The sequence below is a fragment of the Leuconostoc sp. C5 genome, assembly GCF_056530425.1.
Genome location: NZ_CP134351.1, coordinates 1536614 through 1594284 on the forward strand (window position 1 = coordinate 1536614; position 57671 = coordinate 1594284).

Here is a 57671-nt window from a genome sequence, read left to right on the forward strand (position 1 = left end):
CTGGTGTGCGCAAAAGTATGGCATCAACAATTATCGTATCAGCAATAGTCACTGTAATCGTTACCGTGGTGAGTTTTATCCTAATCTATCCACTACTTAAAATCATGCAAACCCCACCAGACATTTTGAATCAAGCATTCACATTTATTAGTATCATCTTAGGTGGTATTTTTGCTACGATGGGGTACAATGTCACCGCTAATGCCCTTCGTGCAGTGGGTGATTCTCGCTCACCATTAATTTATTTGGTTGTTGGTATGTTTGTTAACATTGGCCTCGAATTATGGTTGATTTTAGGCCTTGGTTTTGGTGTTGCTGGAGCAGCTATTGCAACTGTTATTGCACAATTAGTCTCTGCTATTCTAAGCTTTTGGCACATTTATAGATTTGTCCCCCAGCTTCGTGTTGATCGTGACGATTTAAAATGGGACGCAAAAGACATTCGCACTCATTTACACGCCGGCCTACCTATGGGCTTTCAAAGTTCAATTATAGCGATTGGTTCATTAGTTCTACAAGGTGCATTGAATACATTAGGAACAGACGCAGTTGCAGCAACCACGGCTGCGCAACGTATTGATCAAGTGGCTACACTACCTATGATGTCATTTGGTATAACAATGGCAACCTTCGCTGCGCAAAACTATGGTGCCAAACAATATCAACGCATTTTAATCGGGGTAAGACATGCGCTATTTATGAGCATGGGGTTTGGCCTGTTTATGGGTATTTTAGAAATTATGTTTGGTCATGTTGCTGTGTCTATGTTTGTCGGTGCTGATCAACATCGCGTATTATCATTAGCACAACAGTACTTCTGGGCTAACGGTGCCTTCTACTATATACTATCCGCTTTGTTTATCATACGATATGTTTTGCAAGGACTTAATGACTCTAGAACCCCTACCTTTGCTGGTATTGCTGAATTAGTTATGCGGACAGTAGCAGCAATTACTTTAGTTGGACCTTTCGGATTTTTCGGTGCCAGCTTGGCCAATATGTTAGCTTGGACAGGTTCTGTTCTGGTCATGATTCCAGCTTATCTCAAAACCGTTAAAATGCTAAAAGAACAGCATATTTCATTGAATTCCGAACATTTATAATGTTTCGTTCGTTTATCAAGCGCTTTCACTTGCTGTTTTTCCCTATTATTCGCGAAAAAATCTTTTATTTTCTCATTTTTAATTTAATTATTAGTAAATGACTGCTAAAATTAAATTGTACGTTATTCGTAACTAAATATTTGGGAGGCAATCATGTCTACGATTGCACATTATTTCAAACTTGACGAACTCAACACAAGTGTTCGGACCGAGTTTATTGCTGGTTTAACTACTTTTGCGTCGATGGCTTACATCTTATTTGTTAACCCTACTGTTTTGGGTGCAGCAGGTATGGACAAAGGCGCTGTTTTCACAGCGACAGCAATTGCTTCAGCTGTCGCAACTATCTTCATGGGTGTCGTTGCACTCTACCCTATTGCTATTGCCCCAGGGCTTGGTGTGAATGCTTTCTTCGCTTATTCTGTTGTTATTGGCATGGGCGTAAAATGGGAAACTGCTATGGCTGGTGTGTTTGTAGCCGCATTGATTTTCTTAGTTTTAACGTTTTTCAAAATTCGTGAGAAAATCATCAATATTATCCCACAAAATCTAAAACTCGCTATTGCTTCGGGAATCGGGCTATTCATTGCTTTTATCGGATTGCATGATGCGGGGCTGATTGTAGCTAACAAAGACACCATGGTATCTTTGGGACATCTGTCATCACCTACATCACTATTATCAATTTTTGGAATTATTGTTACTTTCATATTGATGAGTCGTAAAACACCGGCTGCCATATTCATTGGTATGATTTTAACATCACTTGCTGGTATTCTAACCGGTCTAATCAAATTACCATCTGCCATTATTTCACCTGCTCCCTCACTTGCACCTACATTTGGTGCTGGCGTTATGCATGTTGGTGATATTAATTCTCTGCAACTAGTCACAGTTGTTATTACCTTCTTGATTGTTACTTTTTTTGACACAGCTGGTACAATGATTGGCTTGGCCACACAAGCTGGCTTCATGAAAAACAATGAAATGCCACGTGCTGGCCGTGCCTTAATGGCTGATGCGGTTGGTATGACAGTAGGTGCCGTTATTGGTACTTCACCTACTTCTGCTTATGTTGAATCGTCATCTGGTATTGCAGTTGGTGGTCGCTCAGGATTAACTTCCGTGTTCACTGGAATATTTTTCTTGTTTGCTCTGCTCTTCTCACCACTTTTATCTGTTGTTACTTCACAGGTGACAGCACCAGCGTTAGTAGTAGTTGGCGTCTTAATGGCCAAAAACTTACGCTTAATTGATTGGGAAGATTTGGCTATCGCAGCACCAGCATTTTTGATTGTTATTGGTATGCCCCTAACCTATTCTATATCAGATGGTATCGCGCTTGGTTTCATCTTATATCCAATCACAATGATTGCAACTGGTCGTATTAAGAAAGTACATCCTCTGATGTATGTATTAGCGATTATGTTCATTGCATTCTTAATGATCATTGCGCATTAGAAACACAAAAAAAGACGTCGCTTAAATTGCGCGTCTTTTTTATTTTGTTAATTTAAAATTCTTGACGTAAATCACGAGCATTTGCAAGAGCAGTTTCAGTAATATTGTCACCAGATAACATCATAGCAATTGCGTGAACTCGACCATCTTCATCCAATGGTGCTACTTGAGTGAGTGTACGATCATTTTCAGTTAACTTTGAGATCAAATAATGATGAGTTGCGGCAGCTGCAACTTGTGGTAAATGCGTAATTGCTAAAACTTGTGAATCGGTTGAAATTGTGAGCATTTTTTTTGCTATTGCCTGAGCCACACGACCGGAAACACCTGTATCCGCTTCATCAAAAACAATTGAAATGATGTGCTGCTGCTTAGCAAATGTAGTTTTCAGTGCTAACATCAGGCGAGCAGCTTCTCCACCTGATGCGATCTTGACCAAGGGCGCCATTCCTTCTCCAACGTTAGTTTGGACATAAAATTCAACTTTATCAATTCCCGAGGAGATATAGCCTTCAACTGGATCAAAGTGTACAGCAAACTCGGCCCCATTCATTAATAAATCGTTCAATTGCTGATTAACGTTCTTTTCCAAATTTCGGGCTACTTTTTGTCGGGCCTCACGTAATTTAATCGCTTTTTTTCTTAATAACTGGCGCATGTCATTTTGTTTGACCTGTAGTCGTTCAACATCATATTCATCATCATCTATAAGCGAAAGCTCTTTTTCGATTTTGGCTTGAAAATCTAAAACATCTGCAACCGATGTACCATACTTGCGTTCTAATGAGTGAATTAGCTGAAGCCGGTCATCAATACGAATTAGTTCTGCCTCATCGTATGTTAATTCACTCAATTGTTCGTCAACATCACGGCCAACATCTTGGGCCGTGTAGTAAGCTTCGGAAATCGTTTTTGCTAGCTCAGCATATTGATCATCATATTCTGCAATATCTTGTAGTTGATGAACTGCTTCAGCGAGGGAGTCTATGGCTCCGCCTTGCTCGCCGCTTAGTGTTGTCTGCGTTAACTGAAGTCGATCAGCAATTTTTTTGAAATTACGTAACTTGTCACGTGCATCTAATAAATCATTTTCTTCATTTGGCTGTAAATTGGCTTCCTGCAGTTCTTCTTGTTGGAATTTTAAAAGATCTAAACGTTGTGTGATTTCTTGTTGTGACGTTTGAATATTTCTAATGCGAGTGGTGATAGAACGAAATTTTTGAAAAAGTTCTTGGTAATCATTTCGAAATTGCGTAATTTTTTCATCACCAAAAGCATCCAATAACGGTAAATGTTCCTCTGGATTCAGTAATTGCTGTGCATCATTTTGTCCTTGGATATCAACTAAGTAACGACCAATAGCCGCTAAAGTTTTCAAATTGACAAGAACACCATTGATTCGAATAATACTCCGCCCATTTTGGTTTAATTCACGATAAATAATAAGTTCATTATCATCGCCTGCTACACCACTTCGAGCAATTAGATCTCTTAGCTTTTGATTATCCGGAACACTGAAAACTGCCTGTAGAACAGCTTTTTTACTGCCATGACGAACCATTTCAGAGTTCGCACGACCACCAGTTAACATAAAAAGTGCATCAATAATAATTGATTTCCCAGCACCTGTTTCACCGGTTAAAACACTCATACCTTCTTCAAACTGAAGATCCACTTTTTCAATAATCGCAAAATTTTCTATAATTAGATTTTCTAACATAAGTAACTCCATCAACGTAGTACATGCTATACGTTGTTATTTTTCAAGTAACTTTTGAATAATGTTAATCACTTTTGCCGTAGGAATACCATCTTTTAATAATACGAGAACCGAACCATCATCGCTTATGGTCGCAAATATTTCCGGTAGCTGCACTTGCTCAATCAGGTTTGATACCAATTGACCATTTCCAGGTTGAACTTTGATCATAATCATTCCACGCTGCGCACGCAAACTCAAAAATGATTGCTGTAGCGCTCGACGTAATCGCTGTAAATATGGCCTGTCATCGGATTTTGGTAAATGATACAAAAAGCCATCGTGGGAATTTGGAACTTTAATTAATCCCAACTCATTAATATCACGCGATATTGTAGCTTGGGTAACCTTTTCGCCAATCTTTTCAAAATACGCAACAATATCTTCCTGACGACCCACTGGATGCTCTTTAATGAGCGACAACAAGGCTTTTTGGCGATCTTTTTTATTCATGATCATTCTCCTTATGATTGAGTTGCTCATAAGTGCGTTCAAGTAACCTGTCAATATTAATATGTTCGCTGATTTCGGCTTGATTTGATCGTTTCAGTACTGCTAAGAACTCAATATTACCTTGTCCCCCTTTAATTGGCGAGTAGGTTAAGTCCGTAATGCTAAAACCATCAGTAACCATCATTTGTGTTACTTTTTGTAAAACTTGTTTATGAACAGCTGTATCTTTGATAATACCGTTCTTACCAACATTTTCACGTCCAGCTTCAAACTGTGGTTTAATTAAGGCCACAACATTACCACTCATAGTAATAATGTTGGCTAGTGCTGGTAAAATAAGTCCCAAAGAAATAAATGAAACATCAATTGTAGCAAATTCTGGTTGTCCGTATTTAAAATCAGCTAATTTTGAATAGCGAAAGTTTGTATTTTCCATAACTTTCACACGATTATCGTTTCGTAACTTCCAAGCTAGTTGATTGGTACCCACATCTAGTGCATAAACAAGTTTGGCACCATTTTGAAGTGAAACATCAGTAAAACCGCCCGTGGAAGAACCAATGTCTAACACCGTTTTATTTTCAACGGTAATATCAAAATCATTCAATGCTTTTTCTAACTTCAATCCCCCACGGGAAACATATTTTAGCTGTTCACCTTTGAAATGTAGTTCCGTTGTCACGGGAATTTTTTCACCCGCTTTATCTAAACGTTCTTCGTTATTGCCAAGAATCTGACCAGCCATCACAGCACGTTTTGCTTGCTCACGTGACTGAAACAATCCTTGTTGGACCAGCAATACATCAACACGTTCTTTTTCAATGCTCATTTTTTATCTCCAATTAAACTAACAAAATCATCCAGCAAACGTCGATCAAATTGTTGATCTTGTTCAACAGTATTAGCTAATATTTCTTGTGTTGAGAAGAGGTATTGGTCAAGCACACTTTGTGCCTCTTTAACACCCACTATATGTGGCAATGAGTTCACATCTTCTAATTGATCTTGCTGATAATCATCTAAATCATCTTGAATTTGAAAGGCCAATCCGAATTTTTCACCAAAATCATACATTGCCTTCTTCGGATCAAAATGATTATCCTCAACATTGACATTTTGATGGGTCAATATTGCGCCCAACGTTGTTGTATATCTTATCAATGCTGCAGTCTTCATGCTATAAACATCATTTAACAACCAATTTGTACTAGCATTTTGTTCTTCAGTGTGATTATCCATATCATGGAGTTGCCCTAAAACCATTCCTGATCCACCTGCTTCGCGAACTAAGTTTTGAGTAATTAATAATAGCTCTTCAGTTGGAAGACAATCCTCAACACTGCATGAACTATTGGCAGTCGCTATGACTCCAAAGGCACCAGTTAATAACGCATCGCCGACTAAAATAGCATTGGCTTCACCATATAATGCATGAACGCTGGGTTTGCCACGTCGAAACATATCATTATCCATTGCCGGCAAATCATCATGAACAAGGGAATATGAATGAACCCATTCAATTGCCGTTGCTACTTTCAATATACTTGGTGTGATAGATTCTCCAAAACTTGTAACAACTGCTAACGTCAGCAATGGTCGGAGCCTTTTGCCACCATTCAAAACTGCATACTTCATCATAGCAACTAAATCAGCATCTGGGGAAGCCATTGATAAATCATTTTCCAATTGTTGATTAATTTTTGGAAGCCATTCTTTTTGGAAACTTTTTAAATCAATCATTAGTTAATTCCAAATCTGATAATTCATCGTCATTATCTATAACCTTTGCCAATGTATCTTCAGCATCCTTCAATGTCTTTTGTAAATCTTTGACCAAACCAACACCGGTTTGAAAATCAGCCAAAGCGGTTTCCAAGGGACGATCACCCTTTTCTAGCTGACTCACGATACTTTCTAATTGTTGTAACTTATCTTCAAATGTGGGTTGTTCACTCATGCTGTACTCCTGTTATTTTTGCCGTGGCATGCCCATCAGAAAAGCGCATGTCAATTTCATCATTAATCGTAATATTTGTTATGCTACGAACTACTTTATTGTCATGCTCAACAATTGCATAACCACTGGATAATATTTTCAAAGGGCTTACTAAGTCTAATTTAGTACTTAATAATTGTAATCTTTCTTGTACAGGTTGCAATAAACTACGTTGTAACTGCTGCTGTCGTTGCAATATTGCCGCTAATTTGTGTTCTTCATTAATTACTTTTTGTTTTGTTAGCTGTTGCAATGCATGCGATAACTGATCTATTCGTTGATTATACCCCGTGTATAACCGATCCGGTTGCTGAAAAATAACATGCGTTGCAACTCGATTTAATCGTTGTTGCCTCATGTCAATCATCTGTTTAATCCGTACTATTTGCCGTAAATGTAATTCTTGCAAACGGGTGGTCAATTGTTGTAATGTTACCGGTGTCGCTAGTTCAGCTGCGGCCGTTGGCGTAGCTGCACGTCGATCAGAAACAAAATCTACTAAGGTATTATCTGTCTCATGTCCAACTGAACTAATCACCGGTGTCTTCATACTAGCAACAGTTCGCGCCAAATTTTCATCATTAAAAGCCCACAAATCTTCAATGGAACCGCCGCCACGTCCAACAATTAACGTGTCAAAATCCATATTATCAATGCGTTGGAGCTGCCGAATAATTGCTGGCGCTGCCTTTTCGCCCTGCACTACTGCTGGAAATAAAATAACCTGAGCACTTGGAAAACGTCGTTGCACCGTACGAGCAATATCTTCAATAACTGCCCCAGTTGGTGAAGTAACTACCGCTATTTTTTTAGGAAATAGTGGTACTTGTTTTTTTGGCAAATCAAACAATCCTTCGGCCTGTAGTTTACGTTTTAGTTGTTCATAAGCTAAAAATAGTTCACCAACGCCGTCGGGAGTCATTGATTCCAAAATAATGGAATATGAGCCCCGTGGTTCATATATTTCCACCCGCCCAATCGCATTAATCTTCATCCCCTCTTCGGGCTGAAATTTAATACGCCGTTCATAGCCAAACATTGATGCATTAATCACAGCATTGCTTTCACTATCCTTAATAGAAAAATATAAATGTGGCCCGCGACGACGACCCATATTAGAAATTTCACCGGTAACATAGACTTTGGCTAAATACGGATCAGCATCAAATTTTCTTTTTAAATAAGCAGTTAATGCACTGACCGTTAAATATTGATTTCGTTCTTTTTCCATTTTTCCTTTAAGCCTACTTAATTCAATAACATGTAAATTCTACTACAATTATACATTAAAATCTGCATAAAAAAACAACTAACCTAAGTTAGTTGTTAGTTTGGCGTGCCAGATTCGCTCTGGCTGGCGGCTATTGATTGTCACATCAATAGCAAAGTCGCGTCACTACAGTGCAAGCACTGTTAGTCAAGTGAGATGAGCGAGTTCCACAACAACACTCATCACCTACATCTATACGAGACTTGTGATTAAACACAGTAGGCCGCAATCAGCGCTAATTTTTCAAGCGCTTCGACTCATCGCATACATCAATTATATCAATAAATTATAAAATAGTCAAAAAATATTCTATTTATTTCAGTATAACCAAACAAGTAGTTTCGTTTACACACACGAGCAAAATCGTTATAATTATAACCATGATAAAATTAACAAAGCTTGAAAAAAACTACATTGACCGCATTGCTAACCCCACTAAAACAGCCTTAGAGGATTTAATTGTGCCTATGTCTGATTTAAATGATAACGCTAAACTAGCTCAATATACTATCGACACCTACGACTTAGGGGAACTAAATAATGTCAAAACCACGGTTTCAAAACACATATTAAACTTTACCTGTCTAGACGATAATAAACTCTTACATGTAACTGGTTATATTGAGGCAGACTAAGGGCAGTTGCTTATTCTTCGACACCCACATCTTCCTTTTCCGCTTGTTTTTGTTCATTAACAATATGTTCAAGTTGTTCATTAAACCATGTGGAAATTTTAGCCTTCACACTCTCAGAATCATCTACGTATGTGGCAACAGAGCTTGCTAATGATATTTTCAAATGGGACTGACTCTCAAATTCATTTTCAGCAGTCATATACAGATTGACATCTAATGCGTCTTTTTCTTGCCAAACCAGTTTTCGTAATTGGTTTTGATAGCGCAAGGGTAAATTAATGACATTGGTTTCAACACTTAATGTCGTCCCCGTGGACTCTACTCCGCCATTAATCTGCAACTCAATATGTATAAAGTTTTCATTTTCAATATGTGAATCAATTTCTGAAAAAAGCGCATCAAGCGGAATTGTTTCGTCATCAGCTACGTCTATTCTCTTTGTATAGAATGTTTCATTTTCGATATTGACTAATGCACGTTCACCTGTAATTTGCATCAAAAATCCCCTTTTATTTTCGTAATAATAATTTTTCTCAAAGTTTCTTTCTATTATAAACATAATTAACAACAAATACCAAAATAAAAAGAGCTCAAATGAACTCTTTTTTATTTAAAATTTATGTGGCATGTGATGCCAGAAATCTTCTTTATTTGTCTGACGTGTACGAGCAATCCCCATTGCATGTTCTGGTATGTCATTTGTAATTGTTGACCCAGCAGCAGTAATTGATTCTTGAGCAATGTTAACCGGTGCAACGATTTTGGTATTTGAGCCAATAAACGCGCGATCTCCGACAGTTGAATTAAACTTATTCACCCCATCGTAATTAACAAATATCGTACCTGCTCCAATATTAACATCTTGACCAATAGTGGCATTACCTATGTAAGTGAGATGTCCTGATTTGGTGTCTTTACCCAATTTAGCATTCTTGACTTCGACGAAATTACCAACATGAACATTATCTTCTAAATGAGCAGCCGGTCGCAAATGTGCATATGGACCCACTGTGGTACCATTTTGCAGGATAGCATCTTCAATGTGCGATGATGTAATCACATTATTGTCACCAAGCACACTATTTACGATTCGTGATCCTTGTGTAATAGTATTATTTACGCCGATGGTCGTCTTGCCTAAAATAGTTACGCCACCCTCAATTAAGGTATCGGGCCCAATTTTAACCGTTGAATCAATATATGTATTCGCTGGATCTAACAGTTCAACGCCATCAACCATTAATTGATGATTAATTCTTTCGTGCATGACGCGGTTAGCTGTTGCCAATGCTACTCGATCATTAACTCCTAATGACTCTGTAAAGTCTTGGAGTGTGTGCGCACCAATCTGTTCTCCTGAGCGTCGCAAAATGTTAAGCGTGTCAGGTAAATAGTATTCGCCTTGCGCATTATTATTTTGTACTTTTGCTAGTGATTCAAATAATAAACGGTTATTGAATACATATACGCCAGTATTAATTTCTTTAATACGACGTTCTGTAATACTAGCATCTTTTTGTTCAATAATTTTCTGAACTGTCTCATCTTCTCCGCGGACAATGCGGCCGTACCCAGTAGGATCATTGGCAATGGCAGTTAGTACAGTCACAGCATTATTTGAACGTTCATGCTCTGCAATGAAACCTTGTAAGGTTTCTGAACGAAACATTGGCGTGTCACCAGACATAATTAGGGTGACACCATCGCTGTCTTTAAGTTCTGCCTCAGCTTGACGCACAGCATGACCAGTACCAAGTTGTTGAGATTGCAGTACAAATGAACTACGATTACCGACATGTTCTTGGACACGTTCAGCACCAACTCCAATAACAGTGATTAACTTATCCGTCTTAAGTGGTTCGACAGCATCTAGTACCCAGTCAATCATCGTTTGCCCAGCCACACTATGCAATACTTTTGGAGTTGTTGACTTCATTCTTGAGCCATTTCCTGCTGCCAATATTAATACGTTTATATTGCTCATGTTTAATTAAGCCTCATGTTTAAATATTTCGTTCAAGTAATTACCCGGCGTAACCAAAATTGGATCACCATTTTTCAAGTTTGTGTCGACATGCAACAATGATGTGAAGTGATCAAGTAATCTGGTTGTTGAACGGCCTTCAGCAAATACTGCAGTACCAACCACCGTACCATCAAATTCACCAACCAAGGTTTGCATTCCTTGAATTGTTCCGCCAGCTTTCATAAAGTCATCTACGACCAACACACGTGAACCTGTGCGCAGTGAACGACGAGACAATTCCATTTTTTCGACACGCTTTGATGATCCAGTCAAATAATTAACAGATACAGTCGGACCTTCGGTAACTTTCGCATCATCGCGAACAATTACAAATGGTACATTTAACTGATCAGCAACAGCTTGTGCCAACGGAACACCTTTAGTCGCTGCAGTCATGACAGCATCAATATCATCACGTATGTATTGTGTTGCAATTAAACGCCCAGCTTGTCGTAAAATATCAGGACGACCTAACAAATCAGATAGATAGACATAACCCCCAGGCAATACGCGCGTCTCATCATTTACTAACCGGCAAATATCGTCAATAAATTCTGCTGCTTCGGACTCAGTCATATAAGGAATAAAACGTGCCCCACCAGCAGCACCAGGTACCGTCTCCAATAAACCTGTACCACGTTCTTGGAATGTACGCTTGAGTATTGATAGATCCTCAGAAATTGATGACTTAGCCGATTCATACCTTTTGGAAAAATAAGATAAAGATATCAACTTGCGTGGGCGCTCAAGCATATAGCGCGCCATATCGACTAACCGGTCAGAACGACGTGTTTTCATGATGTGTGACGGACCAAAAAAGTTATTTTAGTCCGTTTCCTCCTAAACTTTTATTAATATTTACGACTAATTATACCATTTTTATTTTCTAATTGTTCGGAAACTAGGCATTTCGTTTGAATTGCCATATTGAAACAAGATAAATTATTACTTCTATAATAGCTATAAAAAAACTTGTTGGTAAATTTGTTAAATAAGCGATTGTCAAGCCAATCCACGTACCGAACAAAGCGAAGACAATGGCCATCCCCATAAGCTGCAACGTCGTTTTAGCATAATATTTTGCGCTCGCCGCGGGTAATGTTACCAACACAAAAATAAGTAAGGATCCTACCAATTGTGATGAAATACTAATCGATAATGCAATCATGATTAAAAAGGTATAGCGAACTGATTTTTGTTTCCATGTTTGAAGAAAAATACCTGCTTCGTCAAATGCTAATTGACGCAAGGAGCGGTAATTGAATAGTAGCGTAACTAATACAATTAAGGCTAAAATTATGAGCAAGTATAAGTCACGGTGGCTAATTCCAAGAACTGAACCAAATAGAATGCCAGTAGCAGCATTAGATGATGTATGACCTAGTGCTAAAAATAATATTCCCAAACCAATAGCCAACGCAGATACAGCACTTGTGACATTATCATGTTTCGTATACGTTGATTCCAAGGCGCCAATAGCTACTGAAGCAACAGAAGTTGCAATCATCATACCTAATAAAGCCGGCCAACCAATCCACAAACCAAAAGCTGCACCGGCAAAACCTATTTCACTCAAAGAGTGCGTTAAAAACGCATAATTTCGCGCCACAACAAATGTACCGATAACCCCGGCAACAATGCTGACAATCGTACCTGCTATGAAAGCATTTTGCATAAAATCATAACTAAACATGGCGCACCTCATCTTCTTTGTGCCTAGACGTCATATCCATCGTCAGTGTTTGCAGCTGGGTAGCATTCCCTTGTTGTACTTTACCATTTTCAAAAGAGAGATAGCCATCCGCAAAATCAGTGACCAGCTTGATTTCATGTGTAATAAATAGCACTGTCATATTTGTGGTTTGCTGTAAGGTACGGACATTTTCCAATAATTGCACTTTGTGTTCATGATCCAAACTAGCAGTAGACTCATCTAGAATTAACAAATCTGGATTTTTTACTAAGGCTTGAGCTACAAATGCGCGCTGTTTTTGTCCTCCCGATGCTAGTCCCAATCGTTGATCACGCATTTGATTTAAGTCCATACGCTTTAAAGCTTGAGTTATTAACTGTTTTTCCTCTTTAGTAAGCCATAAGCGGCTACCATGATTAAAATTCAGTCCGACAAATTCAGCTATACTTAAAGGATAATCACGAGAAATATCTCTGAATTGTGGGACATATCCAATACGATTCGTCGCTACCGTTAATGTACCTTCTGTTTGTTTATTTTGTCCAGTGAGTGCTTTAATGAAACTTGTTTTACCGGCACCATTTTCTCCTAAAACAGCCAGAAACTGTCCAGCTAATACCTCAATGTTGATATGCGATAAAATAACTTTTTCCCCATACCGAACCATGAAATCTTTCGTGCTAATGATTGTATTCATTTATCTAATGCCTTTTGAATTTTTTTGAGTTGCGTTAATTGCCAAGTCCAAATTTTCGTGCTGTCAGGCGTAAATTGACTAAACGTGACGACAGGGATGTCATCTTTTTTTGCCATAGTCACAAGTTTTTGTTTATTTTCAGTTGTGTCCTGTGACGTTGTAAAAATAAACTGAATTTTTTTATCAGCTAATTTACTCTCAAGATCTGACATTTGCTTATCCGTTAATTTAGATACATCATCTATTTCAGCAGCGTATCCCAATTGTGTCATAAGCAAATGCTGTGAGTTGTTCGTAGCGACATACCGAATATCTTTTATTTTTTTTAGGGTTGTGTAAAGCGTCGTCAAGTCGCTTGTTTTTTCCACAAATTGCTTATTGTTTTCGACATAAGTATCACGATTTCTTGGATCCATGTCACTCAAATAATTCACGATTTGTTGTGCCATTACTACTGTTGAATTTGGGCTTAAATAATACTTCTGTGTTGACGAGTCTGTATGAATATAGTCACTCGCAATTACTAACTTAGGGCTACTATGTAACTTTTGAGCTTCTGTTAACAGCGCACTCGTGTGATCATCTGTCAAAAGTAGTTCAGACTTTTTAAATTTTGTTTTCTGTTGTGCTGTTTTGAGATTGCCCGACATGAGGCTGACACGCCCTTTTTTGCCGGCAATAGCTTTTGCAATTTGTTGATAGGCTGGATTATCTGTCGTAATTTTCACAGCAGTATCCTGTGCTTCAGTTGTGTCGCCAACCATTTTAGCACACACTAAAAGAATCCCAATAGGGATTAACATAATCGTTAAAATTGCATAAACGGATTGTTTATTCATGTCATTCGTTTCTAAAGTGGTATCTGTAATCGCTATAAAAAAAGCCCTTAAGCGGGCAACTCATCAGCGAATGTAATGTCAATATTCTTTGTTAAAATATCTGTATAACTATATGAAGCATGTTCAAAATTAGCATCCTCATCTAATTCGACAACGAACAATGAAGGAAACGTTGAACGAAGAATTCCTGAGCGCTCCGTGATCTTCTTTCGTCCAGCTTGGGCAATAATCGTCACTTCTTGACCCACATGAGCGTCAATCTTTGTTTTAATATCTTGCAAACTACTTGGCATTTTTATACCACCTTTCGTGTAAAAGCTAATTCAATTATACCATAAATAAGGAATGTTTGCAATTTTCTGCGAATATTAAAACATATTGTCGAATAATTATTCGTTTATTGTGTTAAATTTTGATCACGTAATGCCAAATATAATTGCGTAAATTGTTCCAAATTCAGTCGTTCAGCACGGATTGCTGGATCAATTTGTGCTGATTTCAAAGCAACTGTTAATTGTTCTTTTGTTCCTGCATCTTTACCATATGTTTGTAACATATTATTCCATAAACTTTTGCGGCGGTGTGAAAAACTTCCTTTGATCACACCAAAGAGTTTACCAACGTTTTCAACAACAGTTGTTGGTTTTAGTGGGGTTAATTTAACCACTGCACTATCAACATTAGGTGATGGGTTAAAGGAACTCGCTGGTACTTTAATTGCTAATGTTGCTTGTGCAAAGTATTGGATGGTTAACGTTAGTACGCCATAACTTTTCGTTCCGACTGCCGCATTTAATCGGTCAGCTACCTCGCGTTGCATCATAACTACGATATTATTCCAATTGATATTAGACCGGAGAAGCTGAATGAGAATAGGTGTGGTAATATAATATGGTAAATTGGCGACAATTTTTACATGAGCGTTGTCACCGAACTCTTCGCTAATGACTTTTGCCAAATCAACCTTTAACACATCATTTTCGATTACCTTAACATTATCATAAGGCTTTAAAGTGTCAGCTAAAACTTCAACCATTTGCGAATCAATTTCAAAAGCTAACACCTTTTTAGCTGAGCGAGCTAACTGCTCAGTTAAAGCACCAATTCCTGGACCGATTTCAATAACATAATCCTCTGCAGTAATTTCGGCTGCTTCGACAATATTATGTAGTACATTTAAATCTGTCAAAAAGTTTTGACCAAATTTTTTCTTAGCTCGTAAGCCATATTCATTTAAAATAGCCTGTGTTCTCGTTGGATTGGCTATGTCAATTGTCTGTGCCATTTTAATATTTTCCTTTAAGTACATCTTTCACTTGCGCACGTCGAATACCAAATGCTTGCAATCGTTTCAACAATTGTTTTCCGTTTGCATAACCAATATGCAACTGTTCACCAACAAATGCCCGCTTAACACGCGCTTCTGGCCCACTTAGTAGTCCTAAATCTAGAAGAAATGAACGATCAATATCTGAAGTTATTCCAATTGCGTGCACTGGTGTAATAACGTTGGCCAATGCATTTCGCAACGTATCTGGCGTTGCGTGTTCAACCCCCAATGATTTATGCGGATTATCTTTTGTTGCACGTGCTTCTGCCTGCGTCAAGTAGGCTTGTTTAGCTGTGGGTACTGCTTCTGTAACCATATGACGAATACGCTGACCATTAAAGTCTGGGTCAGTTAAAATAATTATTCCTCGCGTTTTAGCTGCTAATTTAGCTCGCTCAATCGCATCTTCATTAACCGCACTACCACCAGTTTCAATAGTATCCGCAATAACTGCACGCGCAAGATTTTGCGTATCTGATCGTCCTTCAACAACAATCATTTCGTTAATTTTAGGCAACTCATTCATGATTTAAAAATAAACGATGTGCATTGCCGCGTGTCACATCTGATAAGTCTTTAGCTGACATCTCTAATGTTTCAGCCAGGCTATCGATGACAAACTTAACTAACGCCGGCTCATTCGTTTTACCACGATAAGGTGTAGGTGCCAAATAAGGAGCGTCCGTCTCAACCAAGAGACGATCTAGAGGAATTGTTTTTGCTGCCTCACGAACTTCTTCGGCTTTTTTAAAACTTACAACACCACTAAAAGAAATGTGCATTCCTAAATCAATAAATGCCTTAGCCTGCTCTGGTGTGCCAGAAAAACTGTGCATCACACCCTTTTTCACACCTGAATCTTTTAGTATTTTATAAACATCTTCAAAAGCATCACGATTATGAATAATGACGGGTAAATCAAATTTTTTAGCTAACTCAAGATGCTTTTTAAATGCTGCAATTTGGACATCGTGAGCTGTTGTTTCCCAATAATAATCCAACCCCGTCTCACCGACCCCAACAACCTTTGGCTGTTGTAGTTGCTTTTCCAATGTGATAAACGCCTGATCATCAAAATCCTTTGTATCCTCAGGTTGAAAACCAAGAACTGCATAAATATTATCATGGTTATTTGAAATTTCTAATGCACGTTCATTACTTTGTGCATTGTATCCCACCACATTCATTTCCATTACACGAAACTCATTAGCTCGTCCAATATACGCTGGCACGTCATGAAATAATTGGTCATCGTTCAAATGCGTATGGGTATCATAACTATCTGTTGGTGTTTTCGTTGGATCATATATCGCCATTTTAGTCTCCAGTAATAAATTATTCTTTGTTTAGTATATCATGATAAGTACATTACTAATAATACACACGTTTAAAATGAAAAAACCGCTACTTAAGCGGTTTTTTCATCACGTGCAAAATGTTTTAAAACACCGTTAACAAACTTACGATCATCTTCATCAGCAAAAGTTTTTGCTAATTCAATAGCTTCATCGATGGCAACTTTGTATGGGGTTGCTTCGACAGCAGTTAATTCGTAAATTGCTAACCGTAAAATAACTAAATCAGCTTTGTTGATGCGGTTAATCGCCCAACCTTCAGCTAAATGTGATGAAATTTTTTCATCCAAATCTGCCTTGGAACCTAAAACACCATTAACTAATCGTGGCAAATAGTCATCAAATTGTTTGCCATTAAGCACAATTTCGTATAAATCATCAATTTTATTACTTTGTGGATCTTTTTCTAATGCAAAAAGAACTTGAAATGCAGCTTGTCGTGACTCATGTCGCGTTAAGTTTGCCATTAATTAGCTACCTCATTCTCACCAAATAAATTATCAGGATCAATCGTATGATCCGGTTTTTCCGGTATAATTCCGCTAACGTGCACATTAACACGCGCTACCTCTAAATCTGTCATTGACGAAACTTGAGACTTAATTGCATTTTGAATGTTTAAAGCTATTTTTGGTACTGGAACACCATATTGCAAGAAAACATACGCTTCAATCACTAAGCCATCAATTGTTTGCCGTAATTCAACGCCCTTTCCGCGGGCAGTTGATCCAAACACACTGGCAAATCGGTCTGATAATTTACCTCTCATTGAGTAAACACCAGACACTTCTTGTGCCGCGATTTGTGCAATGACTTCAATCACTTCTGGCGTTACCTGCGTGGTTCCAGGTACTTCACTCTCAGTGATTAATAACAAATTCTTAGTAGTTGCTTTATTGTATTTAATTTCTTTGGCCATATTTGCTCCTCGAAAATAGTTTCTAAAATAAAAAGTTCCGCGGGGGAACTTTTTATGATAAACACGTTCACTACCGCTCAAATGTTACTTGTAACTAGGCAACAATCGTGCATTTACCTTAATTAGGCGCGACCTTTGTACGAACCATCTTCAGTGTTAATAATAATGGTTTCACCCTCATTAACAAAGTCAGGTACAGTAATAGTAGCACCAGTTTCAACCGTTGCTGGCTTTCCTGAACCAGTTGCTGTTGCACCTTTGATACCTGGTTGCGTTTCTGTCACCTTCATTTGAACAGTTGATGGTAGTTCTGCACCAAGCACTTCATTACCAAACATGGTAATTTTAACTTCCATACCTTCAAGCAAAAACTTCAAAGCATTTTTTAAATATTCATCAGGAATGTTGATTTGATCATAACTTTCAACATCCATAAATACACGGCCATCATTTTCAGCATATAGGTAAGACATTGGTCGTGTTGTGATATCAGCTTGTTCAAACTTATCTCCAGGACGGAAAGTAACTTCATTAACCGCACCAGTTCGTAAATTCTTCAATTTTGAACGAACAAACGCACCACCTTTACCAGGCTTAACGTGTTGGAAATCCAAAACACGCCAAATTGAGTTTGAGTATTCAATAGTCAAACCTGTCTTTAAGTCATTCATGCCGATTGCCATGATTAGTATCCTCTTTATCCGATAATATAGTTTATTATAACAGAAATCCGTAATTTATGCAGACTTCAAACAAGTTAATATTCTATCACAAATCCTGATTAGGTTCAATGTTTTTTTTGTTTAACTCCGGTTGGACAATTAAGTTTTGGAAGCGTTTCAGTGTTTTAAGAAAGGATTTGCCTTCTTCTACACCAAAAATATCCAACCATTTATGAAAACGCTGTTGCACTTTCATCGTCATCTGTTTTTCAACAGCCTTCCCTTCTGACGTCAAAACTAGTAGCACACGGCGATGGTCTTTTTCATCAGGCATATGTTTTAAGTAGCCACAATCAAATAATGGTTTTAATTGGCGAGCAACAGCTCCTTTGGTTACACCACGATCTTTAGCTATTTTGGTCATCGTTAGTGGCTCATCACTATCCGCAACAGCGGCCATAATAAGCCACTGCTCAAAAGAAGCACCATATTCGCTCGTTGGTTGCGAAATTAGTTTTTCAAGATTCTTTAATGCCGACATATATACATTAATAGATTCATTCAATAATTCTGAGTTTTGCATACATCAACCTTCAAAATTTTCTAAATACTCGAACATTGCATCAATTGAATCAAACATTTGAATACATCTCATATCATGCTCACTTACAAAACCATCTTCGTAAACTTCATTTAACCATGCCCAAAATTTATCATAGAAACCGTTAACGTTAAAAAGTGCCAACGGTTTATCGTGTAAATGAATTTTTGACCAACTGATAACTTGTGCTATCTCCTCTAAGGTTCCAAAACCACCTGGTAGCACAATAAAAACATCAGAATTATCCATTAATAGTTGCTTACGATCTGTCATCGTGTTCACTTCTATTAACTGCGTAATTTCTGAAGCCTCAAATGCCTCCTCAGCAAGATTACGAGGTGAAATCCCTAGAACTGAACCACCGGCTTCCATGGCACTTCGGGCGGTGGCACCCATTAAGCCATCCTTCCCTGCGCCAAAAACCAACTTGATTTTTTTCAGAGCAATTCTTTTACCAAGTTCTTCTGCTGCCTCTATGTACTGTGGGTCATTACCTGATTGTGATCCCATAAAAACGCCAATAGATGATATTTTCATATGTTTATCCCTAATAATAATTTATCAATTATTGGTTTATTAATCAAGCAAGTGGTTGAAATCTTAGTTTATGTGGTAAACTAGAAAATAAGGTTTTGTTCGTGACAAATTACTATACTATATTTAATGGAGGCATTTATGATTTATAAAATTTACTACCAAGAACACCCTGAACGCAATCCAAAGCGTGAAACAACAATTTCAATGTACATTGAGGCCGAAAGTTTGCCACAAGCACGTGAAATTATTGAAGAAAACACAGAATACAATGTGGAGTTTATCGAAGAATTATCTGATAAGGCTGTAACTTATGAAAAGGCCAATCCTAACTTCGAAGTTACAACATTCTAATGACATATTCTGTAGATATCAAACCTAACGAAGTCGCAGTTTATGCGCTAGGCGGTTTAGGCGAGATTGGTAAGAACACGTACGGTATCGAGTACCAAAATGAAATTATCGTCGTCGACGCGGGCATTAAGTTCCCAGAAGACGAATTGCTCGGTATTGATTACGTTATTCCTGACTATACTTATTTAGTTGATAATATCGATCGCGTTAAAGCACTGGTTATCACCCACGGACACGAAGACCATATCGGTGCAATCGCCTACTTTTTGCAAGCTGTTAATGTTCCAGTTTACGCTGGCCCATTAGCAATGGCATTAATTAAGAACAAACTCGAAGAAAAACAGATGCTTAATCGCGTCGAACTTCATGAAATTACTGATGGCTCAGTACTGGAATTTGATCAGTTAAGTGTCGAGTTTTTCCGTACCACTCACTCTATACCTGACGTATTTGGTGTAGCTGTACACACACCAGTTGGGACTATTGTAGAAACTGGTGATTTTAAGTTTGATCTGACACCAACTACTAAGCAGCCACCTAACCTTTGGTCAATGGCACGTATTGGCGAAAATGGTGTATTACTCATGATGAGTGATTCAACCAATGCTGAACGCCCTGAATGGACGAAGTCAGAAGCATGGGTAGCAAAATCTGTTAACCATATATTTGATAAAATTCAACATGGACGTATTATATTTGCAACGTTTGCTTCTAATATGAACCGTGTTCGCATGGCTACAGATGCAGCTATTGCACATGGGCGTAAAATTGCGGTATTTGGCCGTTCAATGGAATCAGCTGTTACTAATGGTCGTGCCTTGGGATATCTAAATATCCCTGATGATATGCTGGTCGAACAATCAGAAATCAAACATATTCCTGACGATGAATTACTTATTCTATCAACTGGTTCTCAAGGTGAACCGATGGCTGCCCTGGCACGAATTGCTGAAGGAACACATAAGCAAATTCGTTTGAAGCCAAAAGACAATGTTATTTTCTCCTCTTCACCAATTCCAGGTAATACAGCATCTGTAAACGCTGTTATTAATAAATTACAAGAAGGTGGCGCTAATGTCATCTACGGTAAAGTTAATAACATCCACACTTCTGGTCACGGTGGTCAAGAAGAAGAAAAGTTAATGATTGCTTTGTTGAAGCCTAAATTTTTCATGCCTGTTCACGGTGAATATCGTATGTTAAAAGTCCACGCTTCATTAGCACATGAGCTAGAAGTACCAGAAGACCATACTTTCATTTTAGAAAATGGTGATGTCTTGGCTCTGGATGGTGAAAATGCACGCGTTGCTGGACATTTCCCTGGCGATGACACATACATTGACGGATCAGGAATCGGTGATATCGGTTCAGTTGTGTTACATGATCGTCAAAAGCTGTCACAAGATGGCTTAGTTGTTGTTACTGCAACAATCGATTTGAAAAAGAAAGAGATTTTATCTGGACCAGATATTTTATCACGTGGTTTTGTCTATATGCGTGAATCTGGCGATTTGATTAATGAAGGTCGACGTGTCATTTTCAGCACAATGCGCCGCGTTATGAATAGTTCAAACAATAGCGAGTCAGATATTCGTCAAGCTGTTATTGATGACTTGTCTCGTTTCCTATTCAAAGAAACAGCTCGCAAACCAATGATTATGCCAATGCTAATTTTGGTTTAAATAAAACCGCTATGTATCAACATTTACAAGAAGTTGATTAGCGGTTTTTGTTTTACTTATTTTCTAAAAATTCACTATTATTCATTATTTTTCACTTAAAATTTACTACATTTGCTACAAATTTACTACAAATAAAAAACCGACTAGATTAATTTCTAGCCGGTTTTTTAACGAGTTTCATCTATATAAAAACCTAGCAGGATGCGCAATAAATTGATAATCACCTTGGGAGGATATTATCATGGAGTTTGACTGCCAGCTAGGCGTAAAACAATTCTACTATATTGACATGCATTTTTGCAAGTAAAAAGCCTAACAGATGAATAAGCGAACAAAAATAACTCAGGTAATTATACTTATAGAGCGAAGAAAGTCTGTTAGGCTTAAAAATAATTATACACTACTAATTTTAAAAAGTGTTTTTAAATATTTTGTAATAAAAAGACCCGATAGGGGTAAAGCTTCTCGGAATGCTATCGGGCCGCGTAATTACTTTTAATATAATTACATGATTATTTTAACCAATAAATTCACCGAAAGCAATAACTAATATTAAATCCATCAAAAATCGCCAAGTTCTACATTTACGTTTGTTTCTTTCTTGATATGTTTCGCTAATTCAGGCATGCGATCCTTTTCAGATTCAACGTACCTACCTATTTGTTCTGAATGTGTGGCCGTGCCTATTTTGGCATATTCAAAGAACACGTTTAACTGCTTGGAGTATCTTTGATACACAATACGCACCCAATACAGCGTATTCTTCTTTTTCGTAAATCGCTTCTTGATTTCTTCGATTAGTTTGTCATCGTAATTCATAATGTCACCTCTATGACATTATACGAACACTTGTTCTTTATTGCAAATAAAAATGCGGCTAGTTTCTACACCAACCGCATTTTTAATTTTTAATATCTTTATTTCCAACCTAAAACATGTTGAATTACTTCCCAAATAATTGGCGAAGCTATAGCAAGCAGAGCTACTAATAGCGTCTTGTGATCTTTTTTATCTTTTTTAGCGCCTTCGGAATTGTCTTTAATCTCATCCTTAATGTATACTTTTAAATTAGACTCACTTGTATCTATTTTTTGTGAAACTGTATCTAATTTCGATTCGACTGCCGTAAGCTTAGCGGAGGTGATTTTTGCTGACGCATCAATCAAATCTTTCAAGTTTGCCATATCTCTATCAGTTAGATAGCTATTGTCTGACATTTCTAAAACACCTCCCTTAACCGTTTCATTAGATAGCGTAACATTTTTTACATTGTGTGTTTTTTGCCGATCTGTATAAGCAGTTTTTTGACTAGTTTGAAATCTACTAGTTGTATTCAAAGACAAATAAGCGTTTTTAACAACTGGCGATGTGCTCATTATAACTGCTGCCAAAACAGGAAGTACACCTCCACTTAATTTATGTGTATCGTCACTGTCTGTGTTTTCCAAATCAAGAGTAGGAATATTTGAATTATTTTGAAAAGTAATTACCATATCCGACGTTTACCTTATTGTGGGACATGAACAATCCAAAATGACTGTTTTCCCTTTTCTGTCCCATCTATTGAAAACACTAACTCATGTTCACCTTCAGACTTAAATGGTACATTTCTGAAATTCAAATTAAAATTAAATGTATCTAAAGGGTTTGACGGTTGTATTGGAGCGTTCCCATCAATAGTTGATACTTCTTTACCATTTTGTTTTTCGCGAATAACAAATTGTAACTTGTGTGGCTCATCTAGGTTAATACCCTTTGTTAATACCGAAGCTGCAAAACTCATTCCGCTTGGCACGAATGGGAGCGCAAAAGCCAGTGTCGGATTAATTAGGGCATTTGCGTTCCCCCCTCCTACACCATTCGTGTCGGGAGAAGTTTCGATTCCTTCTCCAAAAATAATTTGAACTGTCATATAAATCTCTCCTTTAATATACTTATATTGTATAACACAGGTGTTATATTTATCATTAAATATTCACTATTAAAGTAATATTCATCAATATACGTTTAATAATGAATATTTAAAACAAAAACCGCCCAACCAGAAATAATCCAGTTGGGTGTTTTTGTTTGTTTAATTTTGTAAGGAATTAACCTTCGCTTGTGCGTCTGCTAATGCTTGTTGTGCTTTTGCTAGTTCATCAGCTTTAGCTAATTCACTTTGTTGTTGAGCGACTTGTTCTTGTGCCTTAACTTGTTCCTCTGTAATTTGAGGGTAAGTTTGATCTAACTCATTAATCAATAGAGCATATTCTTTTTCGACTGCGTTTTTAATTAACGTTTCGTCTGCATCAGAAAAACCTAAAGCAGTCAAAGCTTGAGTAACAATTTTAACTGCGCCAGACTTCTTGGCTTCACCTTCCAGAAACTCAGTGACTCCTAATTTCTGCATAGCCACTACGGCATCTTTAGCTAAAGGATATAATACTTGAATGAGGTTAACCACCTGTTTGTTTCCTAAAATCACCTTGCTGACATATGCACCAATAATTGGAATAGCTGCAATAGCGATTGTTGTAATTAATTTAGTGATTGTATTCGTATCCATGTGTTCTCCTTTTTAGTGAATTGTAGCAAACGCCTTCATCATAGAAACTGGTTCACCGCCGATTTCAACATTAACCGTTGTTGCTGTTTGACTGATAACCTTGTACTTACCGTTCAAAGTGAAGTACTCCATACGTCCGTTATTGCCTTGAATATATTGATTACGCAACTTGTTACCGTATTTATCAGTTAATGTCATTGCACTAATAGGCAAGTAGTTATTGTAATCAATCACTGGAATACTCATATCAATGTTGACACCGTACATCTTGTTGTTATAACCTACCCAGTAATCAGCGACATACACACCGCTGAATGTAGCGTATTGCGTCTTAGCTGGTGTACTTGGCGTGTTGGTTGATTGACTTGGCTTAGATGCAACCTGTTCGGCTGGCTTGTTGTTATCCAATGAACCGACGACCATCACGTTCCCGTCAACTCCGTAGTGATTATCAGCGTATTGCCAAATCTTCACGTTGGAATAGTTAGGGAAATATTGCATAGGTGGTGTTGCTTGATGTGCTGTAGTTAAGTACCAAGCTAACCACAAAGCGTTAGGATAACGAGCGTTAATACGACTTAAATCAACGTGTGAGTTCACATAGCTAGTGTAGCTATAAAACATAGGCTTATACCCAGAGGCGTAAATCTGATCCATGAACGCTAGAATAGCCGTTGTGTTATTGGCCTTGTTTGCACCAGCTCCTGCTTCGTAATCCATAGCAATATATGAACCTTTAGCCAACCCTGCATTTTGTGCATCTTGAACAGCTAATTGAGCTGAATAAGTAGCTTCACTGACTGAGTCACCTACTTGTGCCCAGAAGTAACCGCCTGTTTGCATACCGACTGCATCAGCGTTGTGAATTTGTGCGTAGGCTTTCGGGTTACTATAATGAGCACCCTCACCACCACCTCGTCCACCTAACTTAACCATGGTAAAGTTATCGCCAACTTGCTTAAACGAATTGAAATAACTTGCTGTGTCACCTTGATAACTGGCAACATCAATACCATTAGTATTGGCTGAAACACCCGTGATCATTGCACCAAAAAAGGCAACCGCTCCAATTGAAGCGAATACCCATCGTTTTAATTTATTCAATTTTCAAACCTCCCATTTATCGTGTTTCCACGTTTCCAATTTAGTAAGCCGTATCTCATGGTTGTCAGTGATACTGTTAGATATTTTTAGCTCATCTTTTAAGCTAGCGATATCTGTTCTCAATCCATTAATTGAGTTCACAATGGTATTCTTCAATACCCACCACAAACCACCCAGAAGAATAGACCCCACACTTAGCCAACTCAACAAATCATGTGGCATTTGCATTCATTCACCTCCTTTCTTTAGCGACCTACTGGCAACGGATAGCTCATAGAACCAACCAAATTACCACAATGATTATCTACAACCCTTACCCATAATGTAGTTGTGTCATTCACATAACTAATAACGGGATAAATTGAGGTTGCACCAATGTCACTAGAAGCCTGAGCAATTTCGACATCTGGGCGTAGGCTCCATGGAACACGTCCAATTTGGTTACCATTATTTGCTTTAGAAACATCTACGCCACGCCATCTAAGGAACATAACGTTATCTCTTACACGATATTGAGCGTAGCAAGGTGCCCCATTATCAGACCACAATTTAGCACCTGTTGATGCTATGTCTAAGTTCATCCATCCACTATCGTTAAGCATTGGGTTATGTTGTGTTACTGTTCCTGCTGTTGCTGTAGTACTGAATGTTGCTAGTGGTAATTCATAAATAAAACCACCATTGTTAATGTCTTCCTGTACTAAATCACCTGTAACAGCGCTTAAATATACTTGGTTGATTGTTGGGTAATAGTTGGGTTGTCCTGCTTGTCCTTGCACAGTGTTGGCTTTTGAAAGGTCTACAACAATTGCCAAGTTTCCATTTGAATTAGCTGGCAAAGTTATTTGTGTAGGACTTGTCACTTCGACTAATCGACCTAAAATAATTACTTGCCCTGTGTCAATGGTTGCCGTTAGACCATTAACTGTTATTTTTAATTGATTACCTCTTTTTAGAACTCCTGAAGTGTCCCCGCCTAGAGCTGATTGTGCTGATGCCACTTCTCGTGGTGTGACAAAAGCACGATCACTGGTATACATTGTTATGGCCATTACTATTCCTCCTAATTCGTTGTGCTGAATAAGTCATTTCGTCCAAAGCGTAGGTTTCCAAAAGTTAGGTTAACCACTTCTGAGCTACTGTCGATTGAATAAGCCGTAAGCACTGACTTATATTGTGTGTTGTCGTAGTAAATATTTGATTGTAGCCCTAGCTTTACTTTTTCTAGGGGTAGGAAGTTATTTCCTAACTGTGCGCTAAATTGAATACTATGAGAGTAAGCATTAGCTGATAGATTACTTTGTGCTATTGAGTCATAAGTAGGATTATCAGTCGCTGTCTTGTCAAATAAATATATCTGAACTTGTGTAGGCTTTGCCACATTATCTGTAAGGTTTTTTATAACTGAACCGTCTTCTGTGAGCCAATAACGTGCTAATACAGTAGGATTTTCCATGTTAGTGCCTGCCTGATCTACAATCCACAACTCATTATTGTAATTTCGTAGATTCCTGGAATCACTGACTACCCAATTATTGAAATCGTAAACATCATTTTTAAAATTCCATGTGTCTTTTACCTGATGAAAGTCAATTTTTGGGTAATAAAAAGGTACACCATTTTCTGATGTACCTTGACCTATTCCTGTTACTTCAAACACTGTATTATGTAGCTTGAATCCTCTTACTAAATAATCAATAAAGTTGCTTGTACTGATTCCATCAGATGAGGTTACCTGAAATGCTGTGTTAGTTGAGTTAGTAAGCCCCTTATTGAGTATGTTAGTACCTACATTAGAGTTAATATAGTTGTTTATTAGCTTTAATATATGAGCTTCATAGCTATTACTGCTCTTGCTACCTACAATAATGTCACCATTGAGTAAGTTCCATATATAGTTAGCTGATAATGTCATAAGGTTACTAGAATCAGCTACATCAACTGTGATTATTTGCCCGTAGTATAACAATGTGGTGCTGTTATTAGGTCTAACAGCTACATAATCACCTGTTGTAATTTTGGTGTTCTTATCAATAGTGAATGTACTAGTAACATTACTCAATGCATCCATCTGTATATCATAGCTGAATAACTTATAGGTACCTTTTATAACTAATTTAGCACTATCAAATACTGTAATATCAAGTGCCAAGCTCATACTATCATCCTCTCTTCTTTGAAAGTCACATCTAGTTGAGCATTTTCATCTAAGTAAGCCAGTAGCGCGCTAGTTCCCTCTGGCACTTTTAGATAATTGTTAACTGAAAAATCAGCCAATTGACTAACATCACTGAAACTACCGTCTGTGTTATAAACACGGGCATATTGGTCTTCGGGATAGCTAGAGACTATTAATCTCTGGTTATCAGCTAGATATAAGCTAAATTTAGCCTTACCAACTACTGCACCATCTTGGATAATCTGCCATTCTGGGTAGACATTACATCTACCTGTGATAGTTACTAAAGATGGGCTACCTGATTGAACGCCATAATATTCACTATTGTTGTCTAGCGTGATAGCTTTTTCGCGCCCTGTTACATTGCTTTCAATAAAAACAAATCCATATTTTGTAGTCATGCATTACCTCCTGTTTTATTGGATATGTACGGGAATAAATCCCTTTTATTTAGCCTTCTGTTGTTGGCTTTGATGCTTGTTCATCTTCCACATCATATACAGCGTTATCAAAGTCTGCCTTATCTGCACGAACTTGCTTTTTATTAGCTTCGTATAAATCCTGGTTTTGAATTGTCATGTTGCTTGATGTGCCACTATCAGATACATTGGCACTAAAGTAAGCAATTGCTTGACCGTCTGCTGTTTGTGATATTGCTGTGATTGATACGCTTTTATTAATTGTCATTATTTACTTTCCTCTTCTACTTGTTCTGCTTTTGCTTGATATTGCGTTACAACTGACTGCAACTGTGCATTAACATAAGTTAGATTGGTCAATTGTTGCAATAAGTTGTTAATTATGTCTTCCTGTCTTGGTTGCATTTTTTGCCTTTCTTATAGCATATTTAATTTACTCAACACGGTATAGAGGCTGTAACTCTTACCCTTCACGTAAAATAGCACGTCATTGGTATCATCTGTGCCAAAGCCCGCTTTTGATGGTGTGTCAAAAAATCCAAACCATTTATGACCGTTCGATAATGTTGCTCCTTGGATATGCAATGCTCTTCTATCTGTAGAACTAAATTGTTGCGCTACGTCAAAACCACCCTCAAAGTAAGTTGGTTGGTGCCACGTCATGATGTCTTCAACATGCCACCCTGCTTTACGTCCCTTGTAGCCAGCTACAAGGCTAGAATCCCACGACATTTTCATGTCGTAGGTGCCTACGCTGTTAGTTACACCGAACCCAATACCATCGCCACCTCTAATGGTGTTAGTTCCGTCTGAATTTAAGTCATAATCTGGGTCTGTAGACTTACCTGTATGCCATCCAGCAAGCTTAATCATTAGATAATCTACGTTGTCATGGTCTGGCATGGTTTCATGCTGGAATGTACCCAGATATTCATTTTTGCTACTAATCAATTCGATCTGCCCATTTAGAACATTAGTGGTACCTAAAGAACCATCTAACACCAACCCATCCTGATTAAATTGAGCTGTGCTACCTTGTGAGGTACTAATAGTCATGCCTATTGGGCTAATCCTCACTGACTGATATAACCCATTCCAGTTTGACTGAATGAAATTAGAAACATTACCAGTCAACTTAGCAACGTCTAGGGTAGCAATCTTAGCGCTGGTAATTGTTGCATCGCCAATCTGTGCACTACCTATAGCACCGTTTGCAATCATGGCTGAGTTAATCCACGCTGTACCCTTAATCTGAGTGTTTGGTGCATCAATCGTCACATTCTTGCTAATAAGGCTCATTTGAGATGCATTACCAACAATGCCACTGGTAATTTTGCTGATGTTATCAGTAATACCAATGCTCCAGTTATCCTTAAACAGTGATAACTGGGCTGACATGTCATCATTAGGTGTATATTCCTGTAGCTTTTCAGTAGCCGTTACCAGCGGTTGTGAAAATGTAGCCACCTGACCTGCACCTGCATTGTTAACAAGTAACGATACTTGTACACTTACTGCATTAATAGGGGCTGTAAATCCTTCATTAGATAGCTTTACCCAATAAGGGCTACTTACTTGACCTGTTGACCTAGTGGCTGATGATATTCTTTTGTTATCCTTGTCATAAAACCAAATATCTAGCATTGCCAAGCCCTTGCTGAGGCTATTATTAGTGTAATGAACTAATACAGAAGCGCTATACTTCTTACCACCATAAACGGGTATTTTGTTAGTCCAATAACCTTGGTAGCCTGCTGAGGTTGATGTAACTGATACCGTACCACTGTACTTATTATCAATATTGTTTTTTACACTACCTGATACAACAACTGTGCCACTTCCTGCATATCCAAAGTTTTGAGCAAACTCTGAGTTAGGGAATAGGTTAGTTGCTCCTACTTTAGCTAGAATTGCATCACTTGTTTGAGTTAGTTGTGTTTGAACACCCTTGTCATAACTTGTGATTGAACTTGTTGTAAAGTCCTTGGAACTCTGTAATGTGTTTGAATCACCCTTAGTCCTATCAGTTATTTCTGTCTTAATTTGGTTAGAAGTTTGAGTAACAGAACTCTGTAAACCACTGATGTTGTTTGTTGCTGTACTTAATGTACCCTCAGCTGTGGTTACTCTCTTAGTGACTGAATCAATATTAGTACCTTGTTTGGATACTGTGTCCGTGATTCCGTCTAAGGCTATTTGCTGTAAGGCTACCTTGTCATTGCTGTTATACGCTCCTGGAACATAATCACCAACTGTAGAACCAAAGACTAACATAGGCTGTGATATATAAACCTCATCAGTAACATTCCATGCAAATATTGCATAGGTTACCACTGACTTATCAGGAATAGTCACATTCTGTAGCTTATAGGTATTAGATGAAACACTTAACCCTGGAACTGGTACGTTATATCCGTTTGATAGTGTCCTATTGCCATTTGCATCATAAGCCATGATATATAAGGCTATGGGTGTGCCACCACTTGTGATTGCCTTAGGTGCAAAAAACCTAGCTGAAAAACTTAATTTCATACCAGGTGTAACGGGGACACCGCTAGATGCTATCCAGGAACCATTGCCCTTGTGGCTAACCATGTTTGACCCGAATCCATCTGTTCCAACATTAGTAAACTGAGTTGAAACAACATCTTTAGCTGTAGGGTTGGGGTATTTTGTGTACCATCCTGAATAATCTGGATTAAACTCTGTGTTAGCCAACTGATTAACTTGACCCATAGAATTTATCTTAGTTTGAATGCTAGATACTTGGTTGGTAATTGCATTAGCATTTACATTAACCTGTGCAATTTGAGCATTATAATCTTTTTTAGCTGAATCTAAATCAGTGTTAGTTGCTCTTAAAGTAATATCTTTAGTGTTCTGTGCTATAGATGTTTCTGTAGCTTTAACACGATTATCATTGTTAGTCTTATAGTTTCCTATAGTTGTTACAGCACTATCAGCAGTTTGTTGTGCCTTAGATACTGATGTACTTAAATCACCAGTTTTCTTATCGTAATCTGATTGACTAACCTTAGTAGTTACATCCTTGGCTGTCTGTGTAATATCAGATTGTGCCTTAGTTATACGTCCATCTGCGTTATTTTTATAGGCATTTAATGCAGTTGTTGCTTGGTCTGCTGTTAATTGAGCTTTAGCAGTTGCACTGTCTACGTCCTCAGGTGCTATAGTCCAAGGATATGACATATTACCAGACATCAATCTCATATTAGAGATAGTTACAGTACCAGTTGTTGGTACATTGTCAAACCTAATACCCATGTAAGGTGTTGCAGTAACACCACTCCAATTGCTATTGATACTTGCAGTTAATATAACAGTGCCACTGGTATTGTTACTTGATATAACAGTGTACTTTCCGCCAATTCCCCAAGGTGCTATGTTCCATTGAGGTATAAATTGACCTGATGGGTTAGTTCCTGTGTACGTCCAATCAAATATTAATGTGAAATAGTCGCTAGTCTTCTTAAACTCTTTATACAAAGCATCTAGAGATGATAATGTTATTTTATATAGAGCTTTTGATTGATTATTAGCATTAGCCCCTACTGTAGAGTTTGTATTAACTGTGCCTGTTAAGTAGTTTCTACCACCTACTGCTAGGCTATTAACCTTGGTAACAGTTGCATCGAATCCATCTGCACGTTGTTGTAATGCACTAATTGAACCTGATTGTTGACCTTGAACTGTTTGCAAATTACTTACAGTAGTTTTAGTTCCACTGGCATCAGCTTCAATAGTTGTCATACGTGCATCTTGTGTGGTGTCTGTTTGCTTGATTGATGCTATATCTGTTTTAGCTTGGTTAGCTGTTTGAGTAACATTAGTAACATCAGTGCTTAATTGCCCTGTTTTAGCGTTATATGTGGACGTGTCAACCTTGCTATTTAAACCATTTAAGGCTTGTGTAGCTGTTGATTGAGCGGTACTAATTTTACCGTCTGCATCCTTTTTGTTTTGACTGACTGTGCTTGTAATACTAGAAGCTGTGTCGTCAATTTTCTTACTAATAACACTATCTGCACTAGTAGCTACGTCTATAGCGTTTTTCTTAGCTGTATCTGCATAACCCTGTGCTTTTGTGTCTAGAGCGCTTACTGCTGATGCTCTATCTGTTGCTTCCTTAGATAGATCATCACTAACAGACTTCTTAGCATCTGCTATGTTCTGATTAGCTGTATCTAATGTGCTTTTAGCTACTGTAGCAGTGTTAGCTTTAGCATCACTTAAGGCTTTATCAGCCATTGCTTGTGCTTTATTGTTGAAATCACCATCTTTAACAGCTAAATCAGCTTGTTCTTTAGCCACCTGATTGATTGTTCCGTTAATCTGGGTATTATTATCAGCAATAGCTTTATCTGTGTTATCAGAAGCTGTCTTGATAGTCTCTTCAATACGATTGCTTAGATTTGGGTCTACCTTTAGTACCCAATCTTCACCATTGTATGAGTAAATCAGGAAGTCATTACCATCTTTAAGGAATACCGTATCACCCTTTTGTGGGTTAGATGGCATAGGGTCACCAGCATTGATGTAACTTAGAGGGGTTAAGCCATCACTTGATAATTGAGCACCACCAAAGCCATAAGTAGCATTATCAGCCACATGTGTTAGTTCTTGTTCAATCTTATTTAATTTTCCACCTGTGATTGTGTCGCCATGTTCCCAGTTTGTTGGTTGGTATGCCAAGTTTTTAACCTCCTTTATTCAATACTTGTTATGTCTACTTGCGCCTCATCTACATAAGGCTTATTCCTGTTTTCATCATCATAAGCAACGCCCATAAATCCAAAACCGTACTTCATATTTGAATCTGTTACACCGTCCTCTGGGGCACTTGTGTAAGCTGTGGCTGTGTTGCCTTCTTCTAATTTAAAATGCCTGAATCTAAGTGTTTGACCTTTTACGAATCCTGATGCATTAGTGGTTGCCATTGCATTTAAGCGAATGTAAAACTTATTTAAGTTATCACCTGATAGATTAGGCAATGTAAACGTATAAACCGCTCTAGTCCATGTGTCATTACTAATCTTTGTGGTAGGTGAGAATGTATTACTTACCCTGAATGCAACGCCTGGTACAGTTCCTTTTACATCGACTGAAATTGTATACGTCTTATCAAAACTAAGGACTGAATCACTCATATTAGCCCATGCTTCTGCTAGTCCGTAGTACCACTCTGTGGAACCTGTACCCGTGTAATTCAATGTAATAGCATCACTGTCATATGCAATGGTTGAGTTGATATTATTATTGGTTACACCTGATAAATTAGGTCTTGAATCAGCTGATGCGTTTTCACCTGAGGATTGTAGTATCAAGTTCTGATTAAAATTACCTTGTTCATTAAAAAAGCCTGAGCCATAAATGGCTAGACCTGTATCAATGTTATATGTCTTATATCTACCTTGTTTGTTGTTATACCAAGGGTTAATGAACTCTACTGTAAACTGCTCAAATAATTTATCGGTTTGTAATACTGTCGTTCCGCCTATTTCTGTCTTAGTTAAACTAGTTAATCTTGCATCGCGATGCCAAGTATCAACACCGGTTTTATACAGCAATGTCAATGGTTGAAAAGATAAGAATGTGGAAAACTGACTAAACGTCTGATAACTTCGACTTTCAACATCCCCAAACAATATATTTAATTGCATCTGTCCTTGCTGAATATTTATTTTAGTTGCTTTAAAATAACTTTCATATTGACTATAAGTGTTTGTAAACACTGTTCCCAATCCTGTTGGTGTATTACCGAATAAATTTTCAGAATTCAAATCAACGCTTTCACCACGTGCGTTATTTAGCACAAACATGCTCATATGTACTCCTTTCTAAAACCCGCCCCGAAGTATTGTGTATTTAATGGCGAGTTTTTAGTTTAATTAGCTGATCTAACCGCTCTAGCAATCACAGCTTTAGAAAACTTATTCATAGCAATATCATCTACTGACTGGTTAGCCTCTGTAGTTTGACCTAAGATGCCCGCCAATAACTCAACAACACTATTTAGAGTTTTATTAGTAGCCTCAATCATATTTGATAGATTGCTATTTGAACTTTCAGCAACAGTCGTATTAGAACTAGTATTTTGTGCAAAATGAGTGACTGTTTCACCCAACAATTCCATTGCTCGAGATTTTTTAGACAAATCCCAAGGAATTACCGCCTCTGTCATTCCACCCTCTGCAATATTTGCTATATGTGGCGTGTTGGTGATAGTGCCGTTTGCGTAGCCATGTCCTTGACCTAAGAATGATAAATTAGATCCATAACGATTTTTCGCATAAGCTAAACCAGCTAGCAAAGAATCATAACCATTAAATGGATTGCTGTGTCCTGGGAACTTATAGGCATTAAATGTAGCACTAATGACTTGCATAAGACCCTTGGCTAGGTCACCTGATGCGTTGTTAACGTCACCAATGTTACCCTGTACAGCCTTTTCGTTACCACCTGATTCAGTTTGAATCTGACGTAACACCTTATCGACCATTAAAGAACTTGTTGAAAGTCCATTAGCCTTTAAGGCATCTACAACCTGTGAACGCCATCTTGTAACCCCTGCACCACTTGGTGCACCTTTGCCTCCGCCTGCGTTTCCACTTGATTCAAATCCAGACTTGAGTTTTGATAGCATCTTACCAAAACCATCTTCGATACTCGTTTTAACCATTCCACTAGATGAATTGTGACCTGTATCACCGACTTCTAGTTTATTGACATCAAAAATCTTAGACGCCATATCAGTTAATGTTTTAACGGGATTGGTTAACTTTTCAATAGCCTCACTTGTTGCGTCGGAAACATCATCCCAAATATCAGAAGCCCCTTTAGTCATTGAAGATAAAAATGATTCAATTGAAGATGTACCCTTAGCGTATCCCGGCAATGTTTTACCTAAACCGCCTTGGAATAGCTTAGCTGTATCACTGGCATTCAAAACCTTGTCACCAGGGTTAAGGTTAACAACCTGAGCACCATTGGTACCTAGAAAATCAACTTTACCCGAGTAAGGGGAATACCTTGCTTCAATTCCCGCTTCACCGACAAGCGCTTTTCCACCGGATACACCTCGAGAACCAGTAGCGAATGCTTGCATCGTAGCAGGCTTATATCCAAAATCACCACCACTTTTAACATCAACGCTTTTAATACCAAATCCTTTGACTAAGCCATTAAAGAAATCGCCTAATCCTTTCCAAATGCTGTGCGTTCCTTTGGCTTGCTTTGAAGCGGCTTCCATAGAACCATTAGCTTGGAGAACAGCCTTATTAACTACGCCGTTTCCTTGTTTACCAGCTGCATCAAGGACACTATCTTTTTGTTTATATGCCTTATCAACAACTTCATTTCGCTGTTGTGTTGCAGCATTGGATGTTTTGTTTCTTTGACTAGTTGCCTTACCAACAATATCGTCATGTTGCTTATTAGCTGAATCAACTGTTTTATTTCTCTGATCTTTTGCAGCATTAACAGTATCGTCGTGCTGCTTATTAGCCGAATCTCTAACGCTTTTACGTTGGTCTTTAGCCCATTGACTATTGCCCTTGAACTGATTTTCGGAAGCTTTTATTGTGTCATCGCGTTGCTTGTCGGCTGCCTTTTTAGCATCTTTGTACTGATTTTTAGCAGCGTTAACAACGTTATCACGTTGTTTGTCAGCGGCTTTAGTAACCTTTTTGAGTTGTTCATCAGCAGCTTTTTGCGCAGCATCTAGCTTTTTATCAGCATACTTTTTGACGTTGTTATATTCTTCTCGTGACTTAGAAGTAATATCCTGTAACTGCTTATTAGTTAACCGTCCTTTATCCTTGGTCAACTTATCCATCAACTTTACTTGCTCGTTGTTAGATAACTTAATTTTCCCGGTCAAAGTTGTATGCAGTTTAGCTTCTTCAACAGTTGTTTCAGTTGCATTTTTGACAGTCAGTTTATTAACAGCCTTTTTCTTGGCCTGATCGTCCTTAGCAAGTGCTTGCTCTTTCTTTTTATAGTCCTTTTGAACTTGTAAAGAATTTTCTCCATACTTAGCAGCATCTTTAGCAATTATGCTATCCCATTTATTGCTGTCTTTTTGCTTAGTTTTATTATATGAAGTTTCAAGCTTTTGACGTTGCTGTGAATAATACTTTGTCAATGCTGTTCTATCAGATTGACTTAGTTTTTCAACACTATTAGCCTTTTTGCCTTCTTCTTTGATAGTTTTTAATCTATCTTGATATTCTTGTTCAGTAAGATAACCGTTTTTCTTTAGCAGCTTAATATCCTGTAAATCTTGCTTTTGCTTTTCAGAATAATATTTTTTAGAAGCTTTATTCAAATCTGAATAAGCGTCTTTTGCATCAACTTTCGGTGCTTTGATAGTTATCTTATTATCTGAAAAAGCTTTTTTTAATGCTTTGTTAAGCTTTTTAGTAATCGATTGAGCTGTCTTAGTACTTCCTAACGAATCACCAATAGCAGAACCAATCGCTCCTCCAGCTAGTGTACCTGCACCAGGAATAACACTTCCTAGTATTGCTCCAATACCACCACCTATAACAGCTCCGGCTCCTTTAGATGCAGCACTGATTTTATCACTAGACTTTTTAGAACTGATTGCAGTAGCGATACTTCCACCTACATCAGCAGCAGTTAGCGCTATACCTAATCCTGAAACAACTTTGCTGGCAACACTAGCGACTTTAGCTCCAGTAGATAGAGTTGCTAATCCGCCTCCTGCTCCAGCTGCTCTTGTAGTTGCTGCAGTTTCAACCATCGTGGTTGCAGCGCCTGCTTTACCACCTACTGAACCAGTAGCATTAGCAGCTGTATTTAATGCTGCGGTTGTTTTTAAGACACCATTCAGTTCTTTATAAGTACCAATAGCTGTTTTAATCCAACCTATTGTGTCACTTATCTTTTTAAAAGCCCATATACCAGCAAACACTTCTGCAAATGCTTTAATTTGACCAGTATGTGTGCCAATATACTCAACTAAACCAACTAACTTATCGCCTACCCAAGCTACTCCCTCAGCAATTTTCTTTAGTCCGTCTTGACCTTCTTTGGAATTAAAGGCTTTAGCCATTTTTACAGCGGCTTCTGATATGACTGGCAACATTTGTTTACCAATCATGATCATAACGGCTTGACCAGCTTGGCTAAATTGTTGCAATTCAGCTTTAACAGACTTCATGTTCTTTTTGGCTAAATCAGCTACATATCCTTGCCCGTCTGCGGATTTTTTAACTTTTTCATTTAGCTCACCTAGTTCTTTGTTGTTTTGAGCTAAAATTACACCAGCATTTTGACCAGTAGTACCGAATAAACTATTGAATACTGAGTTCTTTTGAGCAGTACCCATATTCTTGGTTTTTTCGTTAATAATGCCCATGATAGTTGTCAAATCACGTAGGTTGCCGTTTGAATCAACTAATTGACTACGACTAATACCCAACTTACTAAGCATGTCATTAGTTCCGCCAGACTTAATCGCTTGTATCTTGCCGTTCAATTTTTCAATGGCTTCTTGCTGCGTTTTAATGGCAGATGCAGCTGATTTAGAACTCTTTGTGCCAGCTTTTTCAGCTGCTTGATAATCAGCTATTTTTTTCTGATGGTCTGCTATTTTTTCATTTAACGAATCAATTGATGAAGCCGAACCTTTTTGTGCCGCCTCTTGATCAGATAGTGCACCTGTAATAGAATTAATAACTTTACGTAAACCAGTACCAGCTTTATCAGCTTCAAGACCATGGTTAGAAAGAATACCCATGGCTGATGCTGTCTCAGATAATTTAAATCCTGCAGCATGAGAAGAATCACCTACATATTCCATTCCTTTTCCAAGGTCATGAAAGTCAGTGGCTGTCATATCAGCAGCATAGGCTAACTGGTTAACAACTTCTTTGGTATTTTTAGTCATCTTAGCAGCGTTATTAGTACGCATGCCGTATGCATCAACAACCTGAGATGTAACAGTAAGGACATCATTGAAATCATCACCAGAAGCTACTGATGCTTGCAGTTCAGACTTCATGGCTTTTAATGCAGCCGTTGATGTGTATCCTCTTTTTTCTAACTCCAAGTACCCTTCAGCAATAGCCTGTTGTGACTTACCATATTGCACAGAATATTTGGCGCCGTCTTTTTGCATCTGTGATAGATTTTTTGTTACCTCAGCTTGCTTTTCACCACCCGTAGTGGCTATGTTATTTACTTTTACAAATGTATCTTGTAAGTTTGTAGCAAGCTGAGCGCCCTTAATTGAAACAGCACCAATACCGACAATAGCAATACTACTACTGTATGCCATGTCTTTGATTTTCTGGCCTGCAGTATGGAACCCATTACCCATCTTTTCAGCAGCACGGTAAGCACCATTGGCTCCGCTTGCGTACTTGCTTAACCCGTAAGGATTGGCACGGTTAACTTCTGCTTGAGTTAATTTCAACTCGTTTTTCATGTTAGCAACATTTGTTGCCGTTTCATTCACTCGAACAGCTTGCCTTTTGTATGCATCACTAGCTGAACCACTTGCATGCTCAATTCTTTTCAGCTCTTCTGATTGCTTAACATACTGTTGGGAGAGGTTTGATAGCGAGGCTTTCATATTATTAGCGCTAGTAATATTAGCTGCTCTAGTATTATGCTCTGCTTTCAAACGGTTGACATACGAATCAGAAACTTGATTCATCTGCTTATATTCTTGTTGCAACTTTGCTAATCCACTGGTTTGATACTCCATTGAAGACTTGGCACGTTGTTGCTGAGACTCTAAGCTAGCTAATTTTTGATTAGCCTGTTGGATGTTTCTTTCGTATTTTAAAAAGGACTCAGCACCTTCTTTTGTAGAGGTGTCTAAGCCCTTTTGACGTTGTTGCAATTCAGTTATTTTGTTTTTCTGAGCTTCCATTTCTCGGCTCAGACCGTTGTATCGCTCTTGCGATGCTTTTAAGTAATCGCCCGATGATTTAGCCGCTGCCTCTTGAGCTTTCCAAGCGTTTTTAACAGAAGTAACAGCATCGTTCAAACCACGTAAACTATTAGTCGCTTTTAAAGTGTCTAAAGCAATAGACGTGGCCATCTCCGCCTGAATTCGTTCAACCATCTACTCTCCTTCCCCCGGTATATTCAACCCCATTTGTTTAGCAATAGCTAATGGATCACCAGCACGTTTATCAGGCTCTTTTGCATTAAGCATATTCATGAATGAAAAATATTCCTGATTATCTAAATCACTTGGCAAAATACCGTATTCTTTAAAAAGTTGTTTTTTTAAATAACGCGCCTCTTCAAGTTGGTTCTTCTTGTCGAATACTTCCCTTCTTATTCGACCAAATCTTCTTTTGGGTCTTCTTCATTTACCTCTTCTTGACTTTCAGAAGCAAGCTTAACAAGATTTTCGTATTCTTCTTCGCTAACGCCCATCATCATCAGTTCTACATATTCATAAGCATCTGAAAATTGTTTAGATGATACACTATGGGTTAGTTCGTCCATTTCTTCGTCAGAAATACCAAAAATTGACTTGATTACGTCCATCTTAATTTTGCTAGATTTCAACTCATTTTTCTGGATATCAATAAACTCCATACCCTCAGTATCAGCAAGTTCACCGAGTTTTATGCTGTTTTCAATCGCTTCTTCTCGCAAACCAAATGTCTTTTTTATAGATACCGTCTTGCGAATTCCGAACTTATTCAACTTAATTTTTTCTGTATTAACTGCCATGATCTAGGCTCCTTTTATTTTGATATGTACGGGTAAAATTACCCTAAATTTAGTTACAAAACGACGTATTTTTTTAGTGACAAAGTTACATTTTTTCAAATTAAAAAATGAGAACTTACAAAAAAGTTACAAAAATTGTGTAACTTTACGAAAAAAATGTAACTTCTGTATCCCTTGACAGGCATAGCCCGAATAGCAAAAAGTTACAAAGTTACATAAAATACTATATAAATATATATATATATTATTACAAGGTTTAAAGGTAACTATGAGTAACTAAAAATGTAACCCGCCCATTTTCATGTACTGTTTATTTCAAAAGCGAGTTAAAAAATACTAATTATTGACCTGTTGTGCCATCAGTTGGTTTTGAATAGCCAGGGAAGGTTTCTGCCATTAACGCATCAAGTGTAAATCCATCTACCAAATCAGATGCAACTTGGTATGGCTCACCCCCGAATTGAGTATCAACAACGGGATTCATTGTCGTTAAAGTCATAACGTCGTTTGAATCAGTTTCGTTGTTAGTGTTTGTACCCAACGTCTTGTTTCCTTCGATCATTGTCCCGTTAGCAAAGGCATAATATATTTTATGTTGCTTATCCAATGTTTGTGTCACAGCGATCGCCGCTACGTGCGCTTCTTTTTCACCATCAACAAAGCCTTTGCTTGTTGTTTGGATTTTACCAAGCAGCTTTTGCTTAGCTTCAAATCCTAGATCAAGCATTGTAAATTCGGCTGTTGGATATGAACGAGCCTTAGTTGAACGTTTGGCCTTATTGTTTGAGTATTGCAAGGTTGGTGCAGTACCCAAGTTCTGAATTTGAATTTGAGTAGCACCTTCAGCAGTAGCATCTTGATGGCCGTCTGCTTCATAGATGCCTGTGTCGCTCAAACCATCAGCGCCTTTTATTAATTGACCTGTTGCATTGTCAATTAATCCGAAATATGAGGTAACAATACCTTGTGTTGCCATGAATTAATCCTCCAAAATATAATTTTTTTCAAAATAAAAGACCTTAGTGACTTGATTAGTCTTCGGGTCATTGGTATGTGATTTAGATTGGGTTGTTTGCCAATCGTTTTTTTCTAATAGCCTTGCCAATGATATTTCTGTGTCAAGAATTGGCTTGGTGAAGTTAATTCCGTAAAATATCTGTACTTCAACACCATAATTCATGTTTCTAAAACGGTTGTTGGCTCTCTTATCCAAGTCGTTAACCGTTTCGGTCACAAGAACTACTGTTGAGGTGACATTCTCGAGATATTCTTCATCGATACTTGTTACAAAAACAACATCAGCAAAACTCATTGCTTCTATGAGTTCTTGAACTTCAAAAATGGGTAGTATCATCAATTACCACCTTTCAAAAGTCGTTGATATTCAGCATATTGAGCCGCTAACACAGCTTGTCGAGAACTACGCCTAGCGTCTTCAACAAAGTGATCACCTGGAATAAATTTTGTGCCATCGTTCAATAATCTTGCGATACGACCGTGGTTTATACCTTTTTTGGTGAAACCAACTAACGAGGTACCGTCACGAATGTAATCAATGTTTGTTCCGGAAACTTCAATTGAATCAGCTAAGTGAGTTACTTGACTAGTGTCCTTATGATTTTCATCATAATGTTTGGCCTTAGTAATATCATGGAGCCTTGTTTTGTAGACTTCCGCTCCAACTAACGTAATTTTTTGTCTCTGCTTAACGTTAGGAACTAGTTTATTCACATTACGTAGCCATTGATCTAAAGCATCATCAAGTTCCATCAAATGCCCCCAGTGGTTCTTTAGTAATGGTGATGTAGTCAAACGAAACCGGTGTATTACTTTCATCAGATGAAATATATTTGATGTCGTGAACCTTACCCGTTTTTACAAAGCGAACTTTTAAATTCTCTGTAAGGCTCTCGTTGTGCCGTACAGCAATTATTTTAGTTTCCTGTATACTTGTTCCAAAAATAGAATCAGATTGCGTAATCGAGCGACTACGGGGTGCATATCGCATTTGGCTAGTAGAAGAAACGAAACTAGGTACTTTTTGTCCTGTGTTTTTGTTTAAAACAGATTTAACAGTTCCGAACTCAACCTTTCCAATAAAGTTGCTTGGTTTTAATTTTCCACTAACCATTTGTCTGACCCACCTTCCATCTGATTTTGTTCAGCATGTACTGATAAGACTTAGGATAAGCAATTTGCTGACCAGATAAAGCACCACGATTGTAGTAATTGAAATCAACCAATGTCCTAACTGCTTGATTAAATATTGGTATCTTTCGATATATTTCAATATCGATAGTGCTGTCAATTGAACCACGAGCGTCTTCTTCGGCATAATCAATCAATTCCTGTAAAACACCATCATCACCATCAATTGCTAAATAGTCTTGCATATCACCAACCGTGACACCTGTTGATGTTGAAGGCGCACGAGGTGAATTTGTTTCATCTGCCATGAATTACTCCTTATTCGCCACTGACAGATACAGGAGTAGCTGTGTTAGTAATAAAGTAACCGGCTTTGTCATCAGCTTGCTTAACTCCAAATCGGAAAGCAGCACCTAGGTAACGGCCATAAATTTTGCTGTCTTCCCAAGCCAAAGTAATTTCTTGACGGTTAGGGAATAGAACACCACGCTTTGTGTCACCGATAAATGCTTTTTGGTCACCAGCGTTACCAAATAGTTCATCACCAATCACATAAACCGGTACTCCCAGCAACGTCTTTCCGGATGCTTGTGCTAATGATGCAGTTGATTCTTGAAGTAAGTAACGTCCGTTCTTATCTTTCAATGTGTCAACGGCATTGTAGAATGATTGGCTAGCAATAATAACACGTGCATAAGCTGGATCTAAATCAACATTCAAAATGTGCTTTACTTGGTCAGCTAATGTATCACTCGTAGTTGACTTAGCAGTAAATGCTTGCAAAACTGGTGCAATCAAGGCGTTATAAGTGTTAACCTTCTTTTCACCGATTGATTGACCAACCAATGCTGTCAAATCGACTTGTGTGTCAGCAATTGATTCTTCTGAAAGAGGAATTGCACCACGATAAGTATCGACAGACCAGTCTACTTCCTTGAAAGTAGGTTCAGCTAAAGCAGGGTTTTCTGCTAATTCCTTAACAGAATTGAAACGATCGGTTGCACGTTGCAAAATAGGATACTTACCACTTGGAGTAGTAACTGGTGTCTTGTTAACCAAAGTTGATAAGTCAACAACTGAGTTAACTTCAGCAGATGGATCATAAATAATTTCTTCTGGAATCAATACACCAACTTCTGACGAAGTAACTTGTGAAGCAACTGCATCTGAAATCTTTGCACCGCGAGAATGAATGAAATCATTAATGCCTTGCTTTTTTGCAGCAAGTTCAGCGGCCTTATTGTCCAAAATATTAGTCTTTTTACCAGGCTTTTTAGGCTCTGGTTCGACGTCTTCAAAGCTCTTGAGTTGAGAGTTCAAAATATCACGGCGTGTCTTAGCGTCCGTCAAGTCATCTTGAGCCTTCTTAATATCTTCTACTGAAGCAGAATCATCTTGAACCATGTTGTTCAATTTAGCATTCAAATCAGATGCCTTGGTGCTAGCGTCACGGAATGCCGCTTGTAGTTGTTCTTTAGTCATATTTTTCTCCTATTTACGTAAAATAGCCAACTTAGCTTGCACGAGCTTGTCGTGTTCACTTGGTTGACTATCAGTTGCGTTAGTTTTCAATTTTTGATTTTCACCAACCAAATCTTTGATACGATTGATAATTTTGCGAGGTAGTACATTATTAACAGAATTAGTGACTGGCTCTTTTTCAAAAGTCATTACTTCATCAACTAATCCAAGTTCTAATGCATCGTCAGCATTAATCCACGTCTCTTTATCCATCAAGGCAAGGAACTCATCGACTGGACGCCCTGTTTTTACAGAATACGCCTTAGCTATGGCCTTGTCGGTGGATTTTAGCGCGTTAGATGTTTTATCCAAGTCATTGTGGTTACCACCTGCATAAGTTGACGCATTATGTATCATTAGTTGAGCAACTGGCGAAATTTGAACAGTATCACCAGCCATTGCAATAATCGATGCAGCACTATAAGCTGAACTTTCAATTTGCGTAATAACTTTACCAGGGTAATTTCGTAACGCTGTGTAAATTTCATTCGCAGCATCAACTTCTCCGCCTCCTGAATTAATTCCAATTTCTAAATCAGAACCATCAGTAGGTAAGTTGCCTAAAATATCAGTTGGTGAGGTAACAGTCATGCCTAACCAATCACGATATATTTCTGCATCATCATCATTAGTGATCATGCCTTTAATATCTAACTTCATTCACTTTCTCCTTTCCCCTGCGTCGATGGAACATAGACAGGTAAATTATTAGGCAACACACCATATTGCTTCAGCATGAATTCAGCCTGCGCTTGACCCAAAGTGCCAACTTTAACCATGTCGTTGATTTGGCTAACACGGGTAGCGTCGTCAACATATTGCATATCAAGTGTTAAATCTTCTGCATTCATTTTCAAAGCAATTTCATCAATTTCTGGGGCTACATAACTAATTAAGTTCTCGTAGTACAAGTTCTTGATTTGTGTGCTGTTGCTGTGCTGACTTTCTGTACTATTACCACCCCCTAACATGTCTACAGGTACACCAAACGCCTTACTAATCTGATTAGCAGAATACTCTGCGTTATTGTTTAACGCTTTGAATACATCAGCTTTCATCTCAAATTGACTGAACGTAGAATTGGAATCCAAAACCATCAGTCGGCCATTATTTGAGCCGTTATTAGCTTTTTCAAATGCATCACGTGCTGCATCAGCATCACCCTGTTCCAGCAGTGCGTTACTAATCTGTAAAACAGAAGTTGGCGTGATACGATTTTTAATCAAGTTCAAGCTTTGGTCTGTACTTGCTGTTGAAACGGTCAGCTCTTTAGTCAAACTTTCTAACGGTGACATCCCCACAAGATATTGATAGGTTGCGTCAGGCATTAACCTAAAGTGAAGTATCTTGTCTTGTGTTAATTTGCGTTGAGGGTGGTTGTTGTATTCAGCCAACGTATAAACTGCACCTTGATTCGCATTGTCAATATCAATACTAATAATCGAAGATGGCGGTATTTGTTCTAAATAATCCAAATCCAACGGTACATAAGCGTTACCACTCAATAACAATTGAATAATGACACCCTGCCAAAATGAAAAACGACCAATCAGCTTTGAAGGCTGATTAAGTCGCTCACTAACATACGTGTTTTCAGTTTTAAACTTAGCACTAGCAATATCGCTTGCTATTCGATTAACTACACTGAATATGTCACTGTTTTTTAGTGCGTTTGCGCCACTTATATATCCAACAGGAAGACCCGCTATTTGTGAAATAACTGGATCATATCCATGCGTACTAGGATAAGTTGTGTCAATGATTTTATGTTGTCGATTTCTCGAAGTCATTAAACCCATTCATTTATTCCCTCCTTTCCATATTGAGAATTATCGCCATGGCTACAAACAGCAGTCCTGAAACGGTAAAACCAATAATTACATTAAAATAAAAAGCACCGATATCAATCAATGCTATTCCTATAATAAACAGAATTGCCGCTAGCCAGTTATCAAAAAAATTAGATATACTTTTTATAATTTTTACTATCATCCAAACATCCTCTTAAAGTAATCTTTCTTCTCATCACGGCTCAAATCATTAAACGGATTATAATCATCCCCTTTAAAATCTTCAAAATAGAACTGTGCTCCAGTATGTGCGTTAACCAATGCATCTGATGTATCGATGTGATCACTTGTTCTATTCAAACGGTCAATCTTAACAGCTCCACCTCTGTCTTCAATCAACACAGCATTTGTAAATCCATCAATCAAAAGTGGGTCATTCAAAATAGCAGCATTGCCGTTAATAAATTGCGCTTGCAAATCTTTAGTTGGATTAGACAGCACCTGTGAAGTTGGTCGAACGGTAGATACAGGCCATTCATCGTGGTAGTTTTCGATACGTTTTAACAGCCAATCAGATAAGTTGGGGTCAAGCGCTATCATCTTTACTTTCAAGTCGTTGTCAGCAACGAACTTTTCTAACCGATGATAAACTTGGTCTTTATCGATAGTTCCTTCTGGACTTCTAGTTATTTCACACAGCCCTTGTTTTTCAAGCTCGCGATAATTTAAACCATCTTGTTTTTCCTTAGCTTCAATCGTTTTAGCTTGTGCAAAAGGAATAAAACTGAATTGTTTACAAAAATATTTATAACTTTTCACTTCACGATAAGGGAATATAAAACCTAATGAGGTATTATCGTTACTTTGACTACCATCAAAGCCGATATAAACATCACGACCATAAATATCAAAGTCATCAATGATATTTTTCTGAATGTTTTCAAGAGACAAATAACTATTTTGGAACTTACGACTCCAGATGTTCAATGATTTATTAACAAACGTGGCAAGTTCACCACTTCTATCAGCATCATCTCTATCCTTAATCAAACTATTGATTTCAGACTTATATTTGCCCTCGTCCATCTCGTTTAAGTTAGGGTTTGATTTGCTCCAAGTACTTTCTTCAAACACTTCATTTTCACTATCTTGAGCATAAATAATTTGAAACGTATTGTCTGCTTCACGTGAATCATCTTGTTCAATAATCTTGCGCATCAAATCTTGGTCTTTTTTGAATTTAACCTTTGCATTAGGGTAGGCAGTTGATATCTTGACAAACATACGATTTTTTATACCGTTTTGACCAGATGTTATTTGTCGCAATGTTTCGTTTTTATCAGGTTTAAGATTACCAATTTCATCATAAACAGCAATAACGTTGTGAAATGAATCAAATCCGCCACCTTCTGATGTTCCTTTACGAATGGTGTTCTTGCTGATACGCCCTATTACTTGTTGTGTTTGTGCATCAACATCATTTTCTTTAGCCCAAGCAGAAAACTCTGGCATTTTTAATAGCTTCTTGGCCTGAATAGAAACATCGTTAAATAACTTAGTGGCGTGTTCACTATCATAACTAGCAACCAGAAAATCTTGTGACGTTGCTTCCGCAGCGACCATAAAGTAATAAAAGTTAACCAACATGGATGCAATAAACGTTTTGCCCTGTCTACGAGCAACGCTTATGTTAGATGTGGTAAATCTTGTACCATTTTCTTCCGTACGCCAACCCAATAAACTGTCTAATATAAACGACTGCCAATTATACGGCTTCAAAGTGACCTTAAAATTATCAGGGTTAGGTAGTATCCTTGTAAAATTCTCAATCATAGTTACATATGCGGTGTCATAGTGATATGGAAAATCGTTGTCACGTTGTCTACCCAAGTCTTGCATATGCCTAAAACAAGCTAGTTGCGCATCTCGACCAGCTATATACTTATCAGTGAACAAAACATCAAAAGCATATTGAGTAGCTGGATCATTATATTTATCTAAATAACGTTTATATCGTCTTTTTTCTGATTTAACAGCACCTTTAACGTCTGTTACACCTACTAAATTAAATGTCTGCACCGAACTTCACCAACCTTAAATTATCTTGCTTGTTTTCCTTAACACCAATGTCACTTGGAACCAGTTGACCAGACCTTGCATCAAATGATAATCCTAAGTCAACAGCTAATGATTTTAAAGTCTTGATACTATCATTCATTATTGAATATGCAGGATTCTTCTTACTGAAATCTGTTATTTTATTGCCTTCATCATCAAAATTATAGGCAAATATACCGTTTTCTGATACTTCTTTTTCTGCAATTATATACGTGCTGTATGATGAACAAAAAGCTTCAAGATTAACTGTATCAATTTGTTTTATGGTACCCAGTTTCCGTAACTCAGGAACTATTTTTTTCCAAATTGTTATACCACTTCCTTTTAAATGATAAGGAGGGGTGTCTTGTAGTTCGTTAAGTTCATTTTGTTTCTCCTGAAACTCTAAATTACGTTCTCGTTGGTCTGCTCTGACTGTTTCGTCAGTGCCAGTAGTCCTTTTACGTCCAGAATTGCGTTTATTTACCAAACAAACACCCCCTTTCGTCAAAAGTTTGTGGTATACTAAATGCATATTAATAACACGTTAAACGTTGATATAACAACGTTTTAAATTCTAAAATAGCCCATTCAAAAATTTTTGATTTCTGCATTTGCAAAAAACGAGGACGCCACCTTGTGACGCTCCCTCCGTTTGCCCCCACCCGGGGGTATTTTTTATTTGTACCCGAATAATAATCAAATATACTGCTAAGTTAATATGTAAAAGCCGTACGATTATATTGTTAAGCTACTAATTAAAGAGAAGAATCAAATCTTTTGCTCGTCAAGTGATAAACCGGAAGACGACTGATGGAATTATCTCCAAACGGAATTATTTTCGTTCTCTTTTTCTTATTCTTATTCAACAATTTCAATCTAATCAATTCATTTGTTAGTTGATCAGCTTTGTTGTTCGTTCTGTTCTTCATATCTATTCCTTTCGTTGATGAACAATAGCTTGAATGATTAACAACCAATAACTAATGATGATAAGTAAGTTCATTATCAAATGTTACACAACATCAATCATCTTTCCTTTCGTCATGACGTTTGATTGAATCCAATATCCATTGTCTTACCTCATCCTTACCCCATGACTTGCTAGTGTCTATGTTCTCTAGGAATAAGCCGTCAGTATAGACATCTTCCTCAAGCATACCCTTGTACCAGTGACACCTCTTGCATATCACCCATAGATTATCTTTATCCAGCTGCCTGCGCTTATCTATCTTTCTGGGGATGATATGATCTACAACTAAATAACCTTTGGTTGTGCTTGTACGTCCACAACACTCACACGTGAACATTACTTGTTGCTTTAGTCCTGCTGATAGATGCTTCCACGTCTTGTTGTGGTAGAACTCATTAGCTTCCTTGTCACGCTTGTTAGCGTTGTACTCACGTTGCTGTCGCTTACGTTCATAAGATGACTTAGGTTTGAACTCTGGCTTAGGTCGATACATAGCCTTGTGTATCTCACAGTATGGATTGTCTTGTGCATAAGGTATGGTGTTATGACAGTCAGGTTTACGGCATATCTTTACTCTAGCCATGCTCACTCCTTAAATTTATGTATACAAAAAGCCCAACTCAATTTAATGAGTTGAGCTTATATTACTTGAACAAACTCCAAACGCTTTTCGTTGTCTTGTGATAAACGCTATTCTTTACTGACTTGCTTGGATTGGTTATGAAGCCAGTTCCTTTCTTGCCATACGCAGGATTAATGGCTGACTTAACTGCTCGCTTAGCACGTCCGGTTGTTCTAGCACTGATAGACTTTTTGATTGATGGTGTTCTCATTCCAAACTTCATATACTCATACCTCGCTTTATAACTACATTATAGTTCTTCTTGAAAACAGTTGCATAACGTCCTCCTCATTCACTGCAAAATAAAAAGCGCTCATGCGCTTATTGATTAACTTATTTAGATATAACTTTGTCAACTGCTTTTGCAATAATTCTATTTTGATCAGTTATAGTTTCATTTAATTTTTTAAGTCGATACTCTTCTGTGTAGTGCCCATCACTATAAGTCGTTGGATAATTTTTCTCATCAATTGAATAGCTATCTATATACATTTTTTTACTAAAATGCTTTGTTCCAAAATTCGCTTCGTACGTTATTGTAAATTTTCTATCCGTTACGTATTTTATAGTTGCATCTTCACCAACTGCTATCAGGGATATTATCTCTTGATTAGGCGCTAATGGAAAATTTTTGAATTTAGTAAATCCATTTGGATCTAATGTCTGACGACCTGTTTCAGATTCAAACAATGGTGTTATTTCAATATTTTTTATCCATCCTATACTACTACCATAATTTTTAATTTTTAGCTCGGTATTAAAAAATCCGTTTTCATGATGCTTGTGTAAGGAAATGAATATTATGGGTCTATTTTTTTCTCGTTCATCAACAAATTTCGCATATAAATTTATAATAAAGCTTATTGTAGCAATGATTACTGGTACCCCTATTGACAAAAGCACTAACCAGTTATCGATTGTAAATTTATTAAATATATCAAACATATCAATCCTCCAATAGCAGTAATTATACTACTAGAGAGACGAGGGTTGGATTAGAAATTATCGAATCGTTTAGAAATTTTATCAAATTCCTTGTCGAAATCTTTTTCAAACTTCTTGCGCCGATCATTCATTTTCATCATATATCTAATTACAAAGATAATTAAGAACACAAGTGCAAACAGCCAAAGCAACCCAAAAACAATCGCAATAATCAATAATGTGTTAATCATAATTTTTCTCCTAAACGCGCCACTCGGCAACTAACTCAACCACTTCATGTGGCTCTTGTAGTCAATCTGTCTGTTCTCCATCACTTCCGACCTAACCTGAATACGCGAGCGCTCATGTCGTGCAATGCTCTCTGTTTTCATCATGTCAGCGTGCTTACGATTAACATCAGTCGCCTGTTTGATATGTCTACGTCTCTTGCGTAGTTTTTTCTCTGCTTCATTCATGTTTAACTCCAAACAAAAAGCCCAACCTATTCACGTGGTTGAGCTTTTAAAATATTCAATTTATTTCTGGGCAGCTTTATGCAGAAATGCATAATACTCATACAGAGCTAACGCTACGAACATAACTAAAGCAATGTAAATCGCCCCAGATACTGCTGTGACAGCTACTACGGTCAATCCAATCGCTGAAGTTGTGAAAATCAACGAAAACTTTTGAAGTTTAGTCAACTTGTCAGTATCTCCTTGAAATGACACTGAGGTCATAATAACACCAACTAATATCATTAATCCAAAGAAAATATGTAATGCAATCATAATTATCTCTCCTTTATGTACGATGCCTTACCCCAACAATAATCATAGAAGAACACATCACGAATATTGCTTCCAATATAAGGCACCTCATTAATAATAGCATCTTCTGAAAGCGATTACTACTAAATTTTGCCAATTAAAAAGCATCCGTTAAGATGCTTTCTTGGTGACCCATATCACTTTATGATATTATCAATACTTTTTTCAGGAGAGTATAGAATGCTTGGGTTACCACACGTTAAATGCTAGCACACAAAGTTACCTTTGTCACTAACATATTTTATGTACGGTGCCTCACTTCTTGCGATGAGAAAGAAGTTAAATACGGTAATAGGAGTATTTATGTGAGACACCTTACAAACTATGTTGACACTATACGTTACTAATTTCTAGGTCATTTTCAGTCTGATTTATTAGTTATCTTTCGAGTTTTTGCCACTATTTTTATTTTTACCAACTGTATACCCAATTTGAAAAGTGGATATCACCAAAGCAATTATAGATAAAACCATTGGCCCATATATATAAATTTCACTCATTTTTGTTCCTCCAAAATTTTGGAATTTTTCTTATAGTCTTGATCATACAACGATTTATTATTTTCGAGCACCTTTAAATCACTTTTAATTACATTCAATGAACTGCCGACACCTTGGTAGAAATTTTGTCTTGCTCCCAAATCTACGTGAAGCTTGTCTGTGTCTTTTGGAGTTTCCGTTTGGTTAACCCTCAACGCATTCACATATGATGTCGCCTTGTAAATCACAGCGTTAAGATTTTGACGATAAACTTGATAATTCATAGCTTGATTTTTAGACAAACTTGTTGGATTTATGGCTTCAATAGTTTCAAAGTTTTGTTGAAGACTATCAAGTTGAAATCTAAATTGACCATAATCAAGTGTTTCATCTCCGCCATTGTCAATTTTATAAATCATCAGATCCAAATCATATTCAGCTAATTTTGCTGAATTAATCAGAATTTTGTTTGTATTGTCGCTGTACCTTTTACTTTGATTCCATTGATATATACCACTAAAAGCAGATATAACAACAGCAATTATTGTCAAAAACCAAGTTACAACTTGCGACAAAGTAATTTCTTTCTTGCTCATAAATCATCTCTCCTTTTACAAGAAAGATGATACCACATCATTGACTTCTTAATTATTAACAATACCATTATTGCACTGTTTTTAAGTCAAGAACTGTCTAGAAACTCGCATGTTTTTGCCGCTCTGAGTTATCCACTGGCTGATAAGCAAATACCGACTTTCGATATATCTGCTTAATATTCTGCAAATCTCTGTGGCACTGGCTCTCTGATTTAGAAAGTATTCTAGCTACCTGATTCCAACTACGCTTGCGTCTACGATCATATCGCAAGGATAGCATGGCTCTCTCTTCCTCCGTTAGTATCTTCAAAAAGTTAGACATGCACCACTTGTCACGAATAAAGGACTGTAACGCATAATCACTTTCTTCAATGATTAGCTGATTATCCAGAACTCGGTTTTCTTTGTTTTGAGCAGTACCACCGCCTATATTTTCATCTACTGTTTCAGGTGTCTGTAATTCGATTTTACGTAGCTTAATCTGCATGTCGATTACACCTGAATAATAGTCACTTAGGTATCTGTCTATTCTATCTGCCACGCTTTGCTCCTTTTAATGATATAATTACCAAAAAATAAAAGGTCAATTTAATATATATGACACAACTTATACTTTACATTTTGATATATTCAATGATTTTTTTCTTATCAATTACTTTAATAATTGGATTTCTTATCCATAGTCACGGTACCAAAATTATTTCGGTATTTGGTATTTTCATACAAGTATTAATACTAGCCTATCTACACTTATAAAGCATTTCAATGACTGTGAATTTCTTGTGCCATTCGTTCATTAATCACCCTTCCTCATAAATACATAAAACATAGCTGCATCAAGACCAAAAATAATTACGTATGTCAACGCTAATTCAAAATTGATAACCATGAACAATCCAGCGATAACGCTAATTAACATTAGCAAGACACATATTGTTAGTCCTGTGATTTGTAGTTTTCTCATAAAATTACCTTACCTTTATTAATTTCATAACCCATTTCTTTGGCATAACCATATATCGATGATTCATTGCAGCCAGCTTGTTTAGCGATTTCATGAACGTCCGTAACGCCAGCTTTCGTCAACTGTTTAAACTTCGCTACTCGTTTTTGCTTGGCTTCTGACGGGGTTTCTTCTGGCGCTTTCACGATCCCTTTTTCAATTAACTTTCTGCGCTTGGCATATATTTGAACAGTGGTTTTACCAATCGCGTTCGAAATTCCCCTGAATTCTTTACCTTCATCAAGCATAGAAATTAATGTTTCCGTTTGTTTATTGCTCCAGTGACTTGAATTTTCACCGCCTAGTTCTATTTTTAATTTTGACTGCATCCACTCGACAGCCATGTCAAACCCGAATTTTCTTTCCTTGTCACAAAATTCAGCTGCATAGTTCGTCATTATTATTTCTCCAGTTCGTATATCTCCAATCGTGGGTTATCTTTGTCGATATAAAAATCATGATCATATCCTTTGATGTGTTTGATATTGTCGTTCCCTAAAAACTTTACCCCTCGAACGTTTGCCTTTTGCATACCATCAAATATGAATTTTTTTATGAAATCCCAATTATCAGGGTCAATTCGTCCGTCTGCTAAGTACCAGTCAAATTTCAATTTACAAGGCCAATTAAATATAATACCATCAACCATAGCTTGTTCAACTATTCTTTTAGCATATAAAGTTCCCTTCTTTTTCAATCCCGAACCTGCATATCTATTTGTTCTTTCTGCATTTATATACTTATTTAAAGTTTTATCTCGATACTGCTCGATATTGAAGACGATTTTATTTTCCATTTTGTCTACGCTTTAATTTTTCAAGAATTTCTAATGCATATCGTCCATCAACCACACCTCGTGGTTTGCCATCTGGAGTTAAAAACGCTTGCCTTGCTTCTTCAAATGGACTTAGCCTTTTACTTGTTGCCATCTCTATACCTCTCATTCGCTCTCACGTCCACAGAAACAGTCATATTTGACGTTTTAAATGTGGTTTGGTGTATTTATACCTAAACAGCGTTTGACGTCTATTTCTTATTGCTGCGCTGTTTGAATTAAGATAATCTAGCTTCTTGCAGTCTATCGGCTAGTTTCTTTTTTTCTTCTTCACTTAATTTTCTGCGTTTTTTAACCATAAACGAGCTTGAGTAGTCATCGCTAACCCAACCAGATAGTCTATCTTCTGTTTGTTCTTCAATTTCGCCCATCTGCTCTGCGTATTTTCTGATATGTGGTGGGTAGGTAGTATCAATGTGCCAATTACCTACTTCAACGTCGAAAATAACTATCGTCTCTTGTTCATTTCTTGCTAATGCCATGTTTAATCTCCTGTTTTTAATCTGTGAGTTTGTGCTATTTCATCATTTATCACAATTCCGTTTAAGTGAAACTTACTCATGAACTTATTTTCATCAGTGTGAAACATTTGGTGGTGGGTTCTGCAAAGTTGAACAGCCCTCCGCCCTAAATGGTTTACATCACGTCTATCGCCGCCCATTCCAACACGTGAGCCATCTAAATGGTGCAGGTCACTCGGTCTCTTGCCACATATCACGCAACACTTGTTCATCAGACACTGATATTCCCAGTGCGCTATTTCCTGTGGCTCCAGTTCATTCAACGGCTTCACACTCAAGCTGATGTTATGCAAAACTGCATAATCTAATAACATGTTGATAAATTCGTTCGTATCCGACTTGTTGCCCTTGACTGCACTCAGGCTAAATTCGCCAAAGTCTAAACCGTGGTAATACTCGTACGCGCCGTAAAAGTGCCTTCTCGTGCTTTCTGCGGTCTCTAACCATACTCCACCTACTTGTGACAACCAAATGTCATTGAGTAACGCAAACGCAAATCTACGCTGTTTTGGCGTTGGTTCATTATCATCACTAGCTACCACCGATAGAACTTGTTGCTGATTAGTTGCGTGATACTTCTGCAAAGTGCGCAAATCTTCATCGCTCATTTGCAATGTGACTAACCCTTTGTTTGGATCTAGCTTATTCACTTGTCCAAATAATTCAGTCACTAAGCACTCCTACACTATTTCTATGCCCCAATGCCAAGGTTCACTGTCAACGCACATGCGCTTTGCTAATGCATACTCCACATCATCAAACTTCGTGAACACTCTTGGGTCTCGCATAATTACTCTGTCGTTTTCTGTACAAATCATTTGATAACTCATTCTCTGACATCGTCCAATCCGTCAAACACAACCGTGTTCTCTGCTTTTTTTGTAATCAGTCGGCTAACAATCTTCTTGTTGTACATGCGTTCCAGATCGCCCCTATCGTTATTTGTAGTCACGATAGTGCTGTAACGCTTGTTGCCGTCTTTATCTCTCACTTGCCTTGCTTCAGCAACTCGAAACCAGAACTGCTGTAATCTTTCAGTGGCACTGCCTTCGTTTTTCATACCACCAGCTTCAGAACCAAAGTCATCAAGTATCAACACATCAACTTCACGCATTGATCGCTCAATGTTCTTTATCTTGATAGCTGCCTCATTGTCATTGAAGTCATACATAATCAATTCTCGTAAGTCCATAACGCTGACAAACATGCTCAACTTATCCGAGTGCTGTTTCAGTGCATCAATGATTGCTAACACCATGGCTGTTTTACCAGTACCAGCTTCACCGTAGAACAGAACGTTGAAATTACTATCAAACATTCTCTTAGTGATATCTGCGGACTTCTTCCAAATATCATGTGCTAACTTTTGATTTGGTTGCACTTTTGGGTTCCACTTCTGAAATGTGAACGTCTGCTCACCGCTAGTTCCCCACACGCTATCTCGCTTGTAGATACGTGCCCTGTTATTAAACAGTGCTTGACGAACTCGTTCCTGGTCTTCACGTTCTACTTTTTCACGCCATGCTTGCAATTCTTCATCGCTAACCTTGTTCTTGGCAAAGCGTTCATCGTTTTCCAACATCTCCTTGAGGCTATTCATCTTGTTCCATAGCCTCCGTTCCTCATTGCTGGTTTGCCAGTTACCTGGTTTTCATTCAAGTAACTTTCAAACTTAGTTCCAAACAATGTTTCAGGTCTTAGATATTGTTTCATTTTTTGATCTGTTAACCATTGCTTGCTTTTAACATCAATCACGGTTCTAAAATCATCTAAACTAAATCCTTCGTTAAATCTTGCTTTGATTAACTTTTTAGTTTTAGTTCCACTACTTCGATATTTACTTCCAGTCTTTTCGTTCAAATAATTAACAACTTCTTTGTAAGGGAGTTGGTCGGGTTCTTTGGAACCGGACAATATATCTTTTCTATCCTTACCTAACCTAACCTTACCTAACCTTACCTGCGTCAACGTTTCGTCTACGTCTCGTGGACGTTCTGTATACGTGACTAAATCTTGGCGTTCATATTGACCTGATTTGTTAATCTGAAGTTGCTCTAATTCGTTGGGATACATGGTTTTGTTGTAGGTATCCTTACGAATATAATTGTGAACACGCCAATCTTTTATCACTACTACTCCGTTTTCAAAAGGGAGTAAAAACTGTTTTGCGATTAACAACTTTCTATCGTCATCGCTAGACCCAATCATTCTTTGAATTGTTTTGGTATTATCTATAAATCCGTCATCATCTGCATGCATGTTTAAGTGAAAATATAGCGCCTGTGTTGACAACGGCATATCAAGAAAAGTATCTGTGTCGGTAACTTTTTTACTAAACATTCTTCTTTGTGCCATGTTTCTCCTTTGGGCTTCACACCCTTTCGTGTGGTTACGCCACATCGCCATCATACGAATGAACATCAACGAATCGAGCGACTTAAACTCTTTTCACTGGCTAATCAGTTTAGTGACGATGATCGGGTCATAACGACCTTAATTTAATTGTTTGGCGATTTCAGAAAGCATCTGTTTGAAGTCTTTACCGGTGTATATACCGTCATCTTGAATATCGTCCCAAACTTTCGAGAACTCATATTTAATCGCTTTTTTTACTTCCTGAACTTCTGTCAACTTGGGCGGTTCAGACTCCAATGCTTTAGCCTGAACAAATTCTAAATTCAGCAACTTCGTTAGTGCTCCGGTTGGTTTACCAGTGGCGGTGAAATTGCTAATCTTTAACCAATCTGCCTTAATAGTTAGTGGTGTTTTAAGTTGATACGATTCATTACGTTCATCAATTTCTTTTTGCAACACTGGTTGTAATTGCTTTAGACGGCCAACATTCCACGTATTTTGTTCTTCCGTGATATCCTCAATGATTGAATCAGCGGTATCTTTAATGGCGAATAAACCGCCATTGCGCTCAGTTAATTCTTGTTCATATTCCTTAACATTTTGCTTCACTGATTTCTTGATTAAGTCAGATACTTGCTTCATGTCTTTCTTCAAAGCAGCCATACTTTGAGCATCTACCTTGCTACTAATCGTGGTCACTTCAACACCGTTCAACGTTGCTCGCAAATCGTTCCAGTTTTGTGCCACACCGTTTTCAAAACTAATCAACGGCATTACTGTTTTTGGCTCATTCATTTCACGTCCTCCGAAGTATCATTCTTTTCAGCAAAAGGATTAGGCGCATCACCTGTATCAACTCCAGAAAACGGATTATCGCTTTTTTCTTCTGGTTGATTATCAATAATTTCTGGTTCAACGTTTTGATCGTCAGTAGTGATTTCTTCTGTTTCCGGAGTAACATCACGTGCTTCACGTTCGTTCTTATCGTCTTCTGCAATAGCTTGCGCAACCTTAGTTGTCTTAGGAGCAAACTTAAGCAAGTCTTTCATCACGGTTTTAATCGCCATTGCATCAAAATCTGTGTACCATGGTGTCTGTGGTGTTTTACCGTATTTGTCTTTATGGTCTGGCCCCTTATAGGTTTGACTATACTTCAAAGCGTGGTTAATCACTCGTTGGATTGGCCAATACTTGACAATGCGTTCACCATCTAAGTAATAAAATGCCAAGTATCCAGCTACTGGACTTTCACCATCTACATATGGATCGTAGTTTTCATTTTCCATTGTGAATTCATCAAATACATAGTTGTAATGTGGCTTGTTCGCTTCATAAACAACGCTTCCACCCAAACGACCAACACGACCGGTATTCTGTACAAGTTTGATAATTCCTCGATAGCCTAGTTGGAACTGAGCTTTAACATCCTTGGTTACCCACTTACCATCTACCTTTGCTCGCTTTCCATATGGAATGACGTAGGCTTCACCAAGGTCTGGTAAGACGGACAAATCAAGAATGGCGGCTCGCATTGCAGCGTTTGTTAGATCATTCATATTTGTTTTTGCTAAGTCTGGGTTCAATGCCACTACTGTTGACAATCCACTTAAGAAACCAGC

Annotated in this window: 70 protein-coding genes (2 of these 70 running past the window's edge); 5 read left to right on the forward strand and 65 right to left on the reverse strand. The window is 37.7% G+C overall.

The window, feature by feature from the left end; genetic code table 11:
- Together RHP56_RS07695 and RHP56_RS07700 are read left to right on the forward strand one after the other, a co-directional pair.
- A protein-coding gene (locus RHP56_RS07695) for an MATE family efflux transporter (RefSeq protein ID WP_014325056.1) crosses the window boundary here: on the forward strand, positions 1–1103 show its 3' portion. The gene continues 253 nt to the left of window position 1, outside the view; the window shows 1103 of its 1356 coding nt (coding positions 254–1356); its start codon lies off the left edge, out of view; the stop codon is at positions 1101–1103.
- A 153-nt stretch (positions 1104–1256) separates the two neighbouring features.
- Positions 1257–2564, forward strand: a complete 1308-nt coding sequence (locus RHP56_RS07700) for an NCS2 family permease (RefSeq protein ID WP_011680253.1) — start codon at positions 1257–1259, stop codon at positions 2562–2564.
- 52 nt (positions 2565–2616) lie between these two features.
- Here RHP56_RS07700 and recN read toward each other — a convergent pair whose 3' ends face one another.
- The 6 genes from recN to xseA are packed head-to-tail and all read right to left on the reverse strand — an operon-like array spanning position 2617 to position 8003.
- Complete coding sequence (gene recN, locus RHP56_RS07705) at positions 2617–4284, reverse strand: DNA repair protein RecN (RefSeq protein ID WP_102753256.1); 1668 nt, start codon at positions 4282–4284, stop codon at positions 2617–2619.
- A gap of 36 nt (positions 4285–4320) precedes the next feature.
- The gene (locus tag RHP56_RS07710; RefSeq protein WP_010282264.1) at positions 4321–4776 is read right to left on the reverse strand and encodes an arginine repressor; all 456 of its coding nucleotides are present in this window, start codon (positions 4774–4776) and stop codon (positions 4321–4323) included.
- Positions 4769–5605 (reverse strand): TlyA family RNA methyltransferase, encoded by an 837-nt coding sequence (locus RHP56_RS07715; RefSeq protein ID WP_102753255.1) that lies wholly within the window; start codon positions 5603–5605, stop codon positions 4769–4771. The genes RHP56_RS07710 and RHP56_RS07715 overlap by 8 nt, the downstream gene beginning before the upstream one ends.
- Positions 5602–6516 (reverse strand): polyprenyl synthetase family protein, encoded by a 915-nt coding sequence (locus RHP56_RS07720; RefSeq protein WP_102753254.1) that lies wholly within the window; start codon positions 6514–6516, stop codon positions 5602–5604. Before RHP56_RS07720 ends, RHP56_RS07715 begins: the two co-directional genes overlap by 4 nt.
- On the reverse strand, positions 6509–6733 hold the full coding sequence (locus RHP56_RS07725; RefSeq protein ID WP_002815368.1) for an exodeoxyribonuclease VII small subunit: 225 nt from the start codon (positions 6731–6733) through the stop codon (positions 6509–6511). The genes RHP56_RS07720 and RHP56_RS07725 overlap by 8 nt, the downstream gene beginning before the upstream one ends.
- A complete protein-coding gene (gene xseA / locus RHP56_RS07730) occupies positions 6726–8003 on the reverse strand; it encodes an exodeoxyribonuclease VII large subunit (RefSeq protein WP_102753253.1) in 1278 nt (425 codons plus the stop codon). The genes RHP56_RS07725 and xseA overlap by 8 nt, the downstream gene beginning before the upstream one ends.
- Before the next feature lie 419 nt (positions 8004–8422).
- Here xseA and RHP56_RS07735 point away from each other — a divergent pair, with 419 nt between their 5' ends.
- A complete protein-coding gene (locus tag RHP56_RS07735) occupies positions 8423–8677 on the forward strand; it encodes a hypothetical protein (protein WP_102753252.1) in 255 nt (84 codons plus the stop codon).
- 10 nt (positions 8678–8687) lie between these two features.
- Here RHP56_RS07735 and RHP56_RS07740 read toward each other — a convergent pair whose 3' ends face one another.
- The 15 genes from RHP56_RS07740 to RHP56_RS07810 all read right to left on the reverse strand — a co-directional run bounded on the left by RHP56_RS07740 (position 8688) and on the right by RHP56_RS07810 (position 19336).
- A complete protein-coding gene (locus RHP56_RS07740) occupies positions 8688–9173 on the reverse strand; it encodes a hypothetical protein (RefSeq protein ID WP_102753251.1) in 486 nt (161 codons plus the stop codon).
- Between the two features lie 114 nt (positions 9174–9287).
- Positions 9288–10661, reverse strand: a complete 1374-nt coding sequence (glmU, locus tag RHP56_RS07745; RefSeq protein ID WP_102753250.1) for a bifunctional UDP-N-acetylglucosamine diphosphorylase/glucosamine-1-phosphate N-acetyltransferase GlmU — start codon at positions 10659–10661, stop codon at positions 9288–9290.
- Positions 10662–10667: 6 nt separating this feature from the next.
- Positions 10668–11501, reverse strand: a complete 834-nt coding sequence (gene purR / locus RHP56_RS07750) for a pur operon repressor (protein WP_011680260.1) — start codon at positions 11499–11501, stop codon at positions 10668–10670.
- Positions 11502–11604: 103 nt separating this feature from the next.
- Positions 11605–12396, reverse strand: a complete 792-nt coding sequence (locus tag RHP56_RS07755) for a metal ABC transporter permease (RefSeq protein ID WP_002815374.1) — start codon at positions 12394–12396, stop codon at positions 11605–11607.
- Positions 12389–13093, reverse strand: coding sequence for an ABC transporter ATP-binding protein (locus RHP56_RS07760; protein ID WP_042252695.1), 705 nt, complete (start codon positions 13091–13093; stop codon positions 12389–12391). The genes RHP56_RS07755 and RHP56_RS07760 overlap by 8 nt, the downstream gene beginning before the upstream one ends.
- Positions 13090–13932 carry a metal ABC transporter substrate-binding protein gene (locus RHP56_RS07765; protein WP_050883965.1) on the reverse strand — a complete coding sequence of 281 codons (843 nt, stop codon included), beginning with the start codon at positions 13930–13932 and terminating at the stop codon, positions 13090–13092. Before RHP56_RS07765 ends, RHP56_RS07760 begins: the two co-directional genes overlap by 4 nt.
- Positions 13933–13979: 47 nt before the next feature.
- Positions 13980–14225: a Veg family protein gene (locus tag RHP56_RS07770; RefSeq protein WP_002815378.1), complete on the reverse strand. Its 246-nt coding sequence runs from the start codon at positions 14223–14225 to the stop codon at positions 13980–13982.
- A 104-nt stretch (positions 14226–14329) separates the two neighbouring features.
- Positions 14330–15217: a 16S rRNA (adenine(1518)-N(6)/adenine(1519)-N(6))-dimethyltransferase RsmA gene (gene rsmA / locus RHP56_RS07775; RefSeq protein ID WP_042252701.1), complete on the reverse strand. Its 888-nt coding sequence runs from the start codon at positions 15215–15217 to the stop codon at positions 14330–14332.
- A 1-nt stretch (position 15218) separates the two neighbouring features.
- Complete coding sequence (gene rnmV / locus RHP56_RS07780; protein WP_042252703.1) at positions 15219–15788, reverse strand: ribonuclease M5; 570 nt, start codon at positions 15786–15788, stop codon at positions 15219–15221.
- Positions 15781–16578 carry a TatD family hydrolase gene (locus tag RHP56_RS07785; RefSeq protein WP_102753249.1) on the reverse strand — a complete coding sequence of 266 codons (798 nt, stop codon included), beginning with the start codon at positions 16576–16578 and terminating at the stop codon, positions 15781–15783. Before RHP56_RS07785 ends, rnmV begins: the two co-directional genes overlap by 8 nt.
- Before the next feature lie 92 nt (positions 16579–16670).
- A complete protein-coding gene (nusB, locus tag RHP56_RS07790) occupies positions 16671–17084 on the reverse strand; it encodes a transcription antitermination factor NusB (protein WP_002815382.1) in 414 nt (137 codons plus the stop codon).
- Positions 17084–17536 (reverse strand): Asp23/Gls24 family envelope stress response protein, encoded by a 453-nt coding sequence (locus RHP56_RS07795; RefSeq protein WP_102753248.1) that lies wholly within the window; start codon positions 17534–17536, stop codon positions 17084–17086. Before RHP56_RS07795 ends, nusB begins: the two co-directional genes overlap by 1 nt.
- A gap of 122 nt (positions 17537–17658) precedes the next feature.
- Positions 17659–18219: an elongation factor P gene (gene efp / locus RHP56_RS07800; protein ID WP_002815385.1), complete on the reverse strand. Its 561-nt coding sequence runs from the start codon at positions 18217–18219 to the stop codon at positions 17659–17661.
- 85 nt (positions 18220–18304) lie between these two features.
- Positions 18305–18781: a MarR family winged helix-turn-helix transcriptional regulator gene (locus RHP56_RS07805; protein WP_011680264.1), complete on the reverse strand. Its 477-nt coding sequence runs from the start codon at positions 18779–18781 to the stop codon at positions 18305–18307.
- 3 nt (positions 18782–18784) lie between these two features.
- Positions 18785–19336 (reverse strand): LOG family protein, encoded by a 552-nt coding sequence (locus tag RHP56_RS07810; RefSeq protein ID WP_011680265.1) that lies wholly within the window; start codon positions 19334–19336, stop codon positions 18785–18787.
- A gap of 138 nt (positions 19337–19474) precedes the next feature.
- Between RHP56_RS07810 and RHP56_RS07815 the strand changes: the two genes are divergently transcribed.
- Both RHP56_RS07815 and rnjA read left to right on the forward strand, forming a co-directional pair.
- Entirely contained in the window at positions 19475–19687 is a 213-nt protein-coding gene (locus tag RHP56_RS07815; protein ID WP_011680267.1) for a DNA-directed RNA polymerase subunit epsilon, read from the forward strand.
- On the forward strand, positions 19687–21369 hold the full coding sequence (gene rnjA / locus RHP56_RS07820) for a ribonuclease J1 (RefSeq protein ID WP_011680268.1): 1683 nt from the start codon (positions 19687–19689) through the stop codon (positions 21367–21369). The genes RHP56_RS07815 and rnjA overlap by 1 nt, the downstream gene beginning before the upstream one ends.
- A 561-nt stretch (positions 21370–21930) precedes the next feature.
- Here the strand turns inward: rnjA and RHP56_RS07825 are convergent.
- The 44 genes from RHP56_RS07825 to RHP56_RS08040 all read right to left on the reverse strand — a co-directional run.
- Positions 21931–22188: a hypothetical protein gene (locus RHP56_RS07825; RefSeq protein ID WP_135400141.1), complete on the reverse strand. Its 258-nt coding sequence runs from the start codon at positions 22186–22188 to the stop codon at positions 21931–21933.
- A 98-nt stretch (positions 22189–22286) separates the two neighbouring features.
- Positions 22287–22862, reverse strand: a complete 576-nt coding sequence (locus tag RHP56_RS07830) for a hypothetical protein (protein ID WP_462794679.1) — start codon at positions 22860–22862, stop codon at positions 22287–22289.
- Between the two features lie 14 nt (positions 22863–22876).
- Positions 22877–23281, reverse strand: a complete 405-nt coding sequence (locus tag RHP56_RS07835) for a DUF6941 family protein (protein WP_462794680.1) — start codon at positions 23279–23281, stop codon at positions 22877–22879.
- Positions 23282–23443: 162 nt separating this feature from the next.
- On the reverse strand, positions 23444–23917 hold the full coding sequence (locus RHP56_RS07840; RefSeq protein ID WP_462794681.1) for a holin: 474 nt from the start codon (positions 23915–23917) through the stop codon (positions 23444–23446).
- A 12-nt stretch (positions 23918–23929) separates the two neighbouring features.
- Positions 23930–25021, reverse strand: a complete 1092-nt coding sequence (locus tag RHP56_RS07845; protein WP_462794682.1) for a GH25 family lysozyme — start codon at positions 25019–25021, stop codon at positions 23930–23932.
- Between the two features lie 3 nt (positions 25022–25024).
- Positions 25025–25249, reverse strand: coding sequence for a hypothetical protein (locus RHP56_RS07850; protein WP_011680273.1), 225 nt, complete (start codon positions 25247–25249; stop codon positions 25025–25027).
- A gap of 17 nt (positions 25250–25266) precedes the next feature.
- The gene (locus tag RHP56_RS07855) at positions 25267–26073 is read right to left on the reverse strand and encodes a hypothetical protein (RefSeq protein ID WP_179876248.1); all 807 of its coding nucleotides are present in this window, start codon (positions 26071–26073) and stop codon (positions 25267–25269) included.
- A gap of 11 nt (positions 26074–26084) precedes the next feature.
- Entirely contained in the window at positions 26085–27179 is a 1095-nt protein-coding gene (locus RHP56_RS07860; protein WP_462794683.1) for a hypothetical protein, read from the reverse strand.
- The gene (locus RHP56_RS07865) at positions 27176–27601 is read right to left on the reverse strand and encodes a hypothetical protein (protein ID WP_462794684.1); all 426 of its coding nucleotides are present in this window, start codon (positions 27599–27601) and stop codon (positions 27176–27178) included. Before RHP56_RS07865 ends, RHP56_RS07860 begins: the two co-directional genes overlap by 4 nt.
- 49 nt (positions 27602–27650) lie before the next feature.
- The gene (locus RHP56_RS07870) at positions 27651–27887 is read right to left on the reverse strand and encodes a hypothetical protein (protein ID WP_179876251.1); all 237 of its coding nucleotides are present in this window, start codon (positions 27885–27887) and stop codon (positions 27651–27653) included.
- On the reverse strand, positions 27887–28024 hold the full coding sequence (locus RHP56_RS07875; RefSeq protein WP_179876252.1) for a hypothetical protein: 138 nt from the start codon (positions 28022–28024) through the stop codon (positions 27887–27889). The genes RHP56_RS07870 and RHP56_RS07875 overlap by 1 nt, the downstream gene beginning before the upstream one ends.
- Before the next feature lie 12 nt (positions 28025–28036).
- Positions 28037–32329 carry a hypothetical protein gene (locus RHP56_RS07880; protein ID WP_462794685.1) on the reverse strand — a complete coding sequence of 1431 codons (4293 nt, stop codon included), beginning with the start codon at positions 32327–32329 and terminating at the stop codon, positions 28037–28039.
- Between the two features lie 14 nt (positions 32330–32343).
- The gene (locus RHP56_RS07885) at positions 32344–33456 is read right to left on the reverse strand and encodes a phage distal tail protein domain-containing protein (protein WP_105296184.1); all 1113 of its coding nucleotides are present in this window, start codon (positions 33454–33456) and stop codon (positions 32344–32346) included.
- Between the two features lie 65 nt (positions 33457–33521).
- A complete protein-coding gene (locus tag RHP56_RS07890) occupies positions 33522–38735 on the reverse strand; it encodes a phage tail tape measure protein (protein ID WP_462794686.1) in 5214 nt (1737 codons plus the stop codon).
- 218 nt (positions 38736–38953) lie between these two features.
- Positions 38954–39358, reverse strand: a complete 405-nt coding sequence (locus tag RHP56_RS07895) for a phage tail tube assembly chaperone (protein ID WP_011680280.1) — start codon at positions 39356–39358, stop codon at positions 38954–38956.
- A gap of 340 nt (positions 39359–39698) precedes the next feature.
- Positions 39699–40334, reverse strand: a complete 636-nt coding sequence (locus tag RHP56_RS07900; RefSeq protein ID WP_096639483.1) for a phage tail protein — start codon at positions 40332–40334, stop codon at positions 39699–39701.
- A gap of 3 nt (positions 40335–40337) precedes the next feature.
- Positions 40338–40712: a DUF806 family protein gene (locus tag RHP56_RS07905; protein ID WP_010292990.1), complete on the reverse strand. Its 375-nt coding sequence runs from the start codon at positions 40710–40712 to the stop codon at positions 40338–40340.
- Complete coding sequence (locus tag RHP56_RS07910; RefSeq protein WP_096639484.1) at positions 40712–41128, reverse strand: HK97 gp10 family phage protein; 417 nt, start codon at positions 41126–41128, stop codon at positions 40712–40714. Before RHP56_RS07910 ends, RHP56_RS07905 begins: the two co-directional genes overlap by 1 nt.
- The gene (locus tag RHP56_RS07915; RefSeq protein ID WP_096639485.1) at positions 41118–41489 is read right to left on the reverse strand and encodes a phage head closure protein; all 372 of its coding nucleotides are present in this window, start codon (positions 41487–41489) and stop codon (positions 41118–41120) included. The genes RHP56_RS07910 and RHP56_RS07915 overlap by 11 nt, the downstream gene beginning before the upstream one ends.
- Positions 41482–41814, reverse strand: coding sequence for a head-tail connector protein (locus RHP56_RS07920; protein WP_462794687.1), 333 nt, complete (start codon positions 41812–41814; stop codon positions 41482–41484). The genes RHP56_RS07915 and RHP56_RS07920 overlap by 8 nt, the downstream gene beginning before the upstream one ends.
- A 10-nt stretch (positions 41815–41824) precedes the next feature.
- Positions 41825–42988 (reverse strand): phage major capsid protein, encoded by a 1164-nt coding sequence (locus RHP56_RS07925; RefSeq protein WP_096639487.1) that lies wholly within the window; start codon positions 42986–42988, stop codon positions 41825–41827.
- A 9-nt stretch (positions 42989–42997) separates the two neighbouring features.
- Positions 42998–43687: a head maturation protease, ClpP-related gene (locus RHP56_RS07930; RefSeq protein ID WP_011680285.1), complete on the reverse strand. Its 690-nt coding sequence runs from the start codon at positions 43685–43687 to the stop codon at positions 42998–43000.
- Positions 43684–44826, reverse strand: coding sequence for a phage portal protein (locus RHP56_RS07935; RefSeq protein WP_096639489.1), 1143 nt, complete (start codon positions 44824–44826; stop codon positions 43684–43686). The genes RHP56_RS07930 and RHP56_RS07935 overlap by 4 nt, the downstream gene beginning before the upstream one ends.
- A 4-nt stretch (positions 44827–44830) precedes the next feature.
- Positions 44831–45019, reverse strand: a complete 189-nt coding sequence (locus RHP56_RS07940) for a hypothetical protein (RefSeq protein ID WP_096639490.1) — start codon at positions 45017–45019, stop codon at positions 44831–44833.
- Positions 45016–46896: a terminase large subunit gene (locus tag RHP56_RS07945; protein WP_179876256.1), complete on the reverse strand. Its 1881-nt coding sequence runs from the start codon at positions 46894–46896 to the stop codon at positions 45016–45018. Before RHP56_RS07945 ends, RHP56_RS07940 begins: the two co-directional genes overlap by 4 nt.
- The gene (locus tag RHP56_RS07950) at positions 46883–47404 is read right to left on the reverse strand and encodes a phage terminase small subunit P27 family (protein WP_096639491.1); all 522 of its coding nucleotides are present in this window, start codon (positions 47402–47404) and stop codon (positions 46883–46885) included. The genes RHP56_RS07945 and RHP56_RS07950 overlap by 14 nt, the downstream gene beginning before the upstream one ends.
- Positions 47405–47939: 535 nt before the next feature.
- Positions 47940–48470 (reverse strand): HNH endonuclease, encoded by a 531-nt coding sequence (locus RHP56_RS07955; RefSeq protein WP_105296190.1) that lies wholly within the window; start codon positions 48468–48470, stop codon positions 47940–47942.
- Between the two features lie 61 nt (positions 48471–48531).
- Complete coding sequence (locus RHP56_RS07960) at positions 48532–48732, reverse strand: hypothetical protein (RefSeq protein WP_105296191.1); 201 nt, start codon at positions 48730–48732, stop codon at positions 48532–48534.
- Positions 48733–48842: 110 nt separating this feature from the next.
- Positions 48843–49454, reverse strand: a complete 612-nt coding sequence (locus RHP56_RS07965) for a hypothetical protein (RefSeq protein ID WP_105296192.1) — start codon at positions 49452–49454, stop codon at positions 48843–48845.
- 50 nt (positions 49455–49504) lie between these two features.
- Entirely contained in the window at positions 49505–49684 is a 180-nt protein-coding gene (locus RHP56_RS07970; protein ID WP_105296193.1) for a hypothetical protein, read from the reverse strand.
- Between the two features lie 285 nt (positions 49685–49969).
- The gene (locus RHP56_RS07975) at positions 49970–50224 is read right to left on the reverse strand and encodes a hypothetical protein (protein WP_011680294.1); all 255 of its coding nucleotides are present in this window, start codon (positions 50222–50224) and stop codon (positions 49970–49972) included.
- A 413-nt stretch (positions 50225–50637) separates the two neighbouring features.
- Positions 50638–50763 carry a hypothetical protein gene (locus RHP56_RS07980; protein ID WP_010292084.1) on the reverse strand — a complete coding sequence of 42 codons (126 nt, stop codon included), beginning with the start codon at positions 50761–50763 and terminating at the stop codon, positions 50638–50640.
- A complete protein-coding gene (locus RHP56_RS07985) occupies positions 50760–51338 on the reverse strand; it encodes a hypothetical protein (RefSeq protein ID WP_010292081.1) in 579 nt (192 codons plus the stop codon). The genes RHP56_RS07980 and RHP56_RS07985 overlap by 4 nt, the downstream gene beginning before the upstream one ends.
- A gap of 97 nt (positions 51339–51435) precedes the next feature.
- Complete coding sequence (locus tag RHP56_RS07990; RefSeq protein WP_462794688.1) at positions 51436–51879, reverse strand: DUF722 domain-containing protein; 444 nt, start codon at positions 51877–51879, stop codon at positions 51436–51438.
- A gap of 255 nt (positions 51880–52134) precedes the next feature.
- Complete coding sequence (locus RHP56_RS07995) at positions 52135–52302, reverse strand: hypothetical protein (RefSeq protein ID WP_165379444.1); 168 nt, start codon at positions 52300–52302, stop codon at positions 52135–52137.
- A complete protein-coding gene (locus RHP56_RS08000; protein WP_281446813.1) occupies positions 52299–52739 on the reverse strand; it encodes a hypothetical protein in 441 nt (146 codons plus the stop codon). The genes RHP56_RS07995 and RHP56_RS08000 overlap by 4 nt, the downstream gene beginning before the upstream one ends.
- 2 nt (positions 52740–52741) lie before the next feature.
- Entirely contained in the window at positions 52742–53137 is a 396-nt protein-coding gene (locus RHP56_RS08005) for a hypothetical protein (protein ID WP_258984183.1), read from the reverse strand.
- The gene (locus RHP56_RS08010) at positions 53127–53270 is read right to left on the reverse strand and encodes a hypothetical protein (protein ID WP_181065408.1); all 144 of its coding nucleotides are present in this window, start codon (positions 53268–53270) and stop codon (positions 53127–53129) included. The genes RHP56_RS08005 and RHP56_RS08010 overlap by 11 nt, the downstream gene beginning before the upstream one ends.
- A gap of 124 nt (positions 53271–53394) precedes the next feature.
- A complete protein-coding gene (locus RHP56_RS08015) occupies positions 53395–53658 on the reverse strand; it encodes a hypothetical protein (protein WP_105296197.1) in 264 nt (87 codons plus the stop codon).
- A gap of 2 nt (positions 53659–53660) precedes the next feature.
- Entirely contained in the window at positions 53661–54368 is a 708-nt protein-coding gene (locus RHP56_RS08020) for a putative HNHc nuclease (protein WP_258984190.1), read from the reverse strand.
- 155 nt (positions 54369–54523) lie between these two features.
- Positions 54524–55297, reverse strand: coding sequence for a DnaA ATPase domain-containing protein (locus RHP56_RS08025; protein WP_223346828.1), 774 nt, complete (start codon positions 55295–55297; stop codon positions 54524–54526).
- The gene (locus RHP56_RS08030) at positions 55294–56052 is read right to left on the reverse strand and encodes a conserved phage C-terminal domain-containing protein (protein WP_273709210.1); all 759 of its coding nucleotides are present in this window, start codon (positions 56050–56052) and stop codon (positions 55294–55296) included. Before RHP56_RS08030 ends, RHP56_RS08025 begins: the two co-directional genes overlap by 4 nt.
- Positions 56053–56190: 138 nt before the next feature.
- Complete coding sequence (locus RHP56_RS08035) at positions 56191–56847, reverse strand: hypothetical protein (protein WP_153245442.1); 657 nt, start codon at positions 56845–56847, stop codon at positions 56191–56193.
- Positions 56844–57671, reverse strand: the 3' portion of a protein-coding gene (locus RHP56_RS08040; RefSeq protein ID WP_153245443.1) for a recombinase RecT. 87 nt of this gene lie beyond the right edge of the window; 828 of the gene's 915 nt are visible here — the last part of the coding sequence; its start codon lies beyond the right edge, outside the window; it ends in the stop codon at positions 56844–56846. The genes RHP56_RS08035 and RHP56_RS08040 overlap by 4 nt, the downstream gene beginning before the upstream one ends.

Bases quoted from the DNA above. Each gene is read 5' to 3' on its own strand.
- RHP56_RS07925 (WP_096639487.1), bottom strand. From the start codon at position 42,988: ATGACTAAAGAACAACTACAAGCGGCATTCCGTGACGCTAGCACCAAG.
- RHP56_RS08010 (WP_181065408.1), bottom strand. From the start codon at position 53,270: ATGGCAACAAGTAAAAGGCTAAGTCCATTTGAAGAAGCAAGGCAAGCG.
- RHP56_RS07920 (WP_462794687.1), bottom strand. From the start codon at position 41,814: ATGGCAGATGAAACAAATTCACCTCGTGCGCCTTCAACATCAACAGGT.
- RHP56_RS07930 (WP_011680285.1), bottom strand. From the start codon at position 43,687: ATGAAGTTAGATATTAAAGGCATGATCACTAATGATGATGATGCAGAA.
- RHP56_RS07830 (WP_462794679.1), bottom strand. From the start codon at position 22,862: ATGGTAATTACTTTTCAAAATAATTCAAATATTCCTACTCTTGATTTG.
- RHP56_RS07850 (WP_011680273.1), bottom strand. From the start codon at position 25,249: ATGCAAATGCCACATGATTTGTTGAGTTGGCTAAGTGTGGGGTCTATT.
- RHP56_RS07870 (WP_179876251.1), bottom strand. From the start codon at position 27,887: ATGACAATTAATAAAAGCGTATCAATCACAGCAATATCACAAACAGCA.
- RHP56_RS07905 (WP_010292990.1), bottom strand. From the start codon at position 40,712: ATGATACTACCCATTTTTGAAGTTCAAGAACTCATAGAAGCAATGAGT.
- RHP56_RS07855 (WP_179876248.1), bottom strand. From the start codon at position 26,073: ATGGCCATAACAATGTATACCAGTGATCGTGCTTTTGTCACACCACGA.
- RHP56_RS07700 (WP_011680253.1), top strand. From the start codon at position 1,257: ATGTCTACGATTGCACATTATTTCAAACTTGACGAACTCAACACAAGT.
- RHP56_RS07910 (WP_096639484.1), bottom strand. From the start codon at position 41,128: ATGGAACTTGATGATGCTTTAGATCAATGGCTACGTAATGTGAATAAA.
- purR (WP_011680260.1), bottom strand. From the start codon at position 11,501: ATGAAAACACGTCGTTCTGACCGGTTAGTCGATATGGCGCGCTATATG.
- RHP56_RS07895 (WP_011680280.1), bottom strand. From the start codon at position 39,358: ATGGCAGTTAATACAGAAAAAATTAAGTTGAATAAGTTCGGAATTCGC.
- RHP56_RS07835 (WP_462794680.1), bottom strand. From the start codon at position 23,281: ATGACAGTTCAAATTATTTTTGGAGAAGGAATCGAAACTTCTCCCGAC.
- RHP56_RS07725 (WP_002815368.1), bottom strand. From the start codon at position 6,733: ATGAGTGAACAACCCACATTTGAAGATAAGTTACAACAATTAGAAAGT.
- RHP56_RS07785 (WP_102753249.1), bottom strand. From the start codon at position 16,578: ATGGCGATATATGATCCAACGAAAACACCAACAGATAGTTATGATACC.
- RHP56_RS07995 (WP_165379444.1), bottom strand. From the start codon at position 52,302: ATGAGAAAACTACAAATCACAGGACTAACAATATGTGTCTTGCTAATG.
- RHP56_RS08030 (WP_273709210.1), bottom strand. From the start codon at position 56,052: ATGGCACAAAGAAGAATGTTTAGTAAAAAAGTTACCGACACAGATACT.
- rnmV (WP_042252703.1), bottom strand. From the start codon at position 15,788: ATGAATGAGTTGCCTAAAATTAACGAAATGATTGTTGTTGAAGGACGA.
- RHP56_RS07985 (WP_010292081.1), bottom strand. From the start codon at position 51,338: ATGAGCAAGAAAGAAATTACTTTGTCGCAAGTTGTAACTTGGTTTTTG.
- RHP56_RS07860 (WP_462794683.1), bottom strand. From the start codon at position 27,179: ATGAGCTTGGCACTTGATATTACAGTATTTGATAGTGCTAAATTAGTT.
- RHP56_RS07825 (WP_135400141.1), bottom strand. From the start codon at position 22,188: ATGAATTACGATGACAAACTAATCGAAGAAATCAAGAAGCGATTTACG.
- RHP56_RS07715 (WP_102753255.1), bottom strand. From the start codon at position 5,605: ATGAGCATTGAAAAAGAACGTGTTGATGTATTGCTGGTCCAACAAGGA.
- RHP56_RS07710 (WP_010282264.1), bottom strand. From the start codon at position 4,776: ATGAATAAAAAAGATCGCCAAAAAGCCTTGTTGTCGCTCATTAAAGAG.
- RHP56_RS07815 (WP_011680267.1), top strand. From the start codon at position 19,475: ATGATTTATAAAATTTACTACCAAGAACACCCTGAACGCAATCCAAAG.
- RHP56_RS07980 (WP_010292084.1), bottom strand. From the start codon at position 50,763: ATGAGTGAAATTTATATATATGGGCCAATGGTTTTATCTATAATTGCT.
- RHP56_RS07840 (WP_462794681.1), bottom strand. From the start codon at position 23,917: ATGGATACGAATACAATCACTAAATTAATTACAACAATCGCTATTGCA.
- RHP56_RS07900 (WP_096639483.1), bottom strand. From the start codon at position 40,334: ATGGCAACACAAGGTATTGTTACCTCATATTTCGGATTAATTGACAAT.
- RHP56_RS07720 (WP_102753254.1), bottom strand. From the start codon at position 6,516: ATGATTGATTTAAAAAGTTTCCAAAAAGAATGGCTTCCAAAAATTAAT.
- RHP56_RS07885 (WP_105296184.1), bottom strand. From the start codon at position 33,456: ATGTTTGTGCTAAATAACGCACGTGGTGAAAGCGTTGATTTGAATTCT.
- RHP56_RS07805 (WP_011680264.1), bottom strand. From the start codon at position 18,781: ATGCAAAACTCAGAATTATTGAATGAATCTATTAATGTATATATGTCG.
- RHP56_RS07940 (WP_096639490.1), bottom strand. From the start codon at position 45,019: ATGATAGTAAAAATTATAAAAAGTATATCTAATTTTTTTGATAACTGG.
- xseA (WP_102753253.1), bottom strand. From the start codon at position 8,003: ATGGAAAAAGAACGAAATCAATATTTAACGGTCAGTGCATTAACTGCT.
- RHP56_RS07795 (WP_102753248.1), bottom strand. From the start codon at position 17,536: ATGGCCAAAGAAATTAAATACAATAAAGCAACTACTAAGAATTTGTTA.
- RHP56_RS07740 (WP_102753251.1), bottom strand. From the start codon at position 9,173: ATGCAAATTACAGGTGAACGTGCATTAGTCAATATCGAAAATGAAACA.
- RHP56_RS08025 (WP_223346828.1), bottom strand. From the start codon at position 55,297: ATGAATAGCCTCAAGGAGATGTTGGAAAACGATGAACGCTTTGCCAAG.
- RHP56_RS07810 (WP_011680265.1), bottom strand. From the start codon at position 19,336: ATGAAAATATCATCTATTGGCGTTTTTATGGGATCACAATCAGGTAAT.
- RHP56_RS07890 (WP_462794686.1), bottom strand. From the start codon at position 38,735: ATGGTTGAACGAATTCAGGCGGAGATGGCCACGTCTATTGCTTTAGAC.
- RHP56_RS07965 (WP_105296192.1), bottom strand. From the start codon at position 49,454: ATGTTTGATATATTTAATAAATTTACAATCGATAACTGGTTAGTGCTT.
- RHP56_RS07955 (WP_105296190.1), bottom strand. From the start codon at position 48,470: ATGGCTAGAGTAAAGATATGCCGTAAACCTGACTGTCATAACACCATA.
- nusB (WP_002815382.1), bottom strand. From the start codon at position 17,084: ATGGCAAACTTAACGCGACATGAGTCACGACAAGCTGCATTTCAAGTT.
- efp (WP_002815385.1), bottom strand. From the start codon at position 18,219: ATGGCAATCGGCATGAATGACTTAAAGACAGGTTTGACTATTGAATAC.
- rsmA (WP_042252701.1), bottom strand. From the start codon at position 15,217: ATGGCACAGACAATTGACATAGCCAATCCAACGAGAACACAGGCTATT.
- RHP56_RS07915 (WP_096639485.1), bottom strand. From the start codon at position 41,489: ATGGTTAGTGGAAAATTAAAACCAAGCAACTTTATTGGAAAGGTTGAG.
- RHP56_RS08000 (WP_281446813.1), bottom strand. From the start codon at position 52,739: ATGACGAACTATGCAGCTGAATTTTGTGACAAGGAAAGAAAATTCGGG.
- RHP56_RS08015 (WP_105296197.1), bottom strand. From the start codon at position 53,658: ATGGCATTAGCAAGAAATGAACAAGAGACGATAGTTATTTTCGACGTT.
- RHP56_RS07970 (WP_105296193.1), bottom strand. From the start codon at position 49,684: ATGATTAACACATTATTGATTATTGCGATTGTTTTTGGGTTGCTTTGG.
- glmU (WP_102753250.1), bottom strand. From the start codon at position 10,661: ATGAGCAATATAAACGTATTAATATTGGCAGCAGGAAATGGCTCAAGA.
- RHP56_RS07960 (WP_105296191.1), bottom strand. From the start codon at position 48,732: ATGAAGTTTGGAATGAGAACACCATCAATCAAAAAGTCTATCAGTGCT.
- rnjA (WP_011680268.1), top strand. From the start codon at position 19,687: ATGACATATTCTGTAGATATCAAACCTAACGAAGTCGCAGTTTATGCG.
- RHP56_RS07865 (WP_462794684.1), bottom strand. From the start codon at position 27,601: ATGACTACAAAATATGGATTTGTTTTTATTGAAAGCAATGTAACAGGG.
- RHP56_RS07735 (WP_102753252.1), top strand. From the start codon at position 8,423: ATGATAAAATTAACAAAGCTTGAAAAAAACTACATTGACCGCATTGCT.
- RHP56_RS07760 (WP_042252695.1), bottom strand. From the start codon at position 13,093: ATGAATACAATCATTAGCACGAAAGATTTCATGGTTCGGTATGGGGAA.
- RHP56_RS07875 (WP_179876252.1), bottom strand. From the start codon at position 28,024: ATGCAACCAAGACAGGAAGACATAATTAACAACTTATTGCAACAATTG.
- RHP56_RS07975 (WP_011680294.1), bottom strand. From the start codon at position 50,224: ATGATTGCATTACATATTTTCTTTGGATTAATGATATTAGTTGGTGTT.
- RHP56_RS08005 (WP_258984183.1), bottom strand. From the start codon at position 53,137: ATGGAAAATAAAATCGTCTTCAATATCGAGCAGTATCGAGATAAAACT.
- RHP56_RS07935 (WP_096639489.1), bottom strand. From the start codon at position 44,826: ATGGGTTTAATGACTTCGAGAAATCGACAACATAAAATCATTGACACA.
- RHP56_RS08035 (WP_153245442.1), bottom strand. From the start codon at position 56,847: ATGAATGAGCCAAAAACAGTAATGCCGTTGATTAGTTTTGAAAACGGT.
- RHP56_RS07765 (WP_050883965.1), bottom strand. From the start codon at position 13,932: ATGAATAAACAATCCGTTTATGCAATTTTAACGATTATGTTAATCCCT.
- RHP56_RS07770 (WP_002815378.1), bottom strand. From the start codon at position 14,225: ATGCCAAGTAGTTTGCAAGATATTAAAACAAAGATTGACGCTCATGTG.
- recN (WP_102753256.1), bottom strand. From the start codon at position 4,284: ATGTTAGAAAATCTAATTATAGAAAATTTTGCGATTATTGAAAAAGTG.
- RHP56_RS07755 (WP_002815374.1), bottom strand. From the start codon at position 12,396: ATGTTTAGTTATGATTTTATGCAAAATGCTTTCATAGCAGGTACGATT.